The sequence below is a fragment of the Streptomyces sp. NPDC031100 genome, from assembly GCF_055570785.1.
In genome coordinates this window covers 112186-169308 of sequence record NZ_JBVIGN010000006.1, presented here as the reverse complement: position 1 = coordinate 169308, position 57123 = coordinate 112186, and the positions used below count along the sequence as shown (strand labels likewise).

Here is a 57123-nt window from a genome sequence, read left to right as displayed (position 1 = left end):
CATGTACGGATGGGCGAACCAGACGCCTGTCCAGTGGGGTGACCGCGTCCGCCGGGCCCGCCCCGGCTACACCGGTCCCTGGCCCACCCTTTCCGTCTTCCAGGGCTCCGCGGACGGCACGGTGAAACCGTCGAACATGACCGACCTGGTCAGGCAGTGGACCAACGTCCAGGGCGCCGACCAGAGCGCGGACGTCTCCGACACCATCGCGGGGTACCCGCACCAGCTCTACAGGAACCCGTCGGGGCAGGCCGTGGTGGAGACCTACAGCATCACGGGGATGGGCCACGGCCAGCCCGTCGACCCGGCAACCGGGTGCGGGACCGCAGCGCCGTACATCCTGGACGTCCACCTGTGCGCCGCCTACCGGCTGGGGCGCGTCTGGGGACTCGGCTGACGGTCAACTCCCGTTCGCTTCGGAGCGGTCCCGCCGTCCGCGACGCGTTCGGCGGGCCTCCGCCAGCAGGGGGACCAGGGAGAGTACGACGATCACGGCGACCAGAGGCAGCAGATAGGCGTCGACGTCGGAGACCGAGGAACCGAGGAGGTATCCGGCGAGGACGAGGCTCTGGGACCAGAGCAGGCCGCCGACGGTCTGCCAGACGGTGAACGTGCGCACGGGCACGCCGAGTGCGCCGGCCGCCGGGTGCAGCACGGACCGCAGCATCGGGACGAAGCGGCCGATCACCAGCGCCTTGCGGTATCCGTAGCGGGCCAGGAGCCGCTCCGCCCGCGCCGCCCCCTCCCTCACGCGCCGCCGCGAGGCGCGGGCCAGCAGGGGCCGCCCGCCCTGCCGTCCGATCAGATACCCCACCTGTCCGCCCGCCACCGCGCCGACGGCCGCGCACAGCAGTACCTGCCACAGCTCCAGCCGCGGCGCCCCGTGACTGTTTGCCGCGCACAGCACACCAGCCGGGAACAGCAGTGTGTCACCAGGCAGGAAGAAGCCGACGACCAGCAGACCCGATTCGGCGAAGATCACCACCAGGACGCCCAGCGCTCCGAAGGCAGCGAGCAGCGAGGCGCTGTCCGTCGGATTGACGGCGATCACCGCCCTCGCCTCCCGCCCCTGCTCGCCGGTCGCTGTCCCTCAAGTGTCACGTGGCCCCGGCTCGGATGCCCGGAGAGGGGAGAACCTTGCGGGTCGTGTCTCAGCGGGCAGGGATCGGGCGAGACGCAATCCGACGTCGTGGACGCGGAACGTGGGGTGGCTGATGCGTCTGACGGAGGCCCGGCTCCAGTGCCGGCGGAACCAGCCACCGCCGCGCATCACCCGGTGGCTGCCGTAGACCTCGCTCTCCCGACGGCCGCCGTGCGCCTGCGGCGATCGGCTGCCGCAACCTGGCCGCCCCGCGCCGCCGGCAGCGGGCGCGGGCGCAGGGCCTTCGCGTGGGTCTGCGCATCCCTCCGCCCGTGCCGGTGGCCGGCTCCCGGACACCCTCTGTCGAGCCCGCGCCCCCGGCCTTACACTGCCGATCCGCGGTATTTCGGGGGTAGTTGACGGGGGGAGCCCACCATGTCCGGATATCCGTACGATCCCAGCCAGGGATTCGCCGTACCGCCGATGCCCTCGGCCCCACCGCCCGCGCCGCCGGACGGCCGGCGGGCAGCCGCCGTCGCGGTGCTCAACCTGAGCGGACTCGGGCTCGGGTACGCACTCCTGCGAAGATGGGTCCTGGCGGCCGCCTGCTGGGTGGCAACCGCCGTCCTGCTGCTCGTGACCCTGCCGGCCGACGCCGACGGGGTGCCGGGGGCAGCGCTCGCCGTCTACGTCCTGCTCCTGCTGCTGGCAGCCGTCCACGGAGCGGTCGCCGGACTGCGCACCCGGCTCACCTGGCCGGGCCGGGCACCCCTGGCCCTCCTGCTCGGCGTGCTGCTGCTCGCCGTGCCGGCAGGCGGTGCCGTGTGGTACGACGACGCGCACGAGGAGGCCGTGCAGCAGGCGCTCCTCGACCGCCTCGACACGGCCGACCGGCTGGTGACGGCGGCAGGGCGGCAGCCGTTCGCCACCGCACGGTCCGACTACGGGCAGGCCCTGGAGGTCTACCGGGACCTCGCCGTCAACCACTCCGGCTCCCGCGCGGCCGACCAGGTACCCGACCGGATGCGGAGCTTCTACACCACGGTCGGCGCGGCCTACGGTCACCAGCAGTACTGCGATGCGGTCGAGCCACTGAAATACCTGCGTACGGTGCCCCGCTTCATGCCCAAGAAGGAACTCGGACCGCTCGATCAGTGGCCCGACGACCGACTGGCCACCTCCTTGTACGAGTGCGGACGGGCGGGCCTGACGGCGGGCCGGGCCGACTGGGTCCCGCGCTTCGACGACCTGCTGACCACCTTCCCGCAGTCCGAGTCGGCGACCAAGGTCGCACCCGCCGTGGACGCGGCGGTGAAGAAGGCTGAGAAGGACGTCGACGGCGACGAACCCTGCACCGCCGTCGCGCAGTTGCGTGACCTGAACACCCGGATCACCGACCTGTCGGGATCGGCGGGGAATGCGGCCGACGGCCTGACGAAGTCCGCCGACCGAGCCGGCAGGAGCGGTGACGCCGGGGAGTACGCCTGCGGCGTCGACCAGTACAGGGACGGCGACTTCGACGCGGCCCAGAAGACCATGGAGCAGTACGTCTCCGACAACAAGAACGGCAGGGACCGGGCGCGCGCCAAGAAGATCGCCATCGGCGCCGAGGTGGCCCAGACCCTCCCCGCCGCCGGGAAGAAGCTGCCCACCACCGCCTCCGGCGGCAGCATCTCCGTCACGGTCGAGAACGACAGCCCCGACGACGTGACCGTGCTCTTCACCGGCCCGGTCACCGGCAGCTTCACCCTCAGGGGATGCGGCAGCTGCAAGGCGTACTCCCTCGCCGACACGCTCCGGATCGGCTTCAAGCCGTGCAGCAGCGGCAAGAACTACCCTCACCGGACGCTCAGTCTCCCGGTCGGCACCACCTACTTCGTGCACAAGCCGCACCGCGGCAGCTCCGCCACACCCGCCTCGGACACGGCCAAGCTCCGGTCCGGGTACATCTACACGGAGTGCGCCTACACGACGCAGACGCTGGGCTCCGGCTACTGACCGTCCGGGACGAGCAGCGGGGCGGGCCGACGGGACACCGTCAGGCCCGCACCGTACGAAGCGCCTGCCTCGGCGGACGGGTCGTCCTGTGTTCCAGCCACTCCTGGTACGCCGGCGCCTGCCGTGCCGCTTCCCAGTAGGACTCCTCCAACTCACCCCACCCGTGGTCGAGTTCGGCCGCCGTTCGGGCCGCGAGCAGCAGCCGTACTCCTATCGGATCGCCGCGCAGCGGCCGGATGGCGAGGTCGGGGCGGGGGCGCGCGGTCGGCTGGCTGACCGTGACCACCTCGCCGATGGCGGCCAGGGAGTAGGCGGTGAGGTAGTCGCCGTGCAGCAGGTCGGGCTCGATCCCGGCCTCGCGCAGCACCCGGCACACACCGTCCCATTCGCCGTCGACAGTGGAGTCGACCATCCAGCGGTCGTGGGCGAGGTCGGCCAGGCGCACCTCGCGCTGCGCGGCCGCGGGGTGGTCGGCGGCCAGGGTGACGAACTGGGGTTCGCGTTCCACCAGGACTCGCACGCACAGCCCGGCCGGGATGCGCAGCGGGCTGCCCTCGACCTCGTGCACGAACGCCAGGTCCAGCCTGCCCTCGGCGACCATGTGCAGCAGGGAGTTCGCGGACACGCCCATGTGGAGGCTGGGCTCGACCGGCGGGACACGGGCGCGCAGCCGGCGGAGCCAGCCCGGCAGGGCACGGCTCGCCGTGGCACCGATGCGCAGCCGGGGACCGTCCGCGGCACGGGCGGCCGCGGCCCTCGTCTCGGCCACGATCGCGGCGAGTTCGGCGACGAGCGGCCGGGCGCGACTCACCACGATGTGGCCGAGCGGCGTGGGGCGGCTGCCCGTACGGTCACGGGTGAAGAGCCGGCCGCCGAGCGTCTGCTCGATACGGCGCAGCTGGGTGCTCAACGTGGGCTGGGCGACGCCCAGTTCGCGGGCCGCCTTGTGCAGGCTGCCGGCGTCGGCGATGGCGCAGAGCACGCGCAGGTGCCTCACCTCGAGCTCCATGCACGGAGCGTAAGGGCAGTGTCTGAAGGGGCGCCAGATGTTCAAACCCCAAGGAAACAGGAAGTGTTGACAGGTGATAGCCGAGGGCTATCCCCAGGTGACATCATCCGTCGGCCACGGAGGCTGACGGAGACTCATGGGCAACCCATCGTTCACCACCCCACACGAACGAGTAGGAGCCCCCCACATGAGGTCGAACCGTACGTCCTCCCCATCTGCGAAGGGCGTCAGGAGAGCCCTGGCCCTCGGTCTGGGCCTGGCGCTCGCGGCGCTGGGCGCCGCGATCCCGGCGAGCGCCCAGACCACCGACACCCTCGCCGCGCCGCACGCCGGGTACACCGGCTCGGGCGGCGAGGCCTCGAACAACAAGGCGTTCTTCGAGGCCGTGCTCACCTCGGTCGCCAAGAAGCAGGCGGCACACCCCGGCCTCCGGTCGGTGACCGTCTACTACGACGCCTCCCGGGCGCCGAGCTTCCGTTCGCAGATATCGAGCGCCGCGTCGATATGGAACAGCTCCGTCAAGAACGTCAAGCTGCAGGCCACCTCGGGTGGCGCGGACTTCGCCTACTACGAGGGCAGCGACCCCGAGGGGTCCTACGCCTCCACGGACGGCCACGGCAACGGCTACATCTTCCTCGACTACGCGCAGAACCAGGAGTACGACTCGATCCGCGTCGCCGCGCACGAGACCGGCCATGTGCTGGGGCTGCCGGACCACTACAGCGGTCCGTGCAGCGAGCTGATGTCGGGCGGCGGCCCGGGCCCGTCCTGCACCAACCGCTACCCGAACGCGGCCGAGCGGTCCCGCGTCGACCAGTTGTGGGCCAACGGCCTCGCCAAGGCGCTCGACAAGCTGAACAAGGTGCACTGACCTAACAAGGCGCCCGACCGTGTGAGAACCACCCGTCTTCGCCCGGGAGCGGGCCGTGCCACCGGCGCACGGCCCGCCTCTTGCGTCCCTACGAGCGGTCGTACCAGGAGAGCGCAGCGATGCGCCAACCGTCCGGGGTGCGGACGAACTGCATGGTCTTGGTGCCGCGGCCTTCGAACGGCTCGCCGTTCAGGATCCCGGATTTGCGGTACTCACCGATGCGGGTCGCGATGTCGCCCGCGATCTCGGTCCGTTCGGAAGTCTCCCACTCGGAGAACTCGGTGAGCCGGCCGTCGGAGAGCAGCTGCCTGCGGGGCTCGATGAACTCGTCCACCGTGTAGACCGTGAAGTCCGGGCCGGTCATGACGATCACGCCCCCGGGAAGAACGAGCCGGCGGACGCGCGCCACGTCGGCGGCCTTGCCGCCACGGTTGTCGAACGCACCGAAGAACTCGGCCGTCACCGCATCGATCTCGATCTTGGACACGGCGCGACGCTACCACGCGCCCGAACGCCCGCCAAGGAAGGAGCAGTTGGATTCCGGGTGCCGCCCGGGCGCCGTCGACCGGGCGATCGTCTCCCTAGACGAATGAGTCCGATGTGATCAGTGGTCATACGCGATTAGCGAGCGGGTGACAGGTGCACCGATCTTGTTGTTGTGCCAGATGCCGGCGGCCAACGCGAGGACGCGCTGGGCGACCCGGATCGCGACGCCCTCGAAGGTCCGCCCGCCGTGTTGCTCCAGGTCGAGCTGCCCTTTGAGGGTGTCGTTGACCGACTCGATCAGCTGGCGGACTTGCTTGAGCATCGACTCGCCGTAGTGCTCTTTCTCCCGCTTGAACGACGGTCGCAGCAGCTCGACGCCGAGCTCGGCGAGATCCTTCTCGAACACCTTCGAGGCGAAGCCTTTGTCCGAGATGAGCAGGATGCCCTCGCGGTGGGCGATCAGTTCGGCGTCGACTTCGAGCATCGCGGCCAGGACCTCGCGCTCACCGATCTTTGGGGTGGCCAGCGCCCACAGGATCGGCATGCCGGTAGGCGTGCAGACCAGGTACAGGCGCAGGCCCCAGAAGAACCGGGAGTGGGAGGCGCAGTAGCCGTAGCTGGCCCAGCCCGCGAGGTTCGAGCGCTGGACGGTCGGGCGGGACATACCGCACGGCACCGGGGTGGAATCGGTGATCCATACCGTGTCCGTCCAGAAGTCGCTGTCCATGGCCAGCTCCCGGATCATGCGCTTGACCAGCGGCAGAGCCGCCCGCAAGCGCTTGTTCTACCCGGATTGCTGGGGCAAGTAGGGGAACAGGCCGGACAGACGCTTATGGGCGAAGCGCAGCCACCGTGCTTCGGAGCGGTAGCCGAGCAGCGCCTGGGCCACCGCCAGGCAGACGAGTTCGGAGTCGCTGAGAAGGGGCGGGCGTCCCATCCATCGCGTTCCTCCGATCTCGTCGTCGATCTTCACATAGAGTGCGGTCAAGAGGGTCTCCAAGTCGGGCGTCACAACCGGATCTTGGAGGCCCTCGTCCGGTCAGCCGGCTCAAAGCCCTGAAGTTCTGGCCCAGCGCTCGAATATCGTCCACACGTTGAGTGAACGGAGTCCAACAGTCATGCCGGACACAACCTCGGCCGACCTCGGCCCTCGTGAGGTCTTGGCCCGCTACCAGCAGGCGATGCTCGACAAGTCCGCGGACGACCTGGCCGATCTGTACGCGGTCGATGCCGTGCACGAGTTCCCTTTCCTCTTCCCCGGCATGCCTGAGCGCTACCGGGGACGCGAAGAGGTCCGCGCGGGCTATCGAGCGGCCTGGGATGCAAGCCCGGCGCAGCCGCAGGAGATCCGCGAAGTCGTCGTGCATGAGAACACCGACCCGGAGGTGATCGTCGTCGAGCAGATCGTCTCCGGGACCATGACCACGACCGGCCAGTCCTTCAACTTCCCCGGCCTCCTCGTGATCCGGGTCCGGAACAGCCAGATAGTGCATGTCCGCGATTACATGGACGGGCTCGGTGTGGCTCACGCAATGGATCGACTGACCGCCGTGGCCGCCAGCCTCAGCAACCCTTCCTGAGCCTCTGACATCGGACTCATTCGTCTAGGAGTGCTCGGCCACGCGCCGGGGCCGGGACTGGGCGAGCTGGGCCGCCAGGAGGTGCGCGTCGAGCAGGGCGACGTCCGCGGTGCGGTTGGCCCGCGAGTAGCCCGCGAACATGCGCTTGGTGAGGGTGAGGGCCTCGGGTGAGCGTCGTACGAGCGGTCTGATCCACGCGTTGACGGCCGCGTCGAGTTCCTCGAGCGGGGCGACCTTGTGCAGGAGGCCGATCCGGTGTGCGGTGGCCGCGTCGAAGGTCTCACAGGTGAGCATGAGTTCACGGATCCGGGCGGCTCCGCCCTCGACGATCAGCCGGCCCATCGCCCCGCCCCATGCCGGAGGCAGACCGAGGCCGATCTCGGGCATGCGGAACCGGCAGCTGTCGGCGCCGGCGCGCAGGTCGCAGAAGGAGGCGAGGGCGAGGCCGGCGCCGACGACCTTGCCGTGGAGCCGGGCGATGGTGACGGCGTGTGTGTTCTCCAGGGCGTCGCACACGCGGTGGGCCTTGTCCGCGATCCGGCGCATGGCCGCTCCGGTCGGGTCTTCGGCCAGCGCCGCCTGGTACTCGTCGCGATCGGCGCCGAGACAGAAGTCCTCGCCGGCGGACGACAGGAGCAGCAGCCGGATGTCGGGGCGGTCGTGGAGGCTGTGGAGGAGGGCGGCGAGGTCGTCGAGGGCGGCGACGGTCAGCGTGCTGTCCTGTGCCGTGGGGGTGAGGCGGACCCGGAGGACCGGCCCGTCCTGTTCGACGTGCAGCGCCTTGCAGGGGAAGTGGGGGGAGGTCGTGAGCATGTCATTCATGAGAGGGCGACGTCCAGGTTCAGCAGGCGTCTGAAGGCCACACGGGGTGCCCAGGACGGCCTGCGTACGAGGGTGAGGCGGGGGAAGCGCCTGAGCAGCTGGTGGAGCAGGGTCTGGGCCTCCATGCGGGCCAGGGGCGCGCCGAGGCAGTAGTGGATGCCACCGCTGAAGGCGAGGTGCGCCGGTTTGCGGTGGAGGTTGAACAGCTCGGGGTCCTCGTGCTTGGCCGGGTCGCGGTTGGCCGCCCCGACCATCAGATGGACCATCTCGTCCTTGAGGACCTCGACGCCGCCCAGAACGGTGTCCCGGGAGGAGACGCGGCTGATCACATGGGTGGGCGGGTCGTAGCGCAACGATTCTTCGACGGCGGCGGGCACGAGGTCGGGATGGACCGTGAGCCAGTCCCACTGCCGGGGGTGCTCCAGCAGCAGGAGCGTCATCTGCGACAGCAGCGTGGCCGTGGTCTCCAGCGCTGCCAGCAGCACGAACAGCGCGAGGAAGTAGACCGCCTCGTCCGCCTTGTCGCGGTCGCTCTCCAGCTCGTCCCACACCGCGATCCACCGCGACACGGGGTCGTCGCCGGGACGGGCCCGACGAGCGCGGACCAGGTCCATGAAGTAGGTGCGCAGCTGGGCCGTGGCCGCGTCCGACTTCGCCAGCTGGCTGGCCGACGGCAGCAGCTCCTGGGTGAAGACCTGGTCATGGGTCAGCTCCCGCAGCCGGGGGAAGTCGGCGGCCGGCAGCCCGAGCCAGTGACCGATCGCGGCGACCGGCAACTCCTCGGCGACCAGGGCGTTGAAGTCCGCCTCGCCGTCGTGCAGCCGCTCGGCCAGCGTGTCGAGGAGCCTGCTCGTGATGCGGCCCACCGCCCCGCGCAGCTGCTCCATGGAGGCGCGGTCGAACATGCCCGCCGACCGGCGTACCACGGTGTGGTCCGGAGGGTTGAGCGCCGGCAGGGTCCTGCTCATCTCGCGCGAGGAGGGAGCCGTCCAGCGTGTGCCGTCTCCCTGCTGCTCCCGCCAGCGCGCATCGGGCTCCAGCCAGTCGCGGCTGCGCAGAACCTGGTCGCACAGGTCGAAGCCGGTGACGAGGTGCCCGCCCCAGGGGGCTGCGACGACTCCGCCCCTCGACCGCAGCTCCGCGTAGATCGGAAAGGGATTGGCCTGGCCCTTCGCGGTCCGTAAGCGCGCGAACAGCGAAACGGCAAATCGCCGGTCGACGGGCGGAGTTATCGCAATCTCCACGATGTCCCCTTCTGACTCTCACGTATCAGCCGCCATGCATACCCCCCCGTCGGCTGATACATACGAGATGACTATGCGGGTGGCGAGTTGCCTACGTCACTCTCCCCTCGTCCATGCGAGGAAGCGGCTGAACAGGCCGGGCTTGGGCTTCGGCGCGGCCGGCACCGGTGTCTGGGCCACATGGACCGGGGCACGGTGCGGGGCGGGCGCGGCCGCCTGTGGCTGCGAGGTCTGCACCGGCGCCATGGTGCGCGGCGTGAAGCGGACCGGCAGGGCCACCAGGGAGCGGCTCCAGGGAGCGGGCACCCAGCTCAAGTCCTTGAAGGGCACCCGGACTTCGATGTCGGGAAGCCGGTTGAGGAGGGACTCGACGGCGGTGACCGCGATCACGAAGGCCGGGTCCTTGGCGGGGCAGGCGTGCGGTCCCGCCCCGAAGGACAGATGGGCCTTGGCGCTGAGCTGCTCGCGGTGCTCCGCCAGCCGGGGATCGGTGTTGGCGGCCGCGAAGGAGATCACCACCGGGTCGTTCGCCCGCAGCAGCCGGCCCCCCAACTCCACGTCGTGGACGGGGTAGTGGGCCGCGTAGTTGGCGATCGGCGCATAGTTCCACAGGGCCTGGCCCACCGCGTCCTCGACCGGCAGGCCGGTCTGCCAGTCCTCGCCGAGGATCAGCGCGCTGCTGGTGCCGATCGTCGCCGACAGGGGTGCGGTGCCACCGGAGAGCAGTGTCACCAGCTGGTGCAGCACCTCCTCGTCGGTCAGCTGCGCGGAGTGCTCCATCAGACGGGTCGTCAGGTCGCTTCCGGGCCGGCGCCGCTTGAGCGCGATCAGCTCGCCGAGCGCTTCGGCCAGCACCTGGTCCGCGCCAGCGGTGCCGTCGAAGATGCCGCTGATCCCGACGATCACCCGGTCACCGATCTCCGGCGGGCATCCGAACAGGTCGCTGAAGACCAGCAGCGGCAGCGGCTGCGCGTACTCGGCCATCAGCTCGGCCTGTCCGAGCCGGTCGGAGCTGAACCGGCTGACCAGGTAGTCGGCGGACTGCTGGGTCTGCCGCACCAGCTGGATCTCGTTGACGGTGGCCAGACTGTCGGTGACCGCCTGGCGCAGGCGCGCGTGCGCCGCTCCGTCGCTGAACAGCGCGTTGGGCCGGTACCCCATCATCGGCAGCGCCGGGCTGTCCTCGGGCACCCGCCCCTCGTTCAGCGCCCGCCAGCGCCGCGAGTCCCTGAGGAACGAAGCGGGGTTCTGCAGGATGTACAGGGCGGCGTCGTAACTGGTGACCAGCTCGACCTCCACCCCGGGAGCGATGTCGACCGGCGCGCTCGGGCCGAGACTGCGCAGGTGTTCATAGGTGGCGTCGGGATCGGAGCCGAAGTGGGGGCCGTAGAGCGGGACGTTGCCGTGCGCAGGGCAGCCGGGCGGTGGCCCTTGTATGCCGGGACGCTGCGTCATGTGGGGGAGGCTCCTAGTCGAGAAGGGACAGTAGATGGTGGACGAGGGTGATGAGGGCCTGCGCCGACGACTGCTGGTCGCGCACGTCGCAGGCGACCACGGGCGTCCGGTCGGACAGGTTCAGCGCCTCGCGGATCTCCGCGAGCGGGTAGTCGGTCGTGCCGTCGAAGTGGTTGACGCCGATGGCGTACGTCAGGCCGAACCGCTCGACCAGGTCGAGGACGGCGAAAGACTCCGACAGCCGCTCGGGGTCGACGAGGACGAGTGCCCCCAGCGCCCCCCGGGACAGCTCCTCCCACATCTCCTTGAAGCGCTCCTGACCGGGCGTGCCGAAGAGGTACAGCACCACCTCGTCGCTGATGGTCAGGCGGCCGAAGTCCATGGCGACCGTCGTGGTGGTCTTGTGCGGAGTCCCCGACAGGTCGTCAAAACCCACGCTGGCTTCGGTGATCTCCTCTTCGGTCTGCAGCGGCTCGATCTCGGAGATGCTGCCGATGCACGTGGTCTTCCCGACCCCGAAGTGCCCCACCACGAGGATCTTCACCGCCGTGAGGACACCTGAATCCAGGTACACGAATCACGCTCCGAATCGGGCTTTGAGGCCGTCGAGTACGGCGTTGAGCACTTCTCGGTCGACACGTTCGGCGCGGGGCACGGGCTTCCGCGCGATGATGAGACCGCTCTCCTCCATCTGCGCCAGGAGAATCCGCACGACCCCCAGCGGCAGATGCGTGTGGGCGGCCACTTCGGCTACGGAGAGAAAGCCGTCCGTGACCAGCTCCAGAACCTGCCGCGCCTCCGGGGAAAGCGTGCGAGCCGAAGCCGGGACACCCTCTTGAGCGGAGACCAGGGTCGTGCGCTCGTAGGCATTGTCCGGGGGCAGCGCACGCCCGTTCGTGATCACGAAGAGCGGGACTAATGCGGAGGTCAGCTCCAGTTCCTGATCCGGCTCGTCATTCACGTACGGCTCGCCTCCCCGCGTGGTGCCATATATGCGCTCAGCCGGGGCACCACCTGATGCAGCCGGGTGGTGAACTCCTCGATATCGGCATCGTGTTCGGCGGCCGCGGCCAGGAACGCCCCGCGGCCGGCCGAGATCAGGAAGATCCAGCCGTGCTGAAACTCGATCACCGTCTGCCGCCACTGCGCGTCCTGGCCCGCACCGGCGAACTGCGAGGTGGCCCTGCTGTAGGCGTGAATGCCCGTCATGGCCGCCGAGATGGTGTCCGCCAGATCCTGGCTCATGCCCGTGGTGGCACCCCGCGGCAGACCGTCGGAGCCCAACAGCACGGCGTGCCGGGCGCCTTGGACGTCTGCGACCACCGCGTCGAGGTCCGCGATCGGGATGCCCGGGCCGCCCGCCCCGTTCTGCTCCGCCCGGGCCCGGCCCGACTGCCCGTCGGCGGCGTCCGCGCTCACCCGCGGCGGCGAGGTGAGGTTGCTGCCGAGCCGGGCGACCAGCCGGTGCATACGGAAGGAGATCTGCTGCATGTCGACGTCGGGCGCCGCGGCCGCGGCCAGGTAGGCTCCCTGGCCGGCTCCGATCAGGAAGATCCAGCCGTGCGTGAACTCGATGATCGTCTGGTTCCACTGCCTGTCTCCCCCCGGCCCGGCGAAGTGGGAGGTCGCCCTGCTGAGCGACTGCATGCCGGCCATGGCGGCGGAGATCGTCCGCACGTCCTGCTGGGCCATGCCGTCGGTCGAGCCCCGGGGAAGGCCGTCCGCGGACAGCAGGACGGCGTGACGTGCCTTCGGCACGTTGTGCACGATGTCCTCGAGCATCCACGACAGGTCTGTGGTCATGCGTCATCGGACCCTTCGGACGGCGCCGAGGCGAGGTTGCGGCCCGAGACGGTGCCGCGCTGGAAGGCTCCGAGGCTGCGGCCCGCGGCGCGGCCGGCCTCCTGGGACGCGGCGGCGGGCGACGCCGTGGTGTCCCGGTCGGACACGCTGGCGATGGGCACCTGGCGGGCTCCCCGGCGCGGCAGGCCGTGTGCGGTACGGGCCACGGGCTCCGGCCGCCCGACGGTGCCGCGAATCCCGCTGACCTGGGAGTCCTCGGCCGGTGCCGCCTCCTCCTCGGTCCACAGCTCCTCCGGCAGCAACACGACGGCGCGCACGCCGCCGTAGCGGGAGACACCCGTCACGTCCACCCGGAATCCGTACTGCTGTGCCAGCAGGCCGATGACGGGGAAGCCGAACTTCGGCTGGTTTCCGAGGTGCGAAAGCCGGGGGCGGAAGTCGCCGGAGAGCAGCGCGGAGGCCTTCTGCCGGTCCTCGTCGTTCATACCGACACCGGCGTCGTCGATGACGATGCAGAGGTTCTTCTGCACCCGCTGGAAAGTGACCTCGATCGGCGAACCCTGCTGCGAAAAGCTGGCAGCGTTGTCGAGAAGTTCGGCGACGGCGAGCGCGACCGGAGAAACGGCGGACGCCTTCAATGCAAAACCGGTCTGCTGCATGATTTCGACGCGCCGGAAATTACGAATCTGGCCCTGGGCGCTGCGCACCACGTCATAAACGCTCGCGGGCTTATTGCGACGGCCCAGCGGAGCACCGCACATCACGGCAATGCCCTGGGCCTTGCGGGCCATCTGCGCATTCGCGTGACTTACTTCCAGCAGATCACCCAGAACGGAATGGCCGCCGTATTTGCGCTGGATTTCCTCGAGCAGCGTGAGCTGTTCCGCTGCAAGGCTCTGCAGAAAGCGTGCGGAACCCTTGAGAACGGCCTTGGTGCTCTCCTCCGCCGCCTCTTCGGCCTCTTGGATCGTCTTGTCGTGCTCGGCCCGGTGCTGGTGCAACTCGGCTCTTAAGGTGGCCAGTTGGCTGTCGGCCTCGGTCAGCCGCTGCGTGAGGGCGGCCTCTGCCTGCTGCTTCTTCACCGCTATGGCCTTGTTGCGGCGACGGAGCACCAGGGCTGCGGCCACGGCGATGGCCGTCACCGCAACCAGGCACCAGACGAGTGCGTCTCGATTCATGGAAACCTTTCCTATGTGTAGCCTGCAGTCGTCGGCGAACGGATCGGGGGAATCCGTGGCACGACCGCTTGGTACGACTCGGCCGCCGTCGTGTCGAGAACCGGCCCGATCTCAATACGGCGGCTGAGCGGAGTGGACCAAGGTTGCAGACGCGGGGATGCTATCACTGACTTAGGGAAACCTTCGCAACGCGGACCGTTAACAGTTCGTGTGGTCCACAGAAAGCATTGCGAGGTCTTTATTCGGCACCATGCCGGACCGATTACTCTTTGCCGGACTTAACGGACAGTCAAGTTTTGTACGGCCCGGCTGAGCGCCACCACGCCCACGACGATGAGCAGGGCCCCGCACACCTCCGCCGCCAGCCACCAGCCCGTGCGGATGCGCTCGTCGAACAGGGTCATGCCCAGGGCCAGGCTCACCATGGCGTCGCCGATGGTCAGCCCGGGCTGCGCCGCGGCCAGCGGACCGGCCTGCAGCGCGTTCTCCAGCAGCAGCACGGCGGCCATGCCCATGACCGCGAATCCGTACGTCTGCCAGGACCGAAGGAAGGCGAGGAAGCCGTGGGTTGCGAAAGTCCCGGTGGCCGACTTCAGCAGCGCGGCGGTCAGGGCGTTGCCCGTGGCGGAGGCGGCGGCCAGCAGCGCGGCACGGCGCACCGCCCCCTGCCCCCGGCCGGCCAGCAGGATCGCCGCGGTCATCCCCCCGAGGCACAGGCCGAGCGCCGGGACCCAGCGTACGAGCCGCGCCTGGTCGGTGGCTCCGTGCGGGGCGGCCGAGGCGAGCAGGACGGCCAGGCCCGTCACCACGCCGCCGACACCCCGCCAGCCAGAGCGGGGCAGCCGGCGGTGCATCAGCGGCCCGGCGACGAGCAGGGCGAAGGGAAGCTCCAGGATGAACAGCGGCTGCACCAGCGCCAGCGGCCCGTTGACCAGCGCCAGACTCTGGAACAGCGCGGCGCCGATCACACCGGCCATGCCGAGCAGCCAGGCCGGCCGGCGGATCAGTTCCGCCAGGATCCGCACCCCGCCGCGCCGGCTCGCGGCGGCCGCCTTGCGCTGGAACGCAGTGCCCACGGCGTTGCTCGCCGCTCCCGCGACGGCGAACGCCGCGGCCAGTTCGATCACGACCGTCTCCCGCCTGCGGGAACACCTCCCTGAGGAGTCTCGGGCACCCTCAGCCTACGAAAGCCCGCAGCGGGCCGCCGCCGAGGCCGGCCGGGCGGCCCGCACGCCCACGCGGCAGGGAACCGTGGCCGCCGGTCACACCCGGCTCGTCGTCGCCGTGTCCGCGGACAGCCGCTGGGCGACGTAGATGGGGATCACCGACAGCAGCACGAGGACGGCGGCCACGACGTTCACCACGGGCGCCTGCTGGGGCCGGGTCATGTTGCCGAAGATCCAGATGGGCAGGGTCTCGATGCCGGGCCCCGCGGTGAAGGTGGTGACGACGATCTCGTCGAAGGACAGGGCGAAGGCGAGCAGGGCGCCGGCCAGCAGCGCGGAGCGGACCAGCGGGAAGGTGACGTCCGCGAAGGCACGGAAGGTGCTCGCGCCCAGGTCCATCGCGGCCTCCTCGTACGAGGAGGCCGTACGGCGCAGCCGGGCCACGACGTTGTTGAAGACCACCACGATGCAGAAGGTGGCGTGGCCGATGATCACCGTGAACAGCCCGAGGCCCACGCCGAGCGGCGCCAGCACGGTGCCGAAGGCCGAGTTGAGGGCGATGCCCGTGACGATGCCGGGCAGCGCGATCGGCAGGACCACGACGAAGGACACCGTGTCGCGGCCGAAGAAGCGGTGCCGGGCCACCGCGAACGCGACGAGCGTGCCGAGAACGAGCGCGATGGCGGTGGCACCGAGACCCGCCTTCACCGACACCCACACAGCCGCGCGCGCACCGGAGTTGTCCAGGGCCACGGACCACCAGTGCAGGGTGAGCCCCGGCGGTGGCCAGCTCGCACTGCGGTCGGGATTCAGGGAGTTGACGAGGACGAGCAGGAGCGGGACGTAGATCACCGCGAAGCCGAGTGCGGCGCCTATGCGCAGGGCGGTGCGCGCGGTGCGGCTGAGATGCATGGCGCTCTCCTCCTACAGGCTGGTCAGGGCGCCCGTACGGCGGATCGCCAACAGGTACAGGACGATCACGACGACGGGGACGGTGCCGAGCGCGGCCGCCATGGGCAGGTTGAGTTCGATGTTGGAGTACACGACGTTGCCGATGAGCTGGGTCTTGCCGCCGACGATCTGCACGGTGATGTAGTCGCCGAGGCTCAGCGAGAAGGTGAACACGGAGCCGGCGGCCACGGACGGCAGCACCATGGGCAGCACCACCGAGCGGAAGGTGCGGCCGGCCCGCGCGCCGAGGTCGGCGGAGGCGTCGAGCAGGTTGGCCGGGAGCTGTTCGAGGGCCGTGTGGATCGGCAGGATCATGTACGGCAGCCACAGGTAGGTCAGCGTGAGCACGGTGGCGGGCAGCCCGAAGCCCGGGCCGCTCAGGCCGAAGGGCCTGAGCATCCAGTCGGCGAGGCCGCCCTCGGAGAGGATCAGCCGCCACGCGTACACCTTCACCAGATAGCTCGCCCACAGCGGGGTGAGGATCGCCACCACGAGCAGCGGGCGCCACCTCGGGCGGGCCACCCGCGCGGTGTAGAAGGCGACCGGGAAGGCGATCACGACGCACAGCACGGTCACCGCGAGCGCCACACCGACGCTGCGCAGGATCACCTGGCGGAAGACCGGGGTCGTGAACAGGGCGTGGAAGTTGTCCGTCGACCAGACCTTCACCACCTGGGAGGTGAAGGAGTTCGTCGTCCAGAACGCCGAGACGAACAGGACCGTCAGCGAGCCGAGATAGAGGACGGTCAGCCACAGCAGCGGGGCCGTGAGAAGCAGGGCCAGGCGGAGCCGGGGTCTGGTGTGCAGCGCTCCGGCGAGCCGCCAGACGGTGCCCCGTCCGGCGGCGGGCGTCACTTCACTCGTCACGGCTCAGCCCTTGATCTCGGTCCAGGCCTGCACCCACTTCGCATACGGCACGCACGTCACGTCCTTGCGGCCGTCGAGGCACTGCTCGATGGGCGTGTTCCAGAAGGCGATGTTCTTCCAGTAGCCCTCGTCGGCGGCGTGGTAGGTCGTGCAGAAGTTCTTGTCGCTGGTCTCCGCGCAGGCCTTGGAGTTGGCCGGGGCCTCGCCGAAGTACTCGGCGACCTGGGCGTTGACCTTGGGGGAGACGATCCAGTCGAGCCACTTGTAGGCGCAGTTGGGGTGCTTGGCCTTGGCGGAGACCATCCAGGTGTCGGACCAGCCGGTCGAGCCCTCCTTCGGGACGAACGCCTTGACCTCGGCGCCCTCACTGGAGGCCAGGTTGGCGATCACCTGCCAGGTGGTGCCGACCACCGAGTCCCCGCTCTTGAAGGCGGAGACCTCCTTCAGATAGTCGCTCCAGTACTCGCCGATGTTCGCGTTCTGCTTCTTCAGCAGCGCGACGGCGGCGTCGAACTGCTTCTGGTCGAGCGCGTACGGGTCCTTGATCTTCAACTCGGGCTTGGTCGCCTTGAGATACAGGGCAGCGTCCGCGATGTAGATCGGCGAGTCGTACGCGGTGACGTGACCCTTGTACTTCGAGGCGTCGTCGAAGACCGCCGACCAGGAGGTGGGCGCCGGGCTCACCTTCGCGGTGTTGTACATCAGCAGGTTGGCGCCCCGGCCGTGCGGAATGCCGTACATCTGCCCCTTCACCGAGTTCCAGGCGCCGTTCTTCAGGCCGCTGAAGACGTCCTTGTAGTTCGGGACCAGGCCGGTGTTGACGGGGGCCGCGTCACCGGAGGCGATCAGGCGCAGGGAGGCGTCCCCGGAGGCGGAGACGGCGTCGTACTCGCCGGTCTTCATCAGCTTGACCATCTCGTCCGAGCTGGCGGCGACCTTGGAGTTGACCTGGCAGCCGGTCTGCTTCTCGAATTCGCTGACCCAGTCGACCTTGGGGTCGTTGGAGCCGTCCTCGACATACCCGGCCCAGGCGATCAGGTTGACCTGTCCCTCCGTCGTGCCGAGCTTCGTCGGGGCCTTGAGGTCGGGCGGGTTGAGGCCGGTGGCGGAGGAGCCGTTGCCGGAGGAGCTGCAGGCGGCGGTGAGCAGCAGTGCGGCGGTGCCGGCCGCGGCCACGAGGGTTCGGGTGAGACGCACGACGTTCTCCATGGGTGAGGGAGCCTTGCGCGGAGCGGTGGGTTCGGGGGAGTTGGGGTCAGGAGGGGATGCGGACGGCGTGTCCGCGGTGCCACCGGAGGCGGACCCGGGCGCCGCGGTAGGCGTCGACGTCCTCGTGGGAGGTCTCCAGGTTCTGCTGGAGGGCGGTGAGGCGGCCGCCGCCGTCGAGGTCGACCATGAAGCGGGTGGCGTCGCCGACGTAGACGACCTCGGCGACCGTGCCGGTGACGGTCGCGTGCCCGGGCTCGTCCGCCTCGGCGGACTCCTTCAGGACGCGGATCTTCTCCGGGCGGATGTTGTACGTGCCGGGCGTGCCGACGATCCGGTGGGCCGCCTCGCCCTCGAGCAGGTTCGAGGTGCCCACGAAGGAGGCGACGAATGCGGTCGCCGGGCGTTCGTAGATCTCGGCCGGGGTGCCGACCTGGGCGATGCGGCCCTGGTCGAAGACGGCGATGCGGTCGCTCATCGTCAGGGCCTCCTCCTGGTCGTGGGTGACGAAGACGAAGGTGATCCCCACCTCCCGCTGGAGTTCCTTCAGTTCGACCTGCATCTGTTCGCGCAGCTTCAGGTCGAGGGCGCCGAGGGGTTCGTCGAGCAGCAGGACCCGGGGGCGGCCGACGAGGGCACGGGCGAGGGCGACGCGCTGACGCTGCCCGCCCGAGAGCTGGGCGGGGCGGCGCTGGCCGTAGCCCTCCAGGCGGACCTCGGCGAGGGCCTTGCGGGCCCGGACGAGACGCTCGGCCTTCGGTACCTTGCGGACCTTGAGCCCGTAGGCGACGTTCTGCTCGACCGTCATGTGCGGGAACAGGGCGTAGTCCTGGAAGACGGTGTGCACGTCCCGTTCGAACGGGGCCAGGCCGGTGACGTCCTGCCCGGCGAGTTCGATCCGGCCCGCTGTGGGCGTCTCGAACCCGGCGACGAGCCTGAGGACCGTGGTCTTCCCGGAACCGGACGGGCCGAGCATCGAGAAGAACTCCCCGTCCCGGATCTCCAGATCCACCCCGGCCACGGCGGTCGTCTCCCCGAACGACTTCCGCACGTCCTGCAGCCGGATCGCAATTCCCTCCATGCGGGAACCTTTCTGGCGCGCTCTGAGTTGACCGCAAACATATGAAGTCATAGTTCTAAGCTCAAGGTCCCCTTAAGGTAAAGCTTGAGTCAACGCACAAGGTGGTGGCCGTGAGGCAGCACGAGATCGACGGCGGCGCCCGGGGAACGGGCAGCGGCGCCCGCAGGGCCGTGTTCAGCCCGGTGGACAACCGGGCCCGCGTGGACACCGTGGTCCGCCGCATCGGCGACGCCATAGAGCTGGGTCTCCTCGCCGACGGCGAGCAGCTCCCCGGCGAGAGCGAACTGGCCGGACAGCTCGGCGTGTCGACGGTGACCCTGCGCGAGGCCCTCATGGCCCTGCGCCAGCAGGGCCTGGTCACCACCCGCAGGGGCCGCGGCGGCGGCAGCTTCGTCTCCCTGCCCGAGGTCCCCGCCGACGACCGGCTCAGGGCGCGGCTGCGCGGCTGGAGCACCGAGGAACTGCGCGACCTGGGCGACCACTGGGCCGCCCTGTCCGGCGCCGCCGCCCGCCTCGCCGCCCAGCGCACGGAACCCGAAGACCTCCACCCCCTGCGTCGTACGGCCGAGGAGCTGGGCCACGCGGAGGAGACGGCGGCGCGCAGCCGCCTGTACGGCCGCTTCCACGTGGAACTCGCGGCGGCCGCCCAGTCCGCCCGGCTCACCCGCGAGCAGGTCGCCCTCCAGAGCGAGGTGGGTGCGCTGCTGTGCCTGGTCCTCGGGAGCGACGAATATCGTGAAGAAGTCGCGGACCGTCACCGCTCCGTGATCTCGTCCGTGCAAGATGGGGCCCACGAATCGGCCGGCACGCTGGCCGAGCGGTGCGTCAGGGAGTCCACGGCGCGGCTCGTCGCCGTACGCCTCACCCTCTGAACGCGCCGCGTCCGGTTCCCGTCCCGCTGGAGGACACCATGGGCTGGAGCCCCGGGCAGGCCGCCTCGGCGGCCGCCACGCTGGACACGGACACCGAGGCGTGGGTGGCCTCCCAGGTGGGCGGCGCGCTGGAGACGGTGTTCGAGGCCGTCGCCGCCACCCGGGCCGACACGGCGGCCCTGCTCGCGAAGGTGGCCGCACAGGACCGGCGCCCCGCGAGCGCCGACCTTGCCGCGCTGCGCCCCGGACTGCACCACCGGCTGGCCCGCCAGGCACTGGTCTCCGGCGTCGGCTTCGTCGCGGCCCCCGGCCTGCTCACCGACGTCCCCGCCTGGCTGGAGTGGTGGCAGTCGGGTACCGACGGCGAGGTACGACCGCTGCTGCTCGACCTCGACCCCGGGCACTCGGCGTACTCGGACTACACGCACTGGGACTGGTTCGCCCTGCCCCGCGACACCGGGCGCCGCGCCGTGGCCGGACCGTACGTCGACTACCTCTGCTCCGACGAGTACAGCCTCACCCTGTCCGCACCGGTCGAGATCGAGGGGGGCTTCGCCGGGGTCGCTGCGGCCGATGTGTACCTACGGCACTTCGAGGCGGCCGTACTCCCTCTGCTGCGGCAACTGCCCCGGCCCGCCCGCCTGGTGAACGCCCGCGGCCGGGTCGCCGCCTCCGCCGACCCCGCCCACCTGGCCGGTTCCCTCACCAAGGGCCCCGACTTCGGCGCACTGCTCCTCGACGCCACGCCCGCCGAGCAGGCCGGCCTGCGCCTGGTGCCGTGCCGGGGGATCCCGCTCGTCCTCGTACTGGACCAGGCCTGAGCTACGGGGCCGTAAGCGCCGACCCTCAGCCGGCCGTCCGCTCCCGGTACCGTATGCGCGCCGCCTCGCGCACCTCGCCCACCGTGCTCCACTCGTCGCCGCCCAACCGGGCCAGGGGACGCAGCAGTCCGATGTCCGGCCGGCCGTCCACCAGGACGTCCTCGCTGACGGCAGCGTGCACGACCTGGCCGAACACCACCGTCGAGTTGCCGAGCCGCAGCGTCGAGTGCAGCGTGCATTCCAGGGCGACCGGGGAGGCGGCCACGCGCGGCGGCTTCACCCGCAGCGACGGCTCGCGCCGGATGCCGACCGCGTCGAACTCGCCCTCGTGCCGGGGAAAGTCGGTCGCCGTCGCGTTGATCTCCGCGAAGAGCTGCTCGGGAGCGAAGTTGACGACGAACTCGCCCGTCTCCTCGGCGTTGCGCAGCGAGTCCTTCCGTCCGACGGACGTGAACTGGACGATGGGCGGATGGGTGCAGGAGACGGTGAAGAAGGAGTGCGGGGCCAGGTTGGCCGTCGCGCCGTCCGCGGTGAGGGTCGAGACCCACGCGATCGGCCGGGGGACGACCACGGCGGTGAGCAGACTGTAGAACGACCTCGGGTCCAGGGACTGTGGTGAGTAGTCGACACGCATGGCAGCACGCTATGTCCATCCCGGGACCGTCGGCAGCACCGCCTCGGCCACGGGGAACAGGGTGGCGGGCGATGCCCACGACTTCACGGAGTACGTCCTCAGCCCCGCCGAGCGCCGGAGGAGCCTGACCGGTGATCGTCTCGGCCTGCATCCGCAAGGGGAGGGCAGGGCCCCTCAGTCGACGGGCCAGGTGTGGACCGGGGCGTTGAGATGCATGAAGTCGATGTACAACTGCGTCATCCGCCGCAGCGCCTCGTGGCGGCCGGCATGCGTGGTGGCGTCGATGCGGTGGAGCATCTCCTTCTGCCACACGGCCCCGTTGCGCGCGGTGACGCAGCGCTGCTCGATGATCCCGAGCAGCGGCTCCCGCCAGGCCTCGTCCAGGCCGGAGAGCGCCAGGCCACGGTGCGCCATGGGCAGCAGGCGCCGCAGGACCAGTTCGGGCACCGGCACCTCGCCCATGCCCGGCCAGTACAGCAGCGCCTCGATGCCGTCCCGGGCCGCCGTGTGGAGGTTCTCCTCGGCCGCCGCGAACGACATCCGCGACCACACCGGGCGGTCCTCCTCCACCAGGGCGCGGGTGAGCCCGTAGTAGAAGGCGCCGTTGGCGAGCGTGTCCGCGACGGTCGGGCCGGCGGGCAGCACCCGGTTCTCCACCCGGACGTGCGGACGGTCGTGCGCGACGGCGTAGACCGGCCGGTTCCAGCGGTAGATGGTGCCGTTGTGCAGGGTGAGTTCGGACAGTTCGGGGACGTCCCCGCGGTCCAGCGTCTCCGCGGGGTCCTGTTCGTCGCACAGCGGCAGCAGCGCCGGGAAGTAGCGCAGGTTCTCCTCGAAGAGGTCGAAGACGCTGTTGATCCACCGCTCGCCGAACCACACCCGCGGTCGCACCCCCTGGATCTTGATCTCCTCCGGGCGGGTGTCGGTCGCCTGCTCGAACAGCGGGATACGGGTCTCGTGCCACAGCTCCCTGCCGAACAGGAACGGCGAGTTGGCCGACAGCCCGACCTGGACCCCGGCGATGGCCTGCGCCGCGTTCCAGTAGTCGGCGAAGGTCTCCGGGGACACCTGGAGGTGGAACTGGGTGCTGGTGCACGCGGCCTCCGGCGTGATGGTGTCCGCGTAGGTCCGCAGCCGGTCGACGCCGTCCACCTCGATGCGCAGGTCCTCGCCCCGGGCCGCGAAGATCTGGTCGTTGATCAGCCGGTAGCGCGGGTTCTCCGACAGGGACGCCTCGCCGATGTCCTCCTGGCGCAGCGTGGGCAGGATGCCCACCATGACCAGGCGCGCGCCCACCGATCTCGCCCGCTCGTCCGCGTGGTTGAGCGCGGAGCGGATCTCGGACTCCCAGGAGTCCGGACCGCCCGTCGTCAGCCCGCGCGGCGGAACATTGATCTCCAGGTTGAACCGGCCCAGTTCGGTGGACCAGGAGGGGTCCGCGATCGCCTCCAGCACCTCGGTGTTGCGCATCGTCGGCTCGCCCCGGTCGTCGACCAGGTTCAGCTCGATCTCCAGTCCCACCTGAGGCCGTTCGGACTCGAACCGCGCATCGCGCAGCATCTGTGCGAAGGCGTCGAGGCACTCCTGCATCTTGATCCGGTACCGGCGGCGGTCCTCGCGGGTGAAGACGAGCGCCGGGACGTCCCGTCCCATCGGCCCTCCTGGGTTCCGCTCCTCGGACACCTCTCCACCCAGCGTCGCACCGCCGGGCGAACCGCACCAAGCGGATGGGCTCCCGAGCCCCCGGCTCCTGTGGGTTCGGCTCTACAGAGCCCGGGCGACGAGCAGCGCCACATCGTCGTGGTCGTCGGGATTGCGCAGGCCGTGCAGCAGGAGGTCGCAGGTCTCCTCGAGCGGCCGGCGCGGCTCGTCGAGGAAGCCGAGGAGGACGTCGAGGCGGTCGTCGATGGGATGCTGCCGGGTCTCCACGAGACCGTCGGTGTACAGGACCAGCAGGTCGCCGGGGACCAGTTCGGCCGTGGTGGTCTCGAACGCGATGCCGCCGACACCGAGCGGAGCCGCGGCGGGCAGGTCCAGGAACTCCGGCTGGTGGCCGGGCCGCGCGAGCGCGGGCGGCATGTGTCCCGCGTTGGCGATCGTGCACCGCCGGGTGTGGGGGTCGAAGACCATGTAGAGGCACGTGACGATGTAGTGCTCCAGATCGCAGGTGATCTTGTCGAGGTGCTGGAGCACCGCGCCCGGGGGGAGATCCAGGTCCGCATACGCACAGGTGGCCGTGCGCAGCCGGCCCATGGTGGCCGCCGCGTCGATGCCGTTGCCCATGACATCGCCCACCACCAGCGCGGTCTTGTCGTCGGTCAGCGGGATGACGTCGTACCAGTCGCCGCCGACCTCGCTGGTGGCCTGCGCCGGCTGGTAGCGGGAGGCGAGTTCCAGGCCCGTGTGGTGCGGCGAGTGGTCGGGCAGCAGGCTGCGCTGGAGGGTGAGGGCGGTGTTGCGCACGCTCTGGAACCAGCGGGCGTTGTCGATGGCCACGGCGGCACGGCTGGCCAGCTCGGCTGCCAGGACGACGTCGTCCTCGTCGAAGGGCAGCGGATTACGGGTGCGTTTGAGATCGAGCGCACCGAGCACCTCGCCGTGCGCGATCAGCGGCACGGCGAGATACGAGTGCACGCCCGCCTGCGCCAAGAGGGCACCGGCCTCCGCATCCCGGGCCATCTGCCGCAGATCCCGCGCCCCGACATGGCGCACCAGGACCGGCCGGCCGGTGTGGACGCACAGGGTGACCAGACGGTCACCGTCGTACGCGGCCACGTCGCCGGGCTCCTCGGCGGCGCGCAGCGCCACGGTCGGATGGGCCGCCTTGAGGGCGAGCGCGCGGAACAGCTCCGGGCCGTTGTCCGGCCGGCGGGCACGGCGCAGCGCCAGCGCCGCGTCGAGGACCTCCACGGCGACCACGTCCGCGAGCACGGGCGTACAGATGTCGGCCAGTTCGCGGGCGGTCTGTTCCACCTCCAGCGCGGTGCCCACGCGGGTCGAGGCGTCCGCGATGAGGGCGAGACGCCGCCGGGCCCGGTCGGCCTCGGCGGCCGCGTGGTGCCGCTCGGTGACGTCGACGACCGACGCGGCCGCGCCCAGGATCCGCCCGCCGGGATCCTCGAGCCGGTAGAAGGACAGCGACCAGGCGTGTTCGTGGTCGGGATCGGACGGGGGACGGCCCACGTGGTACTGGTCGAGCAGGGGGATGCCGGTGGTGAGCACCTGACGCAGCGCGGACTCGACGGTGTCGACGTCCGGGAAGGGCAGGGTCTCCCGCAGGTTCTTGCCCATGTGGTCCTCGGCGGGGATGCCGTCGATCCGCTCGAGCGCAGGGTTGACCAGGAGATACTGCAGATCGGGGTCCAGCAGCGCGAGCCCGATCGGGGACTGGTTGATGAGCTGCTCGCACAGGGCCAGGTCGGTCTCGACACGCTGGAGCAGTGTGTGGTCGGCCGCGATGCCCAGGGCGTACACGTCGCCGAGGTCGTCCAGCAGCCGCATGGTGCGGAACTCCGTCAGCCGGCTGCTGCCGTCCTTGTGCCGGACGGGGAAGGCGCCGGCCCACCCCCGGCCGGTCTCCAGCACCTCGGTGAACAGCGTCACCACGGCCTGCAGGTGTTCGGGCCGGATGAGCAGACGCGCCGCGTACTTGCCGAGGACGTCCTCCGCGGTGTAGCCGAACAGGTCCTCGGCCTGCGGGGTCCAGAAGACGATGCGCCCCCGGGTGTCCAGCGCCACCGCGGCCACGCTCAGAACGTCCAGCAGGCCGGTCGGCCGGGGCTGCTCGGGGCTGTGCTCGTCGTCGCCGGCGTGCAGGGATTCCACTGCCATGCAGATCCACCTCCACCGGCCGGTCACCCGTCCGTGCCGGTAGGCGGCAGGCCCGAGCGCTGGTGACCGGTATCTCCATGCTGCCCCCAGTACCGCTACTCCGCCTGCCCCGGCCCCGTGCACAACGGACCGACAAGAAGGACCATGATGGAGATAGAGGATGGAAACGGATGGAATCTGCGCGTAAGGGTGTGGACGTGTCTCCGTCCGCGGAGATGCGTGACGTCTTCGACGCCTCCACCGACGCGGCGGCGGTGATCTCGGCGGACGGCGTCGTGGTCGGCTGGACCAGGGGTGCGGAGGCGCTGCTCGGCCACGCCGCGCCGGAGGTCGTCGGCCGGCCCGCCGTGAGCCTGCTGGCCGGGCCCGGTGACCCGGCCCGTGCCGCGGGCATCGCGGAGCGGTGCCGCGCCGGAATGGGCTGGAACGGTGTCATCCCCGTACGGCACCGGGACGGCCGCCGGCTGGAGATCGATCTGCGGGTCTCGGCGTCCTTCCGCCTGGGCGGGCAGGAGTGCTTTCTGCTCTCGGCTCGGGAGCAGCGCCCCCAGTGGACGGTGGGCCGGTCCGTCCTCGACGGGTTCCTCGCCCGCTCGCCGGTCGGCATGGCCGTCATGGATCTGGAGCTGCGCTATGTGTGGATCAACGACACGCTGGAACGGTTCGGCGGTGTGCCGCGGGACCAGCGGCTGGGGCGCCGGCTGAGCGAACTGCTGCCCGGGCTGCAGGCGGAGACCCTCGAAGGTCTCATGCGCAAGGTGCTGGCCACCGGGGAACCGGTCACCGACTACGAGTACACCGGATGGAGCTGGGCCGACCCGCACCGACAGCACGCCTACTCCACCTCCTTCTTCCCCCTGGTGGACGCCGACGGCTCCATCACCGCGCTCGGCTACATGGTCCAGGACGTCACCGAGCGCTGGCGCGCCCGCCATCTCCTGTCCCTGGTCAACGAGGCCGGCACCAGCATCGGCAGGACCCTCGACGTGCTGCGCACGGCCCAGGAACTGGCCGACTTCTCGGTCCCGCACTTCGCCGACTTCGTCGTCGTCGACCTGCTGGAGCCCGTGCTCAGCACCGAGGGCCACGGAGCCTGGCTCAGCGATGCCGGACCGGCGCCCGCACGGCCGACGATGCGCCGCGCGGGACTGCAGTCGGCCCGGGAGGGCTGCCCCGAGGCGGTGGCCCGGGTCGGCGACGAGGTGGACTTCCTGCCGCCGTCCAACGACGTCAACCTCCTCATCAGCGGCGATCCGATCCACATCCCGTTCCTCGACCCCTCCGACCCCGCCTGGGTCGCCGAACAGCCCGTGCGAGCGGCCCGCATCCGCGAGTTCGGCCTGCACTCCCTCATCTCCGTACCGATGCGGGCGCGGAACACGGTGCTGGGCCTCACCACCTTCGCCCGGTCGCTCAACCCGGTCCCGTTCGGACCCGACGACGTCCTGCTGGCCCAGGAGCTGGTGGCGCGAGCGGCGGTGTGCGTCGACAACGCCCGCCGGTACACCCGGGAGCACACCGCGGCCGTCACCCTGCAGCGCAGTCTGCTGCCCCAGGCCCTGACGGGCGGAACCGCGCTGGACGTGGCCTCCTTCTACCTTCCGGCGGACCCGACGGGCGGGGTCGGCGGCGACTGGTTCGACGTGATCCCGCTGTCCGGCGCCCGGGTGGGCCTGGTCGTCGGTGACGTGGTGGGCCACGGCATCGCCGCGGCGGCGAGCATGGGCCGGCTGCGCACGGCGGTGCAGACCCTCGCCGAGATGGAGATGCCCCCCGACGAACTGCTCGCCCACCTCGACGACCTCGTGCTCCGGCTGAGCGACGAGGAGACCGACCGCGACACGGCCACCGGAACCACGGCGACCTTCATTGGCGCGACCTGCCTCTACGCCGTCTACGACCCGGTCACCCGGCGGTGCGCGATGGCCCGGGCCGGACATCCGCCCCCCGTCGTCGTCGCACCGGACGGACACGCCTCTTTCCCGGAGATCCCGGCCGGGCCGCCGCTCGGGCTGGGCGGCATGGCCTTCGAGTCCGCCGAGATCGAGCTGGCGGAGAACAGCCTCTTCGGCCTCTACACGGACGGCCTCATCGAAGGCGCCGACCAGGACATGGAGTCGGGCATGGCCCGGCTCGGCGCGGTGCTGGCCAGGACCGGGACCGACCTCGGGACGCTGTGCACCTCCGCCGTGGAGCAGCTGGTGCCCGTGCCGCAGCCCGACGACATCGCCCTGCTGCTGGCGCGCACCCATGCCCTCGGTGCGGACCGGGTGGCGTCGTGGGACGTGCCCACCGAGGCGGCCGCCGTCGGACGGCTCCGGGCCGAGGCGACCCGCCAGGTGGCGGACTGGGGCCTCGAGGAACTGGTGATGACCACGGAGCTCATCGTCAGCGAACTGGTCACCAACGCGATCCGCTACGCGGACCCGCCCATCCGGCTACGACTGCTCCGTGACGCCCGTCTGACCTGCGAGGTCGCCGACGGCAGCAGCACCGCGCCCCGGCTCAGGCACGCCCGGAGCATGGACGAGGGCGGCCGCGGCCTCTTCCTGGTGGCCCAGCTCGCCCACCGCTGGGGTGCCCGGTACACCTCCGAGGGAAAGATCATCTGGGCCGAGCAGGAGATCCCCTGACCGTGCGCCGAGCGGGGCCCGGCCGGGTCAGCGGAACGCCCTGGCGTTGCGTGCCGCCCACACCGCGAAGGGGCTCGCGGGCCGGCCCAGGACGCGCTCGACGTCCCCACTGACCCGCTGCTCCTCAGGGGTCGGCTCGCCGAGGATGGCGAGTGTTCCCTCCACGACCGCGCTCGGCATGAACTGCGCCATCTGCGCGTGGGCCTCCTCGCGGGTCTGTTCCACGAAGGTCACCGGCTCGGCGAGGGCCTGGGCGAGGGCGGCGGCCCGCTGCCGGGGAGTCGTCGCCTCGGGGCCCGTCAGCGTGTAGGTGGCGCCGTCGTGTCCGTCCTGGCGCAGGACGGCGGCGGCAACCGCGGCCACGTCGTCCGGGTCGACGAACGGCAGCGCCACGTCGGCGAAGGGCGCCGCCGCCGTGCGGTACTGCCGGACCGGTTCGGCCCAGGCGAACGCGTTGGAGGCCATACCGCCCGAGCGCAGCACGGTGAAGGCCAGTCCCCACCGCGCCACTGCGGCTTCGAAGCCTGCGGCGTGCGCGTAACTGTGCGGCCGGGTGGCCACGCCCTGCGAGGACAGCAGGACGACCTTCGTGACGCCGGCCGCGGCGGCCTGCTTCAGGATTCCCTCCGGGTCGTCACCGGCGACCAGCAGGAACAGTGCCCGGGCCCCTTCCAGCGCGGGCGCGAGACCGGCCGGCCGTCCCAGGTCGGCGGCGACGGCCCGCACGCCCGACGGCACGTCCTCGGCGGTGATGCGCCGGGCCACGGCGGTCACGGCCTCTCCTTCGGCTGCCAGTTGAGCGACCAGGGCCCGGCCGACGTTCCCCGTGCCACCCGTTACGACGATCATGACATCTCTCCGACTGAGTTAGTTGACTAACTAAGTTCAACGCTAGGGGATCCGTCCGGCGCTGTCTATCCTTAGTCAGGTGACTGACTCAACAGCCGGTACGGCGGCCGGAACCGCCACCACCCGCCGGGGCGGCAAGCGCCAGCGCCTGGTCGAAGCCGCGGTACAGGTCTTCCACCGGCAGGGCGTGGAGAAGACGACCCTCGCGGACATCGCCCGCGCCGCCGACGTACCCCTCGGCAACGTCTACTACTACTTCAAGACCAAGGACCAGCTGGTCGAGGCCGCGGTCGAGGCCCACTGCGACCAACTCGTCACGCTCACGGCCCGCCTGGAGACGCTCCCCGGTCCGGCCGCCCGCCTGAAAGCCCTGATCGCCGGCTGGGTCGAGGAGCGCGAGACCGCGGCCCGCTTCGGCTGCCCCCTCGGCACCCTGGCCACCGAACTCGACAAGCGCGACGACGGCCTGGACCTGGCCGCCGCCCAGGTCATGCGGGCCCTGCTCGACTGGGTCGAGGGCCAGTTCACCGAGCTGGGCCGGCCCGACGCCCCGGCCCTCGCCGTCGAACTCGTCGCCGCCTACCAGGGCATGTCGGTCCTCACCAACACCCTGCGCGACCCCGGCCTGATGGCCGCACAGGGCGAACGCCTCCAGTCCTGGATCGACGGCCTCGCGGACGCCTGATCCGGGATCAGATCCCCATGGAGGCCGGCCCGATCGCCGAGCGGTAGGTGGCCCCGGCCGGCCGCCGGCTCAGGGTTCCAGATCGCGCATGCCCGTAACCGGCCGGCTACTCGGCCACCGTCGCGTAGTCCGCGAGCGAGACGCTCCCCGCGCTGGCCAGGGGGATCCCCTCCAGATACGCGGCAGGCAGATCGAACGCCTCGACCAGGTCCGTCATGTGCGGGGCGAGCTGGCGCAGCACGTCGTCCAGGACCTGGGGCAGGGCCCGTACCTGCTCGGCGGACAGATGGCCGTCGGCCAGCAGATCACCGGTGTACTCGCCGATCTGCTGGAGCAGGAACAACAGGCAGAGCCGCTCCAGCAGTTCGCGCGCCCCGGGGTGCGCCGCCCGGTCGGCGGCGTCCAGGAAGGCGTCCGCCGCCCGCAGCCGGGCGTGCACGGAGACCATCTCCAGGGCGGCGGAGGAAGCGCCGTTCCACCGCTCCACCGGATCCCCGGAGGGACCGCGGCGCAGGGCCGCCCGCGCCCGGTCCTGCCAGGCGGCCTCGACCCGGGCCAGCAGCCCGCGCAGATGCCGGGGGCCCGTCAACCGCTCCACATCGCCGGGGGGTTCGGGGGCCTCGCGCGGCGCTTGGTGCTCGAAGAGCATCTCGGCGGCCGCCTTCACCCAGATCACCAGGTTGTCGCCCTCGGCGGTGACGGTGCCCTCGGCGTACTGCGGGAATTCCGACAGACCGTTGGCGGCGAACAGGCCCTGCGCGCCGCAGCGTTCCCGGCACTCGATGGTGATGTCCCGGGCCCGCCAGGTGATCCAGCTCTTGGCGACGGCGATCAGCCGTTCCGTCTCCGCCCGCTTTGCGGCGTCAGGGTCGTCGTGGTGGGCGGCCCAGCGGTCGAGGACCGAGCGATGCAGGAACGTCATGGCGTAGGCCGTGGCGAGGCCCTTCAACAGGCGCCCGTGGTGCGAGCGGTGGGCGTTGACCGGGATGCGCTCGCCCGCTCGCGGCCCGCTGACCTGCCGGTGGTCGCCGTAGCGGACGGCTATCGCGAGCGCGGCCCGGGTGGCGCCGACGGCGGCGGCGCTCATGCACAGCTTGCCCATCGTGACCCGGCCGATGGACTGCAGGAACCGCTTGCGCCGGTTGCCGAGGCTGCTGTGGAGGCGGCCGTCGGCGTCCAGCCGGCCGTGGTCGGACTCCAGCAAGGCCTCGCGCGGCAGCTGCACGTGGTCGAAGGCGGTCAGGCAGTGGTCCACCGGGGCCCCCGTGCGCAGGGGCAGCCGGCGCACATGCACCCCCGGCAGCAGGCCCCGCTCGTCGCTCAGCGGGGTCAGGAACAGAAAGACGCCCTCGTCCCGCCCCTCGACGATGAGCCGGGCGGCGACCACGGCACTCTTGGGACCGCCGGTCATGCTGGTGTTGGGCATGAACTTCTGCGCGCCGGAGTGCGGCGTGTTCAGTACGAACCCGCCGGTGGCCGGGTCCAGTTCGGCGGTGGTCTCCAGGGCCGAGGCGTCGTTGCCGTGGTCCAGTTCGGTGCACAGGAAGGTCCCGGTGCGCCGCAGCGTCGTGAAGTCGGACAGGTCCCGCGGCCCGGCACCCCCATGGTCGAGGAGGCTGCCGAGGAAGAGGTTGTAGTGGATGCTCGCCACCGTGCACAGGCTCCCGCCGCCGTCCACGATCGCCGCCCACTCGTGCAGACCCGCCAGCAGCTCCGGGTCGTCCGCGAGCCGCTCGGCCCCTCCGGCCGTGTCGTTCACCAGGCGGAGCCACTCGTAGGAGAGGGCGGCGCGTTCGGCGGAGCCGAGCCCGGGACGGTGCCGGAACGTGTCCTTCGCGATGAGGTCGCGCCACATGTCGTGGTTGCGCTCCCGGTCGTCGCCGTCGAAGAGAAGCCGGGTCAGCTCACCGGCTCGGGACATGTCCGGACGAAGGTCCTGATGCATGTCGCAGGTCTCGATGTCCGGCGAAGAGAGAACGTGTACCTCGGACGTCAGAAGGGTCATGACCCTCTCCCGTGGTCGCAGATCCGGAAGGATGGGATGCATAGCGTCAGAAGATACGGACCTCCCGGTTTTGTAATCAAGCCAAGTTTCTGCCAACGCTGGCCGAACTCGGTGGCCCCGGAAGCGATTTCCGGCCCAGAAGTGATCGCTGGGCTCAGCTCTGGTCCGGTCTGGTGACCGTTCCTGTGCGTGCAGCGACGCTGCTACGTTGAGATACCGGGCGACAGGTTTTATTGTGGCGGTCAGCGACGGCTCGGGGGTTCCCGCGTACAGGGTGAGGAGGGGGCATTCGCATGCTTGAAAGGCCATCTTCTCCGGTGGCACGATACGTACCTGTCGGTTTCTTTTTGCGGCCGACCGGTCAGTGAAGCCAATGCGGAGGGTGTGCCGTGGCCCTGCAGGAACGAGCGATCAGGACGAGACGCAACATCCTGGTCGCAGCCGCCGACGTGTTCGCCGACGTCGGCTACGAGGCCGCGACCATCTCGGAGATCCTCCAGCGGGCGAACGTCACCAAGGGTGCCCTCTACTTCCACTTCTCGTCCAAGGAGCAGCTCGCCCAGGCGGTCCTGACCGACCAGCTGAAGTCCGTGCCGGACTTGCCGCCGCGGGATCTGGTGCTCCAGGAGGGGCTGGACGCGGGCTTCCTCCTCGCCCACCTGCTCAGCTCGGGCGACCCCATGGTGCGCGGCAGCATCCGCCTCACCGTGGACCAGGGATCACCGCACGACGGACTGGACCGACGGGTGCCGATGGCCTCCTGGATCGCCCACAACGCCGAACTGCTCGAGCGGGCGAAGGCGAACGGGGAGCTGCTCCCCCAGGTCGACGTCCAGTCCGCGGCGAAGGCGTTCGTCGCCGCGTTCACCGGGGCGCAGGTGCTGTCCAAGATCATGAACGACCATGCCGACCTGATGGAGCGGGTGGTCGACCTCTACCGGCACCTGATGACCAGCATCGCCGTCCCCGCGGTGCTCGTGCGGCTGGACATGTCGCTCGAGCGGGGCGAGCGCGTCTACGCAGAGGCCATGGAGCTGCGCGGGGAACCGGAGAAGGCTCCGGCCGCGAGCTGAGCAGGACCTCCCCGCGGACCACCGACGCCGGCCTCCGCAGGGCACGGGCGCGTGGACATCGCTGCCATGGGCACGTCGCAACGCAACACCGTGATGCAGAACCGACCCAGGGAGCACACCGATGGAAATGACCGCCTGCCCGTACGCCTTGGACCTCACCGGCCAGGACCACATGGGGGAGGCCGCGATGCTGCGTGACCAGGGCCCCGCGGTCGAAGTGGAGTTGCCGGGAGGCGTACGCGCCTGGGCCGTCGTACGGCAGACGCAGGTGGAGCGGCTGCTGACCGACCCGCGCGTCTCGCGCAGCGCCCGCCTCCACTGGCCGCCCTTCATCGAAGGGAAGATAACCGAGGAGTGGCCCCTCTACCCGTGGGTCGCGAACGAGAACATGCTGTTCGCGTACGGGGAGCACCACACCAGGCTGCGCCGGCTGGTGGCCGGCGCGTTCACCGCGCGGCGCTCCGAGGCGCTGCGCCCTCGCGTGGAGGAGCTGTCGGCCGACCTGCTCGGCAGGCTGGCCGCGCTCCCGCTCGGCACACCGGTCGACCTGCGCACCGCGTACGCGGAGGTGCTGCCGCTGCGGGTCATCTGCGAGCTGTTCGGTGTGCCGCAGGGCGCCGAGACGGACGCCCTGTCCGCGGCGCTCAGCACGGTGTTCAGCTCCACCGTGAGCGGCGAGGAGATGGAGGCCGCCCGACTCGAGGCCTTCGGCCGGCTCGCCGCACTGGTCGCGGCGAAGCGGGAGCAGCCGGGCGACGACCTCACCAGCTCGCTGATCGCAGCCCGCGACGACGGGGACCGGCTCACCGAGGAGGAACTGCTCGGCTCCCTCTTCATGTTCATCGCCGCCGGCCAGGACACCACCGCGACCCTCATCACCAACGCGGCCGGTGCCCTGCTGACCCACCCCGAGCAGCTGGAGCACCTCCGTGCGGGGCGCGCGACCTGGGCGGACGTGGTCGCAGAGACCATGCGGGTGCACACGCCGGGGGCGTACGCGCCGATGCGGTTCGCGGTCGAGGACATAGATCTCGACGGGGTGCAGATCCGCAAGGGCGACTGCATCCTCGTCAACTTCGCCGCGGGCGGCCACGAGACCGACCGGCACGGGCCGGACGCGGCCCGCTTCGACCTGCTGCGCACCGACGACCGCGACGTGCTCGGCTTCGGCCACGGAACCCACCGCTGCCTCGGCGCACCGCTCGGGGAGATCGAGGCGGCCTCCGCCCTCTCCCGGCTCTTCGACCTGTTCCCGGACGTGGAACTGGCCTGCGCACCGGAAGAGTTGGCCCCGCTGCCCACCTTCATGCTGAACGGGTACCGCGCGCTGCCCGTGGTGCTGCGTCCGTCGGCATCCTGAACGCACGGGCACGTCTGCCTGCCGGAAGTCCGCTGCTCTCGCCGGCAGCGGACTTCCGTGTGCGCGAGGGGGAGCCGTCGCCGTCCCGTTCGTTCACCTGAGCCTTTCACCGAGGACAACCAAACCACATACGCGGTTTGGTTGCCGAGCGGCGGAGACTGCTGTGTGAGGCAGGGGAATGTGGGCAGCTCCCGGCGATTTCCTCCTCGCATCTCGTCAGGTCTTGTGGCATCGGGCCCTCGGAAACATACTGAACATGCGGTTAGACGGGGGCCGGTGGCGTGGGTTCGATACCGCGCAGGTCCAGGAGGAAGGGTCATGGTCAAGCAGGCACGGGCGGTTCGCACACGGGAGGCCCTTCTCCGCGCGGCGGCGGAAGCCTTCGCGCACGACGGATACGCCCGCGCGTCCCTGCCCGCGATCAGCAAGCGGGCCGGGGTGAGCGCCGGCGCCCTGCACTTCCACTTCCCGAGCAAGGACGCCCTGGCGGGTGAGATCGAGAGTGCTGCGGCGCGCACGGTGGAGGAGCTGACCGAGCACTGCCGGACCACGGGCGGCAGCGCGCTCGGGGCCCTGGTGGCCGCGATCCGCGGGCTGGTGGTCGCGTGCGCGACCGACCCGGTCGTCCGGGCCGGGTTCGCGCTCAGCGGTGACCCCGCGCGGGACACCGGGACCGCCCTGCCGGACTCGTGGCACGGCTGGGTGCGCGATGTGGTCGGCCAGGCGCAGGCGCAGGGGGAGTTGACCGACGGCGTCTCGGCCGAGTGCGTGGCCGGTGCCGTGGTCGCCGCGACGGTCGGCTTCGAGGTGCTGGGCAGCCGGGACCGGGACTGGTTGTCGAAGGAGCACATGGTGGAGTTCTGGGCCTGTCTGCTGCCACGCCTCGCGACCGTGCCCGGCCACGACCTCGCCCACGTGCTGGGCAGCGAGGCGACGGGCGACCGGGACACCGAGAGCAGCATGGCCGGTCTGTAGCACCACGCCGCTTCGTGGTGCGGCCGCCCACGTGACGCGTGCCATATCCGAGTTCCGGGAACCCGGCCCGTCGACGGCCCGACTCCTGAAGCGCTACGGCTCCGACCGGTGATGCCGTACGACGTGATCTGGAGACGCGCTTGATGGACGAGTCCCGCCAGTCCCCCTCCGGCGCGGGCGCGGCACTGCGAAAAGCCGTGCCCCCGCCTGCCCTCTGCGGGTTCCTCCTGCTGCTGGCCCTGCTGTTCGCGCTGGCGTACGCCGTCGGCGCCGCGGCGGGTTCCGTCGCACCCGGCATGCACGGCACCGGTGCGAGCCGGGACGGCTACGGCGGCGGAGGCGGGGGCACGGACGACATGGGGGAGATGCACGGGGGAGGCCACTGATGGGCACGGAACCCGTGGTCGCCGCGCTGACGACCACCGATCTGACGGTGGGTGGGATGACCTGCGCGGCCTGTGTGAAGCGGGTCGAGAAGAAGCTCGGTCGGCTCGACGGGGTCACGGCGGTCGTCAACCTGGCCACCGGGCGGGCCCGCGTGAGCCACCCGCCGACGATCAGCCCCGAGGAACTCGTCGCGACCGTCGAGAAGACGGGGTACACGGCGGCGATCCCTCGACCGCCCGAGCAGCGACGACGGCAACGCGACCGAGCGACGGAAGAGACGCGGCAGGAGCGGGACAGGCTCCTGGTCACCGCGCTGCTCGCGCTGCCCGTGCTCGTCCTGTCGATGGTGCCCGCCCTGCAGTTCCGGAACTGGCAGTGGCTGTGCTTCGTCCTGGCCGCCCCGGTGGCCGTGTGGGGGGCCTGGCCGTTCCACCAGCGGGCGGCGCGCGGGCTGCGGCACTCGACGGCCACCATGGACACCCTCGTCTCGCTGGGCGTCCTGGCCTCGTTCGCCTGGTCCGCGTACGCATTGTTCCTCGGCGGCGCCGGCCGACCCGGCATGCGGATGCCGTTCAGTCTCCTCCCCTCCGCCTCGGACGGTGCCGCTCACCTCTACCTCGAAGCGGCCGTCGGCGTACCGCTGTTCGTGCTGGCGGGCCGGTTCCTGGAGGCACGCGCCCGGCGCGCAACCGGGGCAGCGCTGCGGTCGCTCGCCGAACTCGCCGCCAAAGAGGTGGCGGTGCGCGAGGGCGGCACCGAACGGCTCGTACCGATCGAGGAGTTGAAACCCGGGCAGACCTTCCTCGTGCGGCCCGGCGAGCGGGTCGCCACCGACGGTGAGGTGGTGGAGGGCCGTTCCGCCGTGGACCTGTCCCTGGTCACGGGGGAGAGCGAGCCGGTCGAGGCCGGGCCGGGCTCCGCGGTGACCGGCGGTGCCGTCAACGCCGGCGGGCTGCTGCTCGTGCGGGCCACCGCCGTCGGGGCCGACACGCACCTCGCGCGGATCACCCGGCTGGTGACCGAGGCGCAGGCCGGCAAGGCGCGGGCGCAGCGACTGGCCGACTCGGTCGCAGGCGTCTTCGTACCGGTCGTGCTGGCGCTCGCCGTCACAGCGCTCGGCTTCTGGCTCGGTGCGGGCGCCGACCCGCAGGCCGCCGTCACCGCGGCCGTGGCCGTGCTGGTGGTGGCGTGCCCGTGCGCGCTGGGCCTGGCGACCCCGACCGCACTGCTGGCCGCCACCGGCCGCGGGGCCGGGCTCGGCGTCCTCGTCAGCGGCCCGCAGGCCCTGGAGGGGCTCCAGCACCTCGACACGGTCGTCCTCGACAAGACCGGCACCCTCACCTCCGGCCACATGAGCGTCGCCAGGGTCACCGCGGTACCCGGCGGGCTCGGGGCCGACGCGGCGCTGCGGCTGGCCGCAGCGGTCGAACAGGGCTCGGAACATCCCCTCGGCCGGGCGATCACGGCCCACGCGCGGCAGCCGCTGCCGGACGTGCGCGACTTCCGTGCAGAGCCCGGCCGAGGTGTGTGCGGGCGGGTCGAGGGCCGCCTGGTCGAAGTCCTCGCACCCGACGACGGGTTGCCCGCGGCGCTGGCCGGCGCACTGCCGGTGGCGGAAGCCGCCGCGCACACCCCGGTGCTGGTCCGCGTGGACGGTACGGCCGAGGCGCTGATCGAGGTCGGCGACGTCGTACGGACCGGCGCCTACCGGGCCGTGGACCGGCTGCGGCGCCTCGGCGTGCGACCGGTCCTCGCCACCGGTGACCGTGCGGCGTCCGCGCAGGCGGTCGCCGCGGACCTGGGCATCGACGAGGTGCACGCCCACTGCACACCCGAGGGCAAGGCGGCTCTCGTACGCGACCTCCAGGAGCGGGGCCACCGGGTCGCGGTCATCGGCGACGGCGTGAACGACGCGGCCGCGCTGGCCGGAGCCGACCTGGGCATCGCCATGGGCGGCGGCACGGATGCCGCCATCGGCGCGGCCGACGTGACCCTCGCGCGCGGGGACATCGAGTCCCTCGCGGACGCGGTCCGCCTCGCCCGGCGCACGCTGGGCACGATCCGCGCCAACCTCGTCTGGGCGTTCGGATACAACCTCGTGACCGTGCCGCTCGCCCTGGTGGGCCTGCTCACCCCGATGGTCGCCGCGGCGGCGATGTCGGTGAGTTCGCTGCTGGTGGTCGGCAACAGCCTGCGGCTGCGCACCTGGCAGCCGTCCCCCGCGGGAAGGCGCACCCGATGACCGAGCAGAGCCCCTGGCGCCCCACCCGGCGGCGCCTCACCGACGCCCTCCTTACGGCGCTCCCGCCCGTGGCCGCCTGCAGCCTCGCCCTGGCCGGCCTGACCGCCTGGACCGGCGCCGGCGGGGCGGGCAGCCCGCCCCGGATCGACGTGACACACGCGCGGGTCCTGCTGCCGTACGGCGACACGCAGGAGACGGCCGCGTTCTTCGACATCTCCAACGCCGGCGGCGCGGACGACCGGTTGGTGAAGGTCACCTCCTCCCGCACCGGCGGCGGGATCACCCTCAGCAGGCACCGCGAGACCGGCCCGGGAGCCGCCGCCAAGACCGACACGGACTCCGCGGTCGTCCCCGCGGGCCGCACGCTGTCCATGTCGCCGCACGGCGTGGACGTGAGCCTGCGGACCGGGACCGGCTGGCAGACCGGCGACCTCGTGCCGTTCACCCTGCACTTCGAGCACAGCGGGACGGTCCGGGCACTCGCGGTGGTGATCCGCCCCGAGGCGGGCCTCGGCTGAGCACCACCGTCGACGGCACCGGCACCGGCATCGAGTCAGATGTCGGAGCGGACGCGGCATCAGTTCCCGCCACTGGGCGTGTTCTGGATCACATGGCGCCCGTTGAGTCCCGGGGCGGGACACATTCCGTACCGACGCATGAAGACGCATGCCCGGATGCGAGGATGGGGCGCCATGACTGCAGGGTGGTGTTCTCGCACGGTACGGGCCGCGGTGTTCGCGGCCGTCTGCGTGCTGCTCGCCGCCCTGGGCCACGTGATGATGTCGGGTCAGCACGTGCCCGGCCGGGCCCTGGCCGCAGGCCTGGCCGTGACCGGTGCCGCCGGCTGGTTGCTGGCGGGCCGTGAGCGCGGGCTCCCGCTGATCGTGACGGTCGTGGTCGCCGCGCAGACGGCGCTGCACGAGGCGTTCGCCCTCGCCCAGTCGTCCGCCGCGGACCCGGCCGCCATGACCATGGGTTCGATGCCGATGGACTCCATGGACATGGGTTCCATGGGTTCCATGGGCTCGACGGGCCACGTGGACATGAGCGGCATGGATCACATGGGGCACATGGGGCACTCCATGGGCGGCGGGTCGTCGTCGTTCGGCATGCTCGCCGCCCACCTGCTCGCCGCGCTGCTCTGCGGCCTGTGGCTGGCGTACGGCGAGCGGGCTGCGTTCCGCATCCTGCGGGCCGTGGCCGCCCGGCTCGCGGCGCCGCTCAGGCTGCTGCTCGCCCTGCCCGTCACACCGGCCCGACCGCGGCTGCGGCTGCGCCGCCGTCGCTCGCGGCGCGCGCCGCGTCTCCTTCTCCTCGTCCACTCGATCATCTCGCGGGGTCCGCCCGCCGGGGTCGCTGTCGCCTGACGACAGCAGGTTCCCCGAGGCCGCACACCGCGCCTCGGGCCTCGGCCGTACGCCCACGCCGCCCCCGCGCGTGAGCGCCGTACGGCCGGTTCCCCTCCCGCCGGACCGCAGGCGCACGAGCGTGTGCGCGGCCCGGATCCCGGATGACCCGAGAAGGACACCAGGTGATCACTCCTGCCCTGCCCACCTCGCGCGAAGACAGCGCCACCAGCGACCGACCGGTGTCGACGGACGAGTCGATCACCGCGTGGGCCCTTGCGGCCCGGGGCGGCGACCCGCTGGCGGTGGAGCGCTTCGTGCGCGCGCTGCACCGCGACGTCCAGCGTTACGTCGCCCATCTGTGCGCCGACCCCCAGGCCGTGGACGACCTGGCGCAGGACACGTTCCTGCGTGCGCTCGGCAGCCTGCACCGCTTCGAGGGGCGTTCCTCGGCGCGCGCCTGGCTGCTGTCCATCGCCCGCCGGGCCGTCATCGACAGCTACCGGTACGCCGCCGCCCGGCCCCGGCTCTCCGACGTCCCGGACTGGCAACTGGCCGTGGAACTGGCCCAGCCGCGCGACCTGCCCGGCTTCGACGAGGGCGTGGCCCTCCTGGACCTGCTGACCGCGCTGCCGGACGAGCGGCGCGAGGCGTTCGTCCTCACCCAGCTGGCCGGCCTGCCGTACGCGGAGGCGGCCGAGGCGAGCGGCTGTCCGGTCGGCACGGTCCGCTCCCGGGTGGCACGGGCCCGCGCCACGCTGATCGATCTGCTGGACGACGGGGACACCTCCCTGGAGGCTCCGTCGGCCGGCTTGGCGGCCTGAGCCCGTGCCGAGGGTGCCCGCCGGACACGGCCGGCACCCTCGGCGCCGTCGGGGCGAAAGGGCGGGAACTCCAGGCACGTTCGCCACGACTACTGGTCCGGGCGACGGACATGCGCCCGCGTACCGAGTGGAACCTGGAGACTTTCGATGCGTTTTCGTGTGTGGGGCACTGCCACCGCCCTCGTCCTCGGCGGCCTGCTGACGGCGGGCTGCGGCGGCGGGAAGGGCACGGCGGACGAGAACGCGGGGCAGGCCCGGAACGCCGACTTCGGCGGCCGTACGGTGTCGGTGACCGACTGCACCGGTGCCCGCACCACCTTCTCCGCCCCGCCGAAGAAGATCGTCACCAGCAACGCCTCCGCCCTGGAGCTGCTGCTCCGCCTCGGCGCCGGGGACCGTGTGCTCGGCACCGGCTTCCCGCCCGGCAAGGGCACCCTGCCCGCCGACCTGGAGGCGCAGGCGTCGAAGGTCGAGGTGCTCGGCAAGACCGTGATCCCCAAGGAGAAGCTCCTCGGCTCCGGCGCCGACCTGTACATCGACACCTTCGCCTCCATGGGGAGCATGGGCGGCGGGGGCATGGGCGACGCGCCGACCGAGGAGGAGTTCAAGGCGGCCGGGATCAAGCACGTCTTCCTGAAGTCCACGGCCTGCGCGGCCCAGCGCAAGAGCCCGGTGACCGACCTGTCGGCGGTCGAGGCCGACATCACCTCCCTCGGCGCGGTCACCGGTACGGACGCGAAGGCGAGGGAACTCGTCGCGGGGATGCGGAAGAAGGTGAACGCCGTCCGCAAGGCGGTCGGCGGCACTCCGGAGAGCGCGCGGCCGACCTACTTCTTCTTCGACTACGACGCCGGCACCAAGCAGCCCACCGTCACCTGCAACCGCCAGGTCGCCAACGCCGTGATCACCCTGGCCGGCGCCCGCAACGTCTTCGCCGACTGCGACGGCGACTTCAAGCAGGCCGGCTGGGAGGACGTGATCGCCCGGAACCCGGACTGGATCCAGCTCGGGGTGCGGAACCGGGGCAGCGACGCGGCCAACGAGAAGGCGTTCGACGAGGCCGAGCAGTGGCTGAAGTCCAACGCGGCCACCAAGGGGCTGAAGGCGGTGCAGGAGGGGCACTTCGTGCGGGTCGGCTCGGAGCGGACCACGATCGCCGGGGTGGCGAACGCCGACACGGTCGAGGCGATCGCCAAGACCCTCCACCCCGGGAAGGTCGGCTGACCGTGCTGTCCACGCCGACCGCGTCCCGCCGCACCACGACAGAGCCGCGCACGCTTCCCGTGGTGCCGCTCGTGCTCGTCCTGGGCGGCGCGCTGCTGGCCGCACTGACCGCGGCCGTCGCCTGGGGCTCGACCTCCCTTCCGCCCGGCGAGGTCTGGGGCGTGGTGGGACGCCGGCTGTCCGGCGAACCGCCCCGACCGGGCACCGACGACCTCATCGTGTGGCAACTGCGCTTCCCCCGCGCCCTGTTGGCAGCACTCGTCGGAGCGGGCCTCGGCCTCGTCGGTACGGCGGTGCAGGCGCTGGTGCGCAACCCGCTCGCCGACCCCTACCTGCTGGGCATCTCCAACGGCGCCTCGCTCGGCGCGGTCGCCGCACTCGTGCTCGGACTCGGCGCGGGCGGGGCGCTCGGCCTCGGTCTGTCCGGGGCCGCCTTCGCCGGGGCGCTGGCCACCTTCGCACTCGTGTGGACGGTGGCCCGGCGCGGCGGCGGATTCGCACCGCTCCGGCTGGTCCTGGCCGGGGTGGCGATCGGCCAGTTCCTCTCCGGCTTCACCAGCTACCTGGTGCTCCAGGCCGGCGACGAGCAGCAGACGCACAGCGTGCTGTTCTGGCTCATGGGCAGCCTCAGCGGGGCGAGTTGGGAGTTGCTCGCCGTGCCCGCGGTGACCGTGCCGCTGGCCCTGCTGTGGCTCCAGGCGCGTGCCCGGGGGCTGAACGCTCTGCTGATGGGCGACGAGACGGCAGCCGGGCTCGGTATCGACGTCGGCCGGCTGCGCCGGGAGCTGTTCACGGTGACCAGCGTGCTGACCGGCGTGCTCGTCGCGGTCTCCGGGGCGATCGCCTTCGTCGCACTGATGGTGCCGCACGTGTGCCGCCTGCTCGTCGGCGGCGACCACCGGCGCCTGCTGCCCGTCTGCGCGCTGTGCGGCGCCCTGCTGCTGGTGGTGGTCGACGTCGTCTGTCGTACGGCCATGGACAAACAGGAGCTGCCGGTCGGCGTGGTGACCTCACTCCTCGGGGCTCCGGCCCTGCTGTATCTGCTGGACCGGCGTCTGGGAGACGGCAGTTGAGGATCGACATCGAGGGCCTGCACGTCGCCTACGCCGGGCGTACGGTCGTGGCAGGAGCCCGGCTGATCGCCGAGCGGGGCGAGATCACCGGCCTGGTCGGCCCGAACGGCAGCGGAAAGTCGACGCTGCTGCGCACCGTCTACCGGCACCTGCGACCCACCGCCGGACGCGTGCTGCTGGCCGGTACCGATCTGCGCGACCTGACGCCCCTCCAGTCGGCGAGGCACGTGGCGGCCCTCCCGCAGGAGCGCGGCAGCGACTTCGAGCTGAGCGTCCGCGAGGTCGTCGCCATGGGCCGTACGCCCTACAAGCGGGCCTTCGCCGGGGATGACGAAACCGACCGGGACCTCGTCCGGCGGGCACTGTCCGACGTCGGCATGGCGGAACACGCCGGACGCCGCTTCACGGCCCTGTCCGGCGGCGAACGCCAACGGGTGCTGCTGGCCCGCGCGTTCGCCCAGGACCCGGACGTCCTGGTCCTGGACGAGCCGACCAACCATCTCGACATCCGCCACCAGGTCGAGCTGCTGGCCCTGCTGCGCGCCCAGCGCCGTACCACCCTGGTGTCCCTGCACGACCTCAACGCGGCCGCCTCCGTGTGCGACCGGCTGCACGTGCTGCACGCCGGAGCCGTGGTCGCCTCCGGACCGCCCCGCGAGGTGCTCACCCCGGCCCTGCTGGCCGAGGTGTTCGGCGTGCGGGCGGCCGTGATCGACCACCCCCTCACCGGAGACCCGCTGATCGCCTTCGACCACCGGGACACGACAGCGGACGGGAACCCGTCGCCGTCCGCCCCCGACGTATGGGACGAAGCTGCCGAACCGTCCCCCCACTGACCCAGGAGCGTTCCCATGTGCGGAATCACCGGCTGGGTGTCCTTCCACAGCGACGCCCGCACCCAGGCCCCGGTCATCGAGGCCATGACCGCCACCCTCGCCCCGCGCGGCCCCGACGCCGGGGGCGTCTGGCTCGGCGAGCGTGCCGCGATCGGGCACCGCAGGCTCGCCGTCATCGACCTCGAAGGCGGCGCACAGCCCATGACCGACCGGCCCGACGAGCCCGCCCTCGTGCTCAGTTACAGCGGCGAGGTCTACAACCACCACCGGCTGCGCGCAGAGTTGCGCGCCAGAGGACATGTCTTCCGCAGCCGCAGCGACACCGAGGTGGTGCTGCGCGCCTACGCCGAATGGGGCGAGGCGGTGGCCGATCATCTGGAGGGCATGTTCGCCTTCGCCGTCTGGGACGAGCGGGAGCAGCTGTTGCTGCTGGTGCGGGACCGGCTCGGCGTCAAGCCCCTGTACTGGGCCGCCGTCGACGGCGGCCTGGCCTTCGGCTCCGAGCCGAAGGCGCTGTTCGCCCACCCGGAGCTACGGCCCCGGGTGGACGCGGACGGGCTCCGGGAGGCGTACAGCCTGCTGTTCAACACCGGGCCGACGCTGTGGTCCGGCGTGCGCGAGGTGGAGCCCGGCGGGCTGCTCGTCCTGGACCGCGGCGGCATCCGCGAGCGCCGCTACTGGCAGCTGGAGGCCGCGCCGCACACCGACGATCTGGACACCACCGTCGAACGGGTCCGCGAGCTGGTCGGTTCGGCCGCGCGCAGCCGGCTGGAGGCCGACGTCCCGCTGTGCAGCCTGCTGTCCGGAGGCCTCGACTCCACCGTCCTGACCGCGCTGCTGGCCGGTGAACTCCGGCTGCGCGAAGGACCGGAGGCCCGGATCCGCTCCTACGCCGTCGACTACAGCGACCAGGCCGAGCAGTTCACGGGAGACGTCCTGCGCACCGGTCACGACACCCCGTACGCCATCGAGGCGGGCACCTTCATCGGCACCGATCACAGCACCGTCGTCCTTGATCCCAGCGAACTCCTCGATCCCGTGCACCGTACGGCGGTCGTCGTCGCCCGGGACTCGCCGATCGGTGTGGGCGACATGGACACCTCGCTCCACCTGCTGTTCGGCGAGATACGGCAGCACTCCACCGTCGCCCTGTCCGGCGAGGCCGCCGACGAGGTCTTCGGCGGCTACCCCTGGTTCCACAGCCCGAGGGCGCTGGCCGCGGACACCTTCCCCTGGCTGCTGGTGACCGGCGACGAGGCCGCGATGCCGCTGAACCCCGAACTCGACCTGCACATAGGTGAGTTCCGCGACGACACCTACCGCACCGCCCTGGCCGCCGTACCCCACCTGGACGACGAGACCCCCGCCGAGCACCGGCAGCGCGAGCTGCAGCATCTGTCCCTGACCCGCTGGCTGCGCCAACTCCTGCACCGCAAGGACCGGTTGAGCATGGCCCAGGGCCTCGAAGTGCGCGTGCCGTACTGCGACCACCGGCTCGTCGAGTACGCCTTCGCCACGCCCTGGGCCCTCCACAGCCACGACGGCCGGGAGAAGAGCCTGCTCCGTGCCGCGGGAGCGGGCCTCGCCCCGGACTCGGTGCGCCACCGCCCCAAGAACCACTACCCGGCCACCCACCACCCCGCCTACAACCGCGGCCTCCAACAGCTGGCCCGCGACGCCCTGGCCGGCGAACACGTCCGCGCCCTGGCCGACGAGACCCGCATCAAACCCTGTCTCGACACACCGCCCGACCGGCTGGAGTGGGGCCACCGCCTGCGTCTCGAACGCGTCGTCGACCTCGCCCTGTGGCTGGACCACTACCGGCCCGAACTCGCCCTCTGAGGAGCCCTCGTGACCACACTCCCCGATCCGGTCCCACTGAGGGGATGCCCGTACAAGAGCAACCCCTACCCCCTGTACGAGCGGATGCGCGAGGCCGGCCCGGTCCACCGCGTCCTCTTCCCGAGCGGCGTACGGGCCTGGCTGGTGACCGGCTACGACGCCGCGCACTCCGCGCTCGGCGACGACCGCCTCGGCAAGAACCACGACCGGGGCAACGACCGCTGGCGCGAGCGCGCCTCGATCATGCCGGAACCGCAGCACTCCCAGCTCCAGGTCCACCTCCTCCACCAGGACCCGCCCCACCACACCCGCATGCGGCGCCTCGTCACGGACGCCTTCGCCCCGCGCCGCATCGAGGGCCTGCGCCCCCGCTTCCAGAACCTGGCCGACACGCTCGTGGACGCCCTGCCCGAGACCGGCCCTGCCGACCTCGTCAGCGGCTTCGCCGCACCCTTCCCCTTCCAGGTCCTCGCCGAAGTCATCGGCCTGCCAAGGGAGTTGGCCGACCGCTTCGACCGCGACTGGGGCAAGGTCGTCCAGCCGGTCGGGCCCACCGACCCCGGACGGCCCGCGTACGAGGCCCGGCTGCACGGACTGCAGACCTACATCGCCGACGTCGTCGCGCACCAACGCGACCACGGGGACGACGACCTGCTCACCCGTCTCGTCGTGGCCCGCGACCGGGGCGAACTGTCCCAGGAGGAGCTGGACTCGATGATCTTCCAGCTCCTGGTGGCCGGCCAGGAACCGGTCACCAACCAGATCACCACCGCCCTGATCGCCCTCTTCCGCCACCCGGACCAGCTCGCCCGCCTGCGCGACGACCCGGGCCTGCTGCCCCGCGCGGTCGAGGAACTCCTGCGCTACGACAGCGCTTTCGAGCTGACCACCTGGCGCTTCTTCGACCGGGACAGCGACCTGCACGGCACCGAGGTCCCCGCCGGCGACTCCGTGATCGTCTCCCTGTGCGCCGCCAACCGCGACCCGCGCAGCTTCCCCGCCCCGGACACCCTCGACCTCGACCGCAGCCCCAACCCTCACCTCGCCTTCGGCCACGGCATCCACTTCTGCCCCGGCGCCGCCCTCGCCCGCGCCGAACTGCAGATCGCCCTCGGCACGCTGCTCGCCCGGCTGCCCGGCCTGCATCTCACCCTCGCGGACGAGGACATCCCCTGGATCCCGGCCGTCCTCGGCCGCGGCGCGCACCGACTGCCGGTCGGCTACGACCGACGCCGCTGACCCTGGACGTCCGGCCGATCCGATCCGGGCCTGGCGCCTGCCTCGGTCCGGGCCGGTCCGATCCGGACCCGACGCTTGTCCCGGTCCGAGCCGGTCCGATCCGGGCCCGACGCCCGTCCCGGTCCGAGCCGGTCCGATCCGGGCCTGACGCCTGTCCCGGTCCAGGCCGACCCGATCCGGACCCGACCGCCCCGCCCAGGACCCGGCCACCGGCCCAGGTCCCAGCCGCCCGCCCCGCCTCAACACCCCCACCCGATCACCCGCCACGGCGCCATGCCCCCACGCCCTCCGGAGGAAACGACATGCTGCTGACGACCGCCCCGCCGACGCACATCAGCACCGCGATCCTGCGCCTCCTGCTGCCGTACCACCGCACGACCGACCGCGCTCCCGCCCTTGCCGAGGCCTTCCCGCACCAGCAGCGCCGGATCGCGGGCTTCGTGCGCGACGGCGCACCCGTCGAGTTCACCCTGCCCGGCTTCCCCTGCAAGTCGCCCAACCCGGCCAAGGTCCTCGGCCGCCTGCCCGACCAGGCGGAGCGCCTGTCCCTGCGCTTCCTGAACAGCCTGTGCGCCGAGATCGGACGGATCTACCCGCCCGGAGCCCGGATGGTCATCTGCTCGGACGGCCATGCCTTCGGCGATCTCGTCCGCGTCCCCGACCGGCACATCGACGCGTACGCCGACGAACTGCGCGCACTCATAGGGGACCTGGTGCTCGACAGACTGACCGTCTTCGACCTGCGGGACGTCTTCGGTGCGCTGCCGCACGAGGAGAAACGCACCCGCGTCCAGGACGGGTACGCCCCGACGGTCGAGGCCCTGCGCACGCTGGTCCGGTCCGACGAGCCCACCCGGGCCCTCTACCGCGGCATCACCCGCTTCCTCGTCGAGGACACCGCCGACTTCCCCGGCACCCGGTCCGCCCTCCAGCGGGAGTGCCGTCGGCGTGCCTACGGCGTGATCCAGCGCAGCCGCGCCTGGGGCGCCCTGATCGCCGAGCACCACCCACGCGCCGTCCGGCTGTCCATCCATCCCCAGCCCGTCGGCGCCGCCAAGTTCGGCATCCGCCTGCTCGACGCCCCGGACGCCTGGACCACCCCGTGGCACTCGGCAGCCCTCCGCCGCGCCGACGGCACATGGACCCTCATGCCCCGCGAGCGGGCTGCCCGGCTGGGGCGCCTGGTCCACCGCGACGGCCGACCGAGCCACTTCGAAGTGTGCTGACCTCCCGGACCCGGGGGTTGTCCCGACCCTCGATGCACCGGTTCGCCGGATGGTACGGGCGCGGCGCCGTCGGCGACCGTGGTGCTTTCCGCAAGCACGCACCGGAAGGACCCATCGTGCGCATCGTTACGGCCACCATCGTCGCCCTCACCCTGACCGCGTCCGCCGGACCGGCGGCGTTCGCCTCGCGGTCCGGCTCGCCGAGCACCGACGGCGTGTGGCGCATGGACGGCTACGGCACCGTCCTCACCCTTGGCGGCGGAGTCCTGCAGGAGTACCAGACCACGTCCGTCGGCTGCCTCAAGGGCGACTCCTCACGGCAGACGGGCCCCGGCACCTACGTGACGACGGACGGCACGGTGCTGACCGTACGGACCGTGCACGACCGCGACCACGCCACCCTCACCGCGGACAGTGCGGTGGGCCACCGGGGGCTCCGCCGGATCGCCGCACTGCCGGCCGACTGCACCCGTGCCCTGCCGGACGACCCCCGCACCGCCTTCGACGTCTTCTGGCAGACCTTCGAGGAGAACTACCCGTTCTTCGCGGCGAAGGGCGTCGACTGGCACGCCGTGCGCGACCGGTACCGGCCGCAGGTGCACCAGGACACCACCCGGGAGCAGCTCTTCGACATCCTCAGCCGGATGGTGCGGCCGCTGCACGACGCCCATGTGGCCATCAAGGACGGCGACCGCGTCTTCGCCTCGATCAGACCGGGCACCGAGATGCCGAGTGAGGAACTGGACGCCAGGGTCAAGAAGTTCATCCTGGCCCGCGACCTCAGGGACACGTCCCATCGGCAGGACTTCGCCCAGGGCCGGATCACCTACGCCGACCTGCCCGGTGGCCGGGGCTATCTGCGGATCTCCGGCTTCGGGGGATACGCCGGCGACGACGCCCCGTACAGCGCCGAACAGGCGGAACTCGACCGGATGCTGAACACGGTCCTGACTCGGGAGCGGATCGCGCAGCTGAAGGGGCTGATCATCGATCTGCGCATCAACGGCGGCGGCTCCGACACCCTGGGCATCCGCATCGCCCAACGCCTCACCGACACCCCCTACGTCGCCTACGCCAAGCGCGCCCGCAACGATCCGGCCGACCCGACCCGGCACACCCGCCCCGAGCCCGTCCCCGTCGTCCCGGCGGCCGCGCCCCGCTACACCGGCCCCGTCGCCGTCCTCACCGGCGGCTCGACGGTGAGCGCGGGCGAGACCTTCACCCAGGCACTCCTGGACCGGCGGCCCGGCCGGACCGTGCGCATCGGGCAGCCCACCCAGGGGGTCTTCTCCGACGTGATGCTGCGCTACCTCCCCGACGGCATCCTCTTCGGCCTGCCGAACGAGGAGTACCTGACCCGCACCGGACGCACCTTCGACGGCACGGGCATCCCGCCGCAGCTGACCGAACCGGTCTTCACCAAGGAGGAGTTCGCGAAAGGCCGCGACTCGGCCTTCGACCGGGCCGTGAACATCCTCCCGTCCGCGTGAGCGAAGACGCCCCGTGGGTGAGGCAAGGGGCCTTTGCCGGGCTCCCGTTGCCTCCCGCGGAGGAAGACCGGTCAGAGTCCGGCGCTGACTCTCCCCCAACTGTCGGCTTCGCCCGATCGTCCGTGGGTGGTGCGACCCGTTGACTGCTCGCCGTGGACTGCGAGAGGGGACGAGACATCGGCGGCGCTCGGCGTGCAACCAGCCCGCCTGCGGCGGGAGTTGTTCCTCGTCACCCCGGCTGTGAACCGGGACCGTGGGAGCGGTCAGCGGGGTCGTCGGGTTCGTCGGCTGAGGGTGCCGCACGTCGTACGGGTGGCGGTCGGCACCGATCATCGGCGGGTGCCGGCGGTGGCGCCGCTCGCCGACGCGGTGTTGCTGGTGTGGGCGGACGTGCTGTCCTGGCTCCTCCTAGCGCCCGGCGAGCTGCCCGTCGGCGTCCTGCCCCTAACTCCCCGGCCGGAGTCAGAGCCGCTCGGCCGTCGCTCCCGCCAGCACCTCCCCGGCGATCGCGAGCGCCTCGGCGCGGTCCTCGGGGACGAGGCCGATGCGGGTGCGGCGGTCCAGGAGGTCCGCTGCGTCGAGGGCGCCCTCGTGCCGGGTGGCCCACACGAGTTCGGCACGCGTCACCGGATGTCCTGGCAGGACCGGTTCGGCCAGGGCCGGGTCACGTTCCGTCAGGGCGTGTACGGCCGGGGCCTCGGTGCCGTAACGGCGGACCAGGCGCAGGGGTGCGGGCAGGGCGCGGAGCCGGTCGGGTGCGGCGGCGCCGACCAGGGGCAGGGCGGCGGTGGGGGAGGGACGCGAGGGCAGGCCACGGGCCTCGATCGCGGCGTCCACGGCGTCCTGTGCCATCCGGCGGTAGGTGGTGAGCTTGCCGCCGACGATCGTGGTCACGCCGTCGGGCGAGGTCAGGACCGCGTGCCGGCGCGAGATGTCGGAGGTGCGGGCCGCTGCGTCACCCGGGCCGTCGTGCCCGGTCGTGTCCAGCAGCGGGCGCAGTCCGGCGAAGGCGCCGACGACCTCGTCCCGGCGCACCGGCGTGTCCAGGACGGACCCGAGCACGTCCAGCAGGAAGCCGATGTCGGTCTCGGGTACCTCGGGCACGTCCGGGATCGTGCCGTCGACCGGCTCGTCGGTGAGGCCGACGTAGACCCGGCCGTCCCCCTGGGGCAGGACCAGGACGAAGCGGTTGGTCTCGCCGGGGATCGGGATGTGCAGGCCGGCCGGCAGGCTGCCGAGCCGCTCCGAGCGCAGGACCAGGTGGGTGCCGCGGGAGGGCCGGATCCGTATCCCCTCGACCAGGTCACCCGCCCACACGCCGGTGGCATTTATCACGGCGCGGGCGCGGATCTCGCCCTCCTCGCCGGTGAGTTCGTCGCGGACGCGCGCGCCGGTCCCGGTCGTCTCCAGCACCCTGACCCGGGTCAGCACCCGCGCGCCGTGCGCGGCGGCGGTCCTGCCCAGGGCGGTCACCAGCCGGGCGTCGTCGGTGACCCGGCCGTCCCAGGACAGCAGCCCGCCGCGCAGCCCGGCCGCGCGCACCGACGGCGCCAGATGCCGGGCCTCGGTCCCCGACAGCCGGCGGGGGGCGGGCAGCACCTGCCGCGGGGTCCGCGCCGCAAGGCGCAGCATGTCGCCGGCCCGGAACCCGGCCCAGGCCAGCGAGGCCTGGGCCCGTGACACCAGCGGGGTCAGCGGCAGCACGAACGGCTGCGCGGCCACCAGGTGCGGGGCGGTGCGGGTCATCAGCACCCCGCGTTCGACCGCGCTCTCGTGGGCGACGTCGAACTGCGCGGAGGCCAGATAGCGCAGCCCGCCGTGGATGAGCTTGGAACTCCAGCGGGAGGTACCGAAGGCCAGGTCGTGCGCGTCGACGGCGACGACGTCAAGGCCGCGGGCGGCCGCGTCCAGGGCGGCCCCGGCCCCCGTGGCGCCCAGTCCGACGACCAGGACGTCGGCCACCCTGCCGTCCGTCGCCTCGGCCAGTTCCCGGGTGCGCCGCCCCGCGCTGAGGGACGAGCCTCGTACGGCCTCGATGTGGCTCATGGCGTCAGGGTCCTCTCCAGAAGGGTGCGCAACTCGTCCAGGAACGCCGGGGAGTCGAGCTCCGGGTCGTCCTCGTCGGTCATCGTGCGCAGGGACAGGGTGAAGGACTGCACGATCAGCAGCAGGGCCCGGGCCTGCCGTTCGGTGTGCGCGGTGCGCACCGATCCGTCCGCGTGGCCCTCGCGCAGCGCGCCGGCCAGCAGTTCCAGCAGCGCCTCCTGGCTCGCCCCGCGCCGGTCGAGCACGTAGGGGAGCAGCAGTTCGGGATCGACGTCGACGATCTTGCGGAACAGAGGGTGGGCGCGGAAGGCCTCCACCCCTGCCACCAGCCCCGCCACGATCCGGGTGCGGGTGTCCGTGCCGGGCGCGGCCTCCGGTATCGCGCGGGTGGCCACGTCGATCCATTCACGGGTCATCAGATCGCCCACCAGCGTGCGCAGGTCGGGCCAGCGCCGGTAGAGCGTCATCCGGGAGACACCGGCGCGGCGGGCCACGTCGGCGAGCGTGGTGCGGCGGACCCCGACGGCCAGCACACAGTCGCGCACCGCGTCCAGCACGTGATCGTTGCCAGAACTGTCTGCACCGTTGTGACGAATAGGCGTCATGTGTCACAGTGTAACGCCCCGGGGGCCGGGCGGAGACGCCGCCGCGCGAACCCGAGCACACCGACCTGTGAGGACGACCCTTCGATGGACATGCTGTGGAACGGCTGGGGCGACCCGGCCAAGGCGGCACCGCTGCCCGACACGGTGACCGGACTGCTGCGCGAACTGCTCGGCGTCAAACCGCGCACCGCGCCGGCGCTCGCCCTGGAGGACATCGAGCTGCCCGCCCCCGCGGCCGACCCCGCGGCTCTGAAGGCGCTCGCCGAGGCCCTCGGCGGCACGGACCACGTCCGCACCGACACCGAGAGCCGCATCCGGCACACCCGTGGCAAGTCCACCCCCGACCTGCTGCGCCTGCGCGCCGGCGACCTCTCCGACGTCCCGCAGGCCGTGGTCCTGCCCACCTCCCACGACGAGGTCCTCGCCGTCCTGCGGGCCTGCGCCGCGCACGGCCTGGCCGTCGTCCCCTTCGGCGGCGGCACCTCCGTCGTCGGCGGACTCGCCCCCGAGCGGCGCGCCTTCGCCGCCCTGGACCTGCGCCGCATGAACGGCCTGCTGGACCTGGACCCGGTCTCCCGCACCGCCGTGCTCCAGCCCGGCCTGCGCGCCCCCGAGGCCGAGGCCCTGCTCGCCGAACAGGGCTTCACCCTCGGCCACTTCCCGCAGTCCTTCGAGTGGGCCACCATCGGCGGCTTCGCCGCCGCCCGCTCCAGCGGACAGGCCTCCGCCGGATACGGCCGCTTCGACGAGATGGTGCTCGGCCTCACCCTCGCCACGCCCGAGGGAACCGTCGAGGCGGGCCGCGCCCCCCGCTCCGCCGCGGGACCCGACCTGCGCCAGCTGATCCTCGGCTCCGAGGGCGCCTTCGGTGTCATCACCTCCGTCCTCGTACGGATCCGCCCGCTGCCCGAGGCGCGCGTCTACGAGGGCTGGCGGTTCGCCTCCTTCGAGGAGGGCGCCGCCGCCCTGCGCAAGCTCGCTCAGGACGGACCCCGGCCGACCGTGCTGCGCCTGTCCGACGAGACCGAGACGCTCATCGGCCTCGCCCAGCCGGACGCCATCGGCGCCGGTCCGGCGCAGAGCGAGGCCGGATGCATGGCGATCACCGGCTACGAGGGCACGGCCGAGGACACTGCCCAGCGCCGGGAGCAGGCGGCGGCCGTCCTACGGGCCGCCGGCGGCACCCTGATCGGCGCCGAACCGGGTGAACGCTGGGCCCACGGCCGCTACTCCGCGCCCTACCTGCGCGACGCCCTGCTCGACGCGGGAGCCTTCGCCGAGACGCTGGAGACCGCCGCCTTCTGGTCCCGCATCCCCGACCTGTACGCCGCGGTCCGCACCGCCCTCACCGACACCCTCACCCAGGCCGGCACCCCGCCCCTGGTGATGTGTCACATCTCGCACGTGTACGAGAACGGCGCCTCGCTGTACTTCACCGTCGTCAGCGCCCAGGGCGAGGAGCCCGTCGCACACTGGACGCGCGCCAAGCACGCCGCCAACGACGCCGTGCTCGCCGCCGGGGGCACCATCAGCCACCACCACGGGGTGGGCACCGACCACCGAGACTGGTATGTCAGGGAGGCCGGAGAGCTGGGCATCGAGGCCCTGCGCGCCGTCAAGCGCCGCCTGGACCCCGAGGGACTGCTCAACCCCGGCGTCCTGCTGCCGACCGACTGACCCACCCGCCCGGCCGTCCCGCTCCCACCGTCACCGCCCGGAGGCACACCCGATGCGACAGTTCACCGCCGTCGTCAACCCGACCGCGGGCGACTCGACCGGGGCGGCGTCGCTGCTCCAGCTGGCCCGCCTGCTCCGCGAAGCCGGGGCCGAGCTGGAGACGGAGTACAGCCACAGCCTCGCCCACGCCCAGGACCTCGCCCGGCAGGCCGGGGAGCGCGGCCGGGTGGTCCTGGCGGTCGGCGGGGACGGGATGGCCGGCGGCATCGGCGGAGCGCTCAGCGGCACCGGCACCGTCCTGGGCCTCGTACCCGCGGGCCGCGGCAACGACTTCGCCCGCGCCCTGAACCTCCCCGCCGACCCCACCGCACTCGCCGACATCCTGCTCCACGCCGAGCCCCGGCACGTCGACACCATCGAGGTGGAGTCGGCCGTGCACCACCGCACCGTGGTCCTCGGCAGCGTCTACGCCGGCGTCGACGCCCTGGCCAACCTGCACGCGAACCGCGCCCGCCTGCTGCGCGGGGCCGCCTCCTACTACGCGGGCGGCCTGCGCGCGGTGACCACCTGGCGGACGGCCGACTACCGGGTCACCGTCGACGGCGAGGAACACGCCCACCGCGGCTACACCGTCGTGGCCGCCAACTCCCCCTACTACGGCTCCGGCCGGCTCATCGCCCCGGGCGCGCGGGTCGACGACGGCCTGCTCGACGTCGTCATGATCCGCGAGGCGCCGCGCCGGCTGTTCTTCACCCTGATGAACGAGTTGAAGACGGGCGCCCACGTCCACCGCCCCGAGGTGCAGGTCCTGCGCGGCAAGGAGATCCGCATCGAGGCCGACCGCCCGGTCCCGTACGGAGCCGACGGCGAGGTGGAGGCCACCGTGCCGGTGACGGCCCGGGTGCGCCCCGCCGACCTGCCCGTCCTGTGCCCACCGGCCACCGCGGACCGCCCCTGACCGCTCAGCGGTCGTGCGAGAGAGCCAGGAGTTCGGAGAACGTGCCGCTCACGTGGAGCAGGTCGTCGTATGCGTCGCACAGCCTTGTGCAACACCCTTCAGCCGCGCAGGAAGCCCCGGACCTGCTGGGAGACCGTGTCGTCGGTGAGCAGGTCGTTGTGGGCCAGGCAGCCCGCCGGGTGGTTGTCGGCCCCGTTCAGCAGCACGCTGTCGTCCGGGTTGATGATCTCGTCGCAGTTCGACCACCACGTGCCGTAGCGCACGTCGCCGGGTGTCTCGTCGCCCTGGGCCAGCTGGGTCTGCACGTACGACCCGGGCGTCATGTCCCGGCACGCCTGGGACCACAGTGCGCAGGCCCAGGCGATGCTCGTCCCGTGGTTGGGGCCGCCCAGTGACACCCAGTGGTCCACGGTCGCGGTGCCGCCGCCGAACTTGAGGTACCACCGGGTGACGAGGCCGCCGAAGGAGTGGGCCACGATGTCGACCTTCCGGGCACCGGCCTGGGCCCGGACCTGGTCGACGTACGCGGCGAACCGGCCGGCGAGGGTCTCGTTGACGGACCGACTGGTGTCGTACCCCCAGGCGAACACGTCCCCTTCGCCGTACCCGGAGGCGAGCAGATCGGCCCGGAAGGATCCCCAGACGCCGGGGTCCGCGTTGTAGCCGTGCACGAGGATGACCGGTGTGACCCCGCTGTCCGCCTCCTGCCCCTGAACGGCCGCCGCAGCGGGCGCCGCCGAGCAGAACAGCAGAGCGATGGCGCACATCAGGACGCGAGCGCGGGCATACAGGCGTGCCACGGGGCCTCCTGGCGGCTCGTCAGCTGTCGCAGTGGCCACATGATGGAGCCCCGGAAGGAATTTGAACATCCCTCACGTTTGATTCGGCCGCCGAGACGTCAAGGCCCGATCTCCGGGGTCATTTGGCGTCGGACGGCGCAGGGCTGGTGGGCGCGGGGGAGGGCGGGGCGTCGTCGGGGGAGTTCAGGGTGGCGCCGACGGCCGCCGCGGCCGCGAACAACAGCACCCCCGCACCGCCGAGTACCGCTTTGGTGGCCCGGCTGGGGCGAGAAGCGAGCGCAGGGGAGCGCGCGGCCCGTCTGCCGGCGGTGCGGCCAGGGGGCGGGGGTGAGGGCGGCGCGACCGGCGGAGAAGGGGCGGACAGTGGCTGCTCCTCGTGTCCGTTCCCCGCCAGCCAGGCCGCTGCCTGTTCCGCGGTGGGGCGCTGCGCCGGGTCCTTGGCCAACAGGCCGAGGACGTAGTCGGCGAGCGGGCCCGGTATGCCGGTGAGCATGTGGGTGGGCGGCACGGGAGCGGCGTTGACGTGCTGCTGCACCACCGACAGGCTGGTCGCGCCGCGGAACGGCGGTTGGCCGGTGAGCAGTTCGTACAGCACGCAGCCGAGCGAGTAGACGTCCGAGGCCGGCTGGGCAGGGCGCCCGAGGGCCCGCTCGGGGGCCAGATAGTCGGCCGTGCCGACGATCTTCCCTTTGGCCGTGAGGGTGCCGGCGGCTTCGTCGGCGAAACGGGCGATGCCGAAGTCCGTGATCTTCGCCGTGCGGTCGGTGGTCAGCATCACGTTGGCCGGCTTGATGTCCCGGTGGACCACGCCCTGGCCGTGCGCCGCGGACAGGCCCGCCGCCATCTGCGCCGCGATGAGCGCCGCCTCGCGCGGGGGCAGCGTGCCGCGCAGCGAGCGCTCCTGCGCCAGGGTCCAGCCGTCGATCAGCTCCATGACGAGGTAGAGCCGGCCGTCGTGGGAGCCGAAGTCGTACATGGCCACCACATGGGGGTGGTTGAGGCGGCCCGCCGTGCGGGCCTCCAGCCGGAAGCGCTCGGCGTCCGTCGCCTCCTCGGTGCGCAGGAGTTTCACCGCCACCGCACGGCCGAGGGTGCGGTCCGTAGCCCGCCACACCTCGCCCATGGCGCCGCGCCCCAGCGGCTCGTCCAAGTGGTAGCGATCCGCCAGAAGCAGTCCCACCCGCGTCCCTTCACCCTCGATCGCCGACCACACGACGATGCCCCAATTCCCCCCGACATGGCCGTAATTGTGGCCTTGTTCAGTCAAGATCATCTTATCGAACCGTGAGGGGGTGACGCGGATCACTTATCCCTCCGCGTCAGTGATGTTCACGGACCGGTGTGCGCTGGGGAGACGGGCGGCCTGCGTGACAGGTGTGCCTGAAGTGACGTTCATCTAGGGCCTATCCCGGCCGTCTGTGAGGGTGGAGAGCAGTGAGCCGTCGTACAGGGCATGCATACAGACCGTTGAGCCTGAAGCGGCGGGTATGGCTGACACTCGGAGCGGTGGTCCTGGGCGGCGGGGGAGTGGTGACCTACGCGGTGGCGAGCCCGAGCCACGACACGGGTGCCGCGGGCCGGGCCAAGCGCCCGGTGAAGGTGTACGACCTCGCGCTGAAGGGCACCGCGAGCGGCAGGCGGGAGCTGCCCCGCACCGACACCGCGCAGTTCTCCCTGCTCGGCGTGTCCTGGACGGGCGGCGCCAAGCGGCTCGACGGCACGGCGCAGGTGCGCACCCGCAGCGGGGAGAGCGGTGAGTGGACCGCATGGCGGGACCTGGACGTGCACACCGACCCGCTCGAGCATCCCGACGCCGGTGTCCGCGGCGCCTCCGAGCCGGTGTGGGTCGGCTCCTCCGACGGTGTCCAGGTACAGGTCGTCCGCAAGAACGGCACCACCGCCCCGCTGCCGAAGGGCCTCGAGGTCAACCTGGTCGATCCGGGCGTGGTGACCGACGCCGAGGCCAGGGGCGGCGGCACCGGTACGGCGGCGTTCGTGACCGAGCCGAGCCCCGGCGAGACGAGTAGCGCACCGGCCGATTCGGGTGTGCCGAGCGACACTGCGGCCCCGACGAGCAGCGCACCGGCCGACTCGGGTGTGCCGAGCGACACTGCGACCGCGACGAGCGGCGCACCGGCCGACTCCGGTGCGCCGAGCGACACCGCCACCGCCACCGCGCCGAGTACTCCCGCCGGCTCCGGATCCGCGACCCCCTCGACGAGCCCGTCGGCCACCACGCCGTCGGCGCCGCCGTCCACCGTGCCCGAACCGCCGATCACCTCACGTACCGGCTGGGGCGCCGACGAGTCGATCAGCCCCGACACACCGGAGTACAACGCGGACGTCAAGGCCGTCTTCGTCCACCACACGGACGGCAGCAACGACTACACCTGCGCCGACTCGGCGTCGATCGTGCGCGGCATCTACGCCTACCATGTGCAGGTCAGCGGCTGGAAGGACATCGGCTACAACTTCCTGGTCGACAAGTGCGGCACGGTCTTCGAGGGCCGCAAGGGCGGTGTCGACCTGCCGGTGCTCGGTGCCCACACCTACGGCTGGAACCGGGAGGCCGCGGGCATCGCGGTGCTCGGCGACTACACCACCACCGGCGCCTCCGACGCCGCGCTCGCCTCGATCGCTCGGGTCGCCGCGTGGAAGCTCGGCCAGTACGGCGCCGAGCCGACCGGGACCGTCCAGCTGACCGCCGGTGCCACGCAGACGAACTTCTTCGGCACCACCTTCACTGCGGGCAGCAAGTACGCCTTCCAGCGG

The 57123-nt window shown here is 71.7% G+C and carries 50 protein-coding genes and 2 pseudogenes (2 of these 52 cut by a window edge); 27 read left to right on the top strand and 25 right to left on the bottom strand.

The window, feature by feature from the left end; genetic code table 11:
• Positions 1–397 carry the 3' portion of an extracellular catalytic domain type 1 short-chain-length polyhydroxyalkanoate depolymerase gene (locus ACZ5DS_RS18950; protein WP_468239682.1) on the top strand. 572 nt of this gene lie to the left of the window's left edge, so only the last 397 of its 969 coding nucleotides appear in the window; its start codon lies beyond the left edge, outside the window; the stop codon is at positions 395–397.
• A gap of 3 nt (positions 398–400) precedes the next feature.
• Here the strand turns inward: ACZ5DS_RS18950 and ACZ5DS_RS18945 are convergent, their stop codons facing one another.
• The gene (locus ACZ5DS_RS18945) at positions 401–1051 is read right to left on the bottom strand and encodes a DedA family protein (protein WP_468239679.1); all 651 of its coding nucleotides are present in this window, start codon (positions 1049–1051) and stop codon (positions 401–403) included.
• Between the two features lie 465 nt (positions 1052–1516).
• On the opposite strand from ACZ5DS_RS18945, the gene ACZ5DS_RS18940 reads away from it, so the two are divergent.
• On the top strand, positions 1517–3079 hold the full coding sequence (locus ACZ5DS_RS18940) for a hypothetical protein (protein ID WP_468239676.1): 1563 nt from the start codon (positions 1517–1519) through the stop codon (positions 3077–3079).
• Between the two features lie 40 nt (positions 3080–3119).
• Here the strand turns inward: ACZ5DS_RS18940 and ACZ5DS_RS18935 are convergent, their stop codons facing one another.
• The gene (locus ACZ5DS_RS18935; protein WP_468239674.1) at positions 3120–4088 is read right to left on the bottom strand and encodes a LysR family transcriptional regulator; all 969 of its coding nucleotides are present in this window, start codon (positions 4086–4088) and stop codon (positions 3120–3122) included.
• A gap of 187 nt (positions 4089–4275) precedes the next feature.
• Between ACZ5DS_RS18935 and snpA the strand changes: the two genes are divergently transcribed.
• Complete coding sequence (gene snpA / locus ACZ5DS_RS18930) at positions 4276–4959, top strand: snapalysin (RefSeq protein WP_468239672.1); 684 nt, start codon at positions 4276–4278, stop codon at positions 4957–4959.
• 88 nt (positions 4960–5047) lie between these two features.
• Here snpA and ACZ5DS_RS18925 read toward each other — a convergent pair whose 3' ends face one another.
• Together ACZ5DS_RS18925 and ACZ5DS_RS18920 are read right to left on the bottom strand one after the other, a co-directional pair.
• Positions 5048–5446 carry a nuclear transport factor 2 family protein gene (locus ACZ5DS_RS18925; RefSeq protein WP_468239669.1) on the bottom strand — a complete coding sequence of 133 codons (399 nt, stop codon included), beginning with the start codon at positions 5444–5446 and terminating at the stop codon, positions 5048–5050.
• Positions 5447–5563: 117 nt separating this feature from the next.
• Positions 5564–6457 (bottom strand): annotated as a pseudogene (locus tag ACZ5DS_RS18920) (IS982 family transposase).
• Between the two features lie 106 nt (positions 6458–6563).
• Here ACZ5DS_RS18920 and ACZ5DS_RS18915 point away from each other — a divergent pair.
• On the top strand, positions 6564–7025 hold the full coding sequence (locus tag ACZ5DS_RS18915) for a nuclear transport factor 2 family protein (protein WP_468239666.1): 462 nt from the start codon (positions 6564–6566) through the stop codon (positions 7023–7025).
• Positions 7026–7049: 24 nt separating this feature from the next.
• Here ACZ5DS_RS18915 and ACZ5DS_RS18910 read toward each other — a convergent pair whose 3' ends face one another.
• From ACZ5DS_RS18910 to ACZ5DS_RS18855, 12 genes are all read right to left on the bottom strand, one after another.
• Entirely contained in the window at positions 7050–7847 is a 798-nt protein-coding gene (locus tag ACZ5DS_RS18910; RefSeq protein ID WP_468239664.1) for an enoyl-CoA hydratase/isomerase family protein, read from the bottom strand.
• On the bottom strand, positions 7844–9091 hold the full coding sequence (locus ACZ5DS_RS18905; RefSeq protein ID WP_468239661.1) for a cytochrome P450: 1248 nt from the start codon (positions 9089–9091) through the stop codon (positions 7844–7846). Before ACZ5DS_RS18905 ends, ACZ5DS_RS18910 begins: the two co-directional genes overlap by 4 nt.
• 96 nt (positions 9092–9187) lie before the next feature.
• Positions 9188–10546, bottom strand: a complete 1359-nt coding sequence (locus ACZ5DS_RS18900) for a cytochrome P450 family protein (protein WP_468239659.1) — start codon at positions 10544–10546, stop codon at positions 9188–9190.
• A gap of 13 nt (positions 10547–10559) precedes the next feature.
• Positions 10560–11120, bottom strand: a complete 561-nt coding sequence (locus tag ACZ5DS_RS18895) for a GTP-binding protein (RefSeq protein ID WP_468239657.1) — start codon at positions 11118–11120, stop codon at positions 10560–10562.
• A 3-nt stretch (positions 11121–11123) separates the two neighbouring features.
• On the bottom strand, positions 11124–11507 hold the full coding sequence (locus ACZ5DS_RS18890) for a DUF742 domain-containing protein (RefSeq protein WP_468239654.1): 384 nt from the start codon (positions 11505–11507) through the stop codon (positions 11124–11126).
• Positions 11504–12349 carry a roadblock/LC7 domain-containing protein gene (locus tag ACZ5DS_RS18885; RefSeq protein ID WP_468239652.1) on the bottom strand — a complete coding sequence of 282 codons (846 nt, stop codon included), beginning with the start codon at positions 12347–12349 and terminating at the stop codon, positions 11504–11506. Before ACZ5DS_RS18885 ends, ACZ5DS_RS18890 begins: the two co-directional genes overlap by 4 nt.
• On the bottom strand, positions 12346–13527 hold the full coding sequence (locus ACZ5DS_RS18880; RefSeq protein ID WP_468239649.1) for an ATP-binding protein: 1182 nt from the start codon (positions 13525–13527) through the stop codon (positions 12346–12348). The genes ACZ5DS_RS18885 and ACZ5DS_RS18880 overlap by 4 nt, the downstream gene beginning before the upstream one ends.
• 278 nt (positions 13528–13805) lie before the next feature.
• Entirely contained in the window at positions 13806–14654 is an 849-nt protein-coding gene (locus tag ACZ5DS_RS18875; protein WP_468239647.1) for a DMT family transporter, read from the bottom strand.
• Positions 14655–14789: 135 nt separating this feature from the next.
• On the bottom strand, positions 14790–15605 hold the full coding sequence (locus ACZ5DS_RS18870; protein WP_468239645.1) for an ABC transporter permease: 816 nt from the start codon (positions 15603–15605) through the stop codon (positions 14790–14792).
• 12 nt (positions 15606–15617) lie between these two features.
• Entirely contained in the window at positions 15618–16511 is an 894-nt protein-coding gene (locus ACZ5DS_RS18865; protein WP_468239642.1) for an ABC transporter permease, read from the bottom strand.
• A 3-nt stretch (positions 16512–16514) separates the two neighbouring features.
• Entirely contained in the window at positions 16515–17708 is a 1194-nt protein-coding gene (locus tag ACZ5DS_RS18860) for an ABC transporter substrate-binding protein (protein ID WP_468239640.1), read from the bottom strand.
• Positions 17709–17766: 58 nt separating this feature from the next.
• Positions 17767–18798, bottom strand: a complete 1032-nt coding sequence (locus tag ACZ5DS_RS18855) for an ABC transporter ATP-binding protein (RefSeq protein ID WP_468239636.1) — start codon at positions 18796–18798, stop codon at positions 17767–17769.
• A gap of 110 nt (positions 18799–18908) precedes the next feature.
• Between ACZ5DS_RS18855 and ACZ5DS_RS18850 the strand changes: the two genes are divergently transcribed.
• A complete protein-coding gene (locus ACZ5DS_RS18850; protein ID WP_468239634.1) occupies positions 18909–19670 on the top strand; it encodes a FadR/GntR family transcriptional regulator in 762 nt (253 codons plus the stop codon).
• Positions 19671–19708: 38 nt separating this feature from the next.
• The gene (locus ACZ5DS_RS18845) at positions 19709–20491 is read left to right on the top strand and encodes a cache domain-containing protein (protein ID WP_468239632.1); all 783 of its coding nucleotides are present in this window, start codon (positions 19709–19711) and stop codon (positions 20489–20491) included.
• 25 nt (positions 20492–20516) lie between these two features.
• On the opposite strand, the gene ACZ5DS_RS18840 is transcribed toward ACZ5DS_RS18845, so the two are convergent.
• The 3 genes from ACZ5DS_RS18840 to ACZ5DS_RS18830 all read right to left on the bottom strand — a co-directional run bounded on the left by ACZ5DS_RS18840 (position 20517) and on the right by ACZ5DS_RS18830 (position 24956).
• A complete protein-coding gene (locus ACZ5DS_RS18840) occupies positions 20517–21125 on the bottom strand; it encodes a flavin reductase family protein (RefSeq protein WP_468239630.1) in 609 nt (202 codons plus the stop codon).
• Positions 21126–21299: 174 nt separating this feature from the next.
• Positions 21300–22778 (bottom strand): glutamate-cysteine ligase family protein, encoded by a 1479-nt coding sequence (locus ACZ5DS_RS18835; RefSeq protein ID WP_468239627.1) that lies wholly within the window; start codon positions 22776–22778, stop codon positions 21300–21302.
• Positions 22779–22889: 111 nt separating this feature from the next.
• The gene (locus ACZ5DS_RS18830; RefSeq protein WP_468239625.1) at positions 22890–24956 is read right to left on the bottom strand and encodes a SpoIIE family protein phosphatase; all 2067 of its coding nucleotides are present in this window, start codon (positions 24954–24956) and stop codon (positions 22890–22892) included.
• 170 nt (positions 24957–25126) lie between these two features.
• On the opposite strand from ACZ5DS_RS18830, the gene ACZ5DS_RS18825 reads away from it, so the two are divergent.
• Positions 25127–27589: a SpoIIE family protein phosphatase gene (locus ACZ5DS_RS18825; RefSeq protein ID WP_468239623.1), complete on the top strand. Its 2463-nt coding sequence runs from the start codon at positions 25127–25129 to the stop codon at positions 27587–27589.
• A 27-nt stretch (positions 27590–27616) separates the two neighbouring features.
• On the opposite strand, the gene ACZ5DS_RS18820 is transcribed toward ACZ5DS_RS18825, so the two are convergent.
• Positions 27617–28438, bottom strand: coding sequence for an SDR family oxidoreductase (locus ACZ5DS_RS18820; RefSeq protein WP_468239620.1), 822 nt, complete (start codon positions 28436–28438; stop codon positions 27617–27619).
• Positions 28439–28517: 79 nt separating this feature from the next.
• On the opposite strand from ACZ5DS_RS18820, the gene ACZ5DS_RS18815 reads away from it, so the two are divergent.
• Positions 28518–29123, top strand: coding sequence for a TetR/AcrR family transcriptional regulator (locus ACZ5DS_RS18815; RefSeq protein ID WP_468239618.1), 606 nt, complete (start codon positions 28518–28520; stop codon positions 29121–29123).
• Between the two features lie 106 nt (positions 29124–29229).
• On the opposite strand, the gene ACZ5DS_RS18810 is transcribed toward ACZ5DS_RS18815, so the two are convergent.
• On the bottom strand, positions 29230–31044 hold the full coding sequence (locus ACZ5DS_RS18810; RefSeq protein ID WP_468239615.1) for an acyl-CoA dehydrogenase family protein: 1815 nt from the start codon (positions 31042–31044) through the stop codon (positions 29230–29232).
• Positions 31045–31517: 473 nt separating this feature from the next.
• Here ACZ5DS_RS18810 and ACZ5DS_RS18805 point away from each other — a divergent pair, with 473 nt between their 5' ends.
• The 16 genes and pseudogenes from ACZ5DS_RS18805 to ACZ5DS_RS18730 form a co-directional block, all read left to right on the top strand.
• Positions 31518–32201 (top strand): ScbR family autoregulator-binding transcription factor, encoded by a 684-nt coding sequence (locus ACZ5DS_RS18805; RefSeq protein WP_468239613.1) that lies wholly within the window; start codon positions 31518–31520, stop codon positions 32199–32201.
• Between the two features lie 121 nt (positions 32202–32322).
• Positions 32323–33561: a cytochrome P450 family protein gene (locus ACZ5DS_RS18800; protein ID WP_468239610.1), complete on the top strand. Its 1239-nt coding sequence runs from the start codon at positions 32323–32325 to the stop codon at positions 33559–33561.
• Positions 33562–33879: 318 nt separating this feature from the next.
• The gene (locus ACZ5DS_RS18795; protein ID WP_468239607.1) at positions 33880–34536 is read left to right on the top strand and encodes a ScbR family autoregulator-binding transcription factor; all 657 of its coding nucleotides are present in this window, start codon (positions 33880–33882) and stop codon (positions 34534–34536) included.
• Positions 34537–34679: 143 nt separating this feature from the next.
• On the top strand, positions 34680–34922 hold the full coding sequence (locus ACZ5DS_RS18790; RefSeq protein WP_468239604.1) for a hypothetical protein: 243 nt from the start codon (positions 34680–34682) through the stop codon (positions 34920–34922).
• Positions 34922–37165 (top strand): heavy metal translocating P-type ATPase, encoded by a 2244-nt coding sequence (locus ACZ5DS_RS18785; protein WP_468239601.1) that lies wholly within the window; start codon positions 34922–34924, stop codon positions 37163–37165. The genes ACZ5DS_RS18790 and ACZ5DS_RS18785 overlap by 1 nt, the downstream gene beginning before the upstream one ends.
• Positions 37162–37683: a copper chaperone PCu(A)C gene (locus tag ACZ5DS_RS18780; protein ID WP_468239598.1), complete on the top strand. Its 522-nt coding sequence runs from the start codon at positions 37162–37164 to the stop codon at positions 37681–37683. The genes ACZ5DS_RS18785 and ACZ5DS_RS18780 overlap by 4 nt, the downstream gene beginning before the upstream one ends.
• A gap of 174 nt (positions 37684–37857) precedes the next feature.
• Entirely contained in the window at positions 37858–38532 is a 675-nt protein-coding gene (locus tag ACZ5DS_RS18775) for a hypothetical protein (RefSeq protein ID WP_468239595.1), read from the top strand.
• Between the two features lie 164 nt (positions 38533–38696).
• The gene (locus ACZ5DS_RS18770) at positions 38697–39335 is read left to right on the top strand and encodes a sigma-70 family RNA polymerase sigma factor (protein ID WP_468239592.1); all 639 of its coding nucleotides are present in this window, start codon (positions 38697–38699) and stop codon (positions 39333–39335) included.
• 147 nt (positions 39336–39482) lie between these two features.
• The gene (locus tag ACZ5DS_RS18765; RefSeq protein WP_468239590.1) at positions 39483–40559 is read left to right on the top strand and encodes an ABC transporter substrate-binding protein; all 1077 of its coding nucleotides are present in this window, start codon (positions 39483–39485) and stop codon (positions 40557–40559) included.
• A gap of 2 nt (positions 40560–40561) precedes the next feature.
• Positions 40562–41632 (top strand): FecCD family ABC transporter permease, encoded by a 1071-nt coding sequence (locus ACZ5DS_RS18760; protein WP_468239587.1) that lies wholly within the window; start codon positions 40562–40564, stop codon positions 41630–41632.
• Entirely contained in the window at positions 41629–42468 is an 840-nt protein-coding gene (locus ACZ5DS_RS18755; protein WP_468239585.1) for an ABC transporter ATP-binding protein, read from the top strand. Before ACZ5DS_RS18760 ends, ACZ5DS_RS18755 begins: the two co-directional genes overlap by 4 nt.
• 15 nt (positions 42469–42483) lie before the next feature.
• A complete protein-coding gene (gene asnB, locus ACZ5DS_RS18750; RefSeq protein WP_468239582.1) occupies positions 42484–44310 on the top strand; it encodes an asparagine synthase (glutamine-hydrolyzing) in 1827 nt (608 codons plus the stop codon).
• Between the two features lie 9 nt (positions 44311–44319).
• A complete protein-coding gene (locus tag ACZ5DS_RS18745; protein WP_468239579.1) occupies positions 44320–45549 on the top strand; it encodes a cytochrome P450 family protein in 1230 nt (409 codons plus the stop codon).
• A gap of 302 nt (positions 45550–45851) precedes the next feature.
• On the top strand, positions 45852–46775 hold the full coding sequence (locus ACZ5DS_RS18740; protein WP_468239577.1) for an L-tyrosine/L-tryptophan isonitrile synthase family protein: 924 nt from the start codon (positions 45852–45854) through the stop codon (positions 46773–46775).
• Between the two features lie 116 nt (positions 46776–46891).
• Positions 46892–48265, top strand: coding sequence for a S41 family peptidase (locus ACZ5DS_RS18735; RefSeq protein ID WP_468239574.1), 1374 nt, complete (start codon positions 46892–46894; stop codon positions 48263–48265).
• A gap of 159 nt (positions 48266–48424) precedes the next feature.
• A pseudogene (locus tag ACZ5DS_RS18730) lies at positions 48425–48706 on the top strand (iron chelate uptake ABC transporter family permease subunit); the annotation flags it as partial.
• 21 nt (positions 48707–48727) lie between these two features.
• On the opposite strand, the gene ACZ5DS_RS18725 reads toward ACZ5DS_RS18730, so the two are convergent.
• On the bottom strand, positions 48728–50311 hold the full coding sequence (locus tag ACZ5DS_RS18725) for a glycerol-3-phosphate dehydrogenase/oxidase (protein WP_468239572.1): 1584 nt from the start codon (positions 50309–50311) through the stop codon (positions 48728–48730).
• Entirely contained in the window at positions 50308–50916 is a 609-nt protein-coding gene (locus ACZ5DS_RS18720; protein WP_468239569.1) for a TetR/AcrR family transcriptional regulator, read from the bottom strand. Before ACZ5DS_RS18720 ends, ACZ5DS_RS18725 begins: the two co-directional genes overlap by 4 nt.
• Before the next feature lie 84 nt (positions 50917–51000).
• Here ACZ5DS_RS18720 and ACZ5DS_RS18715 point away from each other — a divergent pair, with 84 nt between their 5' ends.
• Positions 51001–52593: an FAD-binding oxidoreductase gene (locus tag ACZ5DS_RS18715; RefSeq protein ID WP_468239566.1), complete on the top strand. Its 1593-nt coding sequence runs from the start codon at positions 51001–51003 to the stop codon at positions 52591–52593.
• 52 nt (positions 52594–52645) lie between these two features.
• A complete protein-coding gene (locus tag ACZ5DS_RS18710) occupies positions 52646–53551 on the top strand; it encodes a YegS/Rv2252/BmrU family lipid kinase (protein WP_468239564.1) in 906 nt (301 codons plus the stop codon).
• Positions 53552–53649: 98 nt separating this feature from the next.
• Here ACZ5DS_RS18710 and ACZ5DS_RS18705 read toward each other — a convergent pair whose 3' ends face one another.
• Both ACZ5DS_RS18705 and ACZ5DS_RS18700 read right to left on the bottom strand, forming a co-directional pair.
• Positions 53650–54318 carry an esterase/lipase family protein gene (locus ACZ5DS_RS18705; protein WP_468240335.1) on the bottom strand — a complete coding sequence of 223 codons (669 nt, stop codon included), beginning with the start codon at positions 54316–54318 and terminating at the stop codon, positions 53650–53652.
• A 151-nt stretch (positions 54319–54469) separates the two neighbouring features.
• Positions 54470–55531: a serine/threonine-protein kinase gene (locus ACZ5DS_RS18700; RefSeq protein WP_468239561.1), complete on the bottom strand. Its 1062-nt coding sequence runs from the start codon at positions 55529–55531 to the stop codon at positions 54470–54472.
• A gap of 293 nt (positions 55532–55824) precedes the next feature.
• Between ACZ5DS_RS18700 and ACZ5DS_RS18695 the strand changes: the two genes are divergently transcribed.
• Positions 55825–57123, top strand: the 5' portion of a protein-coding gene (locus ACZ5DS_RS18695; protein ID WP_468240333.1) for a peptidoglycan recognition protein family protein. It continues 1002 nt past the right edge of the window; 1299 of the gene's 2301 nt are visible here — the first part of the coding sequence; it begins with the start codon at positions 55825–55827; its stop codon lies off the right edge, out of view.

Coding starts and splice junctions, on each gene's coding strand:
- ACZ5DS_RS18880 (WP_468239649.1), bottom strand. CDS start 13,527: ATGAATCGAGACGCACTCGTCTGGTGCCTGGTTGCGGTGACGGCCATC.
- ACZ5DS_RS18845 (WP_468239632.1), top strand. CDS start 19,709: ATGGGCTGGAGCCCCGGGCAGGCCGCCTCGGCGGCCGCCACGCTGGAC.
- ACZ5DS_RS18840 (WP_468239630.1), bottom strand. CDS start 21,125: ATGCGTGTCGACTACTCACCACAGTCCCTGGACCCGAGGTCGTTCTAC.
- ACZ5DS_RS18710 (WP_468239564.1), top strand. CDS start 52,646: ATGCGACAGTTCACCGCCGTCGTCAACCCGACCGCGGGCGACTCGACC.
- ACZ5DS_RS18855 (WP_468239636.1), bottom strand. CDS start 18,798: ATGGAGGGAATTGCGATCCGGCTGCAGGACGTGCGGAAGTCGTTCGGG.
- ACZ5DS_RS18765 (WP_468239590.1), top strand. CDS start 39,483: ATGCGTTTTCGTGTGTGGGGCACTGCCACCGCCCTCGTCCTCGGCGGC.
- ACZ5DS_RS18725 (WP_468239572.1), bottom strand. CDS start 50,311: ATGAGCCACATCGAGGCCGTACGAGGCTCGTCCCTCAGCGCGGGGCGG.
- ACZ5DS_RS18830 (WP_468239625.1), bottom strand. CDS start 24,956: ATGGCAGTGGAATCCCTGCACGCCGGCGACGACGAGCACAGCCCCGAG.
- ACZ5DS_RS18870 (WP_468239645.1), bottom strand. CDS start 15,605: ATGCATCTCAGCCGCACCGCGCGCACCGCCCTGCGCATAGGCGCCGCA.
- ACZ5DS_RS18720 (WP_468239569.1), bottom strand. CDS start 50,916: ATGACGCCTATTCGTCACAACGGTGCAGACAGTTCTGGCAACGATCAC.
- ACZ5DS_RS18705 (WP_468240335.1), bottom strand. CDS start 54,318: ATGTGCGCCATCGCTCTGCTGTTCTGCTCGGCGGCGCCCGCTGCGGCG.
- ACZ5DS_RS18810 (WP_468239615.1), bottom strand. CDS start 31,044: ATGTCCCGAGCCGGTGAGCTGACCCGGCTTCTCTTCGACGGCGACGAC.
- ACZ5DS_RS18715 (WP_468239566.1), top strand. CDS start 51,001: ATGGACATGCTGTGGAACGGCTGGGGCGACCCGGCCAAGGCGGCACCG.
- ACZ5DS_RS18740 (WP_468239577.1), top strand. CDS start 45,852: ATGCTGCTGACGACCGCCCCGCCGACGCACATCAGCACCGCGATCCTG.
- ACZ5DS_RS18795 (WP_468239607.1), top strand. CDS start 33,880: ATGGTCAAGCAGGCACGGGCGGTTCGCACACGGGAGGCCCTTCTCCGC.
- snpA (WP_468239672.1), top strand. CDS start 4,276: ATGAGGTCGAACCGTACGTCCTCCCCATCTGCGAAGGGCGTCAGGAGA.
- ACZ5DS_RS18825 (WP_468239623.1), top strand. CDS start 25,127: ATGGAATCTGCGCGTAAGGGTGTGGACGTGTCTCCGTCCGCGGAGATG.
- asnB (WP_468239582.1), top strand. CDS start 42,484: ATGTGCGGAATCACCGGCTGGGTGTCCTTCCACAGCGACGCCCGCACC.
- ACZ5DS_RS18935 (WP_468239674.1), bottom strand. CDS start 4,088: ATGGAGCTCGAGGTGAGGCACCTGCGCGTGCTCTGCGCCATCGCCGAC.
- ACZ5DS_RS18910 (WP_468239664.1), bottom strand. CDS start 7,847: ATGAATGACATGCTCACGACCTCCCCCCACTTCCCCTGCAAGGCGCTG.
- ACZ5DS_RS18835 (WP_468239627.1), bottom strand. CDS start 22,778: ATGGGACGGGACGTCCCGGCGCTCGTCTTCACCCGCGAGGACCGCCGC.
- ACZ5DS_RS18800 (WP_468239610.1), top strand. CDS start 32,323: ATGGAAATGACCGCCTGCCCGTACGCCTTGGACCTCACCGGCCAGGAC.
- ACZ5DS_RS18790 (WP_468239604.1), top strand. CDS start 34,680: ATGGACGAGTCCCGCCAGTCCCCCTCCGGCGCGGGCGCGGCACTGCGA.
- ACZ5DS_RS18780 (WP_468239598.1), top strand. CDS start 37,162: ATGACCGAGCAGAGCCCCTGGCGCCCCACCCGGCGGCGCCTCACCGAC.
- ACZ5DS_RS18885 (WP_468239652.1), bottom strand. CDS start 12,349: ATGACCACAGACCTGTCGTGGATGCTCGAGGACATCGTGCACAACGTG.
- ACZ5DS_RS18785 (WP_468239601.1), top strand. CDS start 34,922: ATGGGCACGGAACCCGTGGTCGCCGCGCTGACGACCACCGATCTGACG.
- ACZ5DS_RS18940 (WP_468239676.1), top strand. CDS start 1,517: ATGTCCGGATATCCGTACGATCCCAGCCAGGGATTCGCCGTACCGCCG.
- ACZ5DS_RS18775 (WP_468239595.1), top strand. CDS start 37,858: ATGACTGCAGGGTGGTGTTCTCGCACGGTACGGGCCGCGGTGTTCGCG.
- ACZ5DS_RS18900 (WP_468239659.1), bottom strand. CDS start 10,546: ATGACGCAGCGTCCCGGCATACAAGGGCCACCGCCCGGCTGCCCTGCG.
- ACZ5DS_RS18820 (WP_468239620.1), bottom strand. CDS start 28,438: ATGATCGTCGTAACGGGTGGCACGGGGAACGTCGGCCGGGCCCTGGTC.
- ACZ5DS_RS18915 (WP_468239666.1), top strand. CDS start 6,564: ATGCCGGACACAACCTCGGCCGACCTCGGCCCTCGTGAGGTCTTGGCC.